Here is a 57,671-nt window from a genome sequence, read left to right as displayed (position 1 = left end):
GCATTCCGTTAGGCGCTATGGCTGAGTTTTGAACAAGGAGAACACCATGAAAATTGCATTCATCGGCTTGGGCAACATGGGCGCTCCAATGGCCCGCAATCTGATCCGTGCCGGGCATCAGCTGCATTTGTTCGACCTTAACCAACAGGTGCTGGCCGAGCTGGCGGAGCTGGGCAGTCGCATCAGTGAGTCGCCCAAACATGCGGCACAGGGCGCGGACCTGGTGATCACCATGCTGCCTGCCGCCGCCCACGTGCGTGCGGTGTACCTGAATGACGACGGGGTACTGGCCGGGATCAGTGCCGGGGTGCCGGCGGTGGATTGCAGCACCATCGACCCGCAAACCATTCGTGATGTGGCGGCTGCGGCCGCTAAACAGGGCGTGGTGGTCGGCGACGCGCCTGTGTCAGGCGGTACGGGTGGCGCGCAGGCTGGCACGCTGACGTTCATGGTGGGCGCCAGTCAGGAGCACTTCACGGTGCTCAAGCCAATTCTTGCGCAGATGGGCCGTAACATCGTCCATTGCGGCGATGTGGGCACCGGCCAGATCGCCAAGATCTGCAACAACATGCTGCTGGGGATTTCCATGATCGGCGTGGCGGAGGCGATGGCGCTGGGCGACCGACTGGGTATCGACACCGGCGTGCTGGCCACCATCATCAACAGCTCGACCGGCCGTTGCTGGAGCTCTGAAATGTATAACCCATGGCCCGGGGTGGTGGAAACCGCGCCGGCCTCGCGGGGCTATACCGGCGGGTTTGGCGCCGAACTCATGCTCAAGGACCTGGGCCTGGCGACCGAGGCTGCAAAAGCTGCACGCCAACCGGTGCTCATGGGCGCGCTGGCGCAACAGCTGTACCAGGCGATGAGCTTGCGCGGCGACGGCGGCAAAGACTTCTCGGCGGTGGTCGAGGGGTACATCAAGAAAGGCTGAATACACCGCCCATACCCGACGCCTTCCCGGCTAAAGCCGGTCCCACACTATGCACGCGGTCAATCAGTGGGACCGTCTTCAGCCGGGAAGAGGCCAGCACCGACACCGCGATTTGGCGGCGTGACATCCGACGTTTTCCCGGCTAAAGCCGGTCCCACACTGTGCGCGCTTCCCGGCAAAGGTCTGTCCCAATGACAACTAACCCCGCGGGCCGCTGTAATCGTTGGCCCACTGCTCTTGGGCGGTCAGGTGCAGTTTGAACCGCTCAATCTGCTCCGCCACCCGAGCCGGCGACGTCCCGCCCCAACCGCTGCGCGCCGCCAGCGCCGCCTCCAGCGTCAGGCTCTCAAGCACTTCCGGCGTCAGGCGGGCATCGGTGTCCGCAAGCATTTGCGGTGTCAGCTCGGGCAAGCCGATGTCCTGCGCCTCACACAGTTGCACCAGTTGCCCGGTGATCTCGTGCGCTTCCTTGAACGGCACGCCGCGCACCGCCAGCCAGTCCGCGATTTCCGTCGCCAGGGTGAAGCCCAGCGGCGCCTGACGCAGCAACTCGTCCTTGCGCACCTTCATCGTGCGAACCATGCCGGCGAAGGCGGGCAGCACCAGATTCAGCGTGTCCACTGCATCGAAGATCGCATGCTTGTCTTCGCTCAAATCCCGGTTGTAAGACAGCGGCTGCGCCTTGAGCACCGAGAGAATCGCCGTCAGTGAGCCGATCAATCGGCCTGACTTGCCCCGGGCCAGCTCAGCGATGTCCGGGTTCTTTTTCTGCGGCATGATCGAGCTGCCTGTGGCGTAGGCATCGTCGAGTTCGACCCAACGAAACTGCCGCGACGTCCAGATGCAGAACTCCTCGGCCATTCGCGAGATGTTGATGCCCAGCATGCTCGCGCAGAACAGAAACTCAGCCACATGATCGCGGCTGGCAACGGCGTCGATGGAGTTCTCGCACGGCCCTGCGTAGCCCATCTCTGCTGCCGAACGCTGAGGGTCATGCGCAATCGCAGACCCGGCCATGGCGGCAGCGCCGAGCGGTGAAAGGTTGAAGCGCCGATCCCAGTCCTGTAGCCGCTGGATGTCGCGATGAATTGCTTGGGCGTGGGCCATCAAGTGGTGGCCGAAGACAATCGGCTGCGCCTGTTGCAGGTGGGTGAAGCCTGGCGCGATGGTGTTGACGTGCTGCTCGGCCTGGTCGACCAGCGCCTGTTGCAGATCAAGGACCGACAAGGTCAGCAGGCGAATCCGGTCGCGCAGAAACAGGCGCATGTCGTTGGCCGTCTGGTCATTGCGCGAGCGCCCGGCGCGAAGCTTGCCGCCCAGTGCGCCGAGCCGTTCGGTGAGCAGGCGCTCGATGAAGGTGTGTACGTCTTCGTCTGCGGCAATGGGCTGGACCTTGCCGGCGGCAAAGTCCTCGTCGATCGAGTGCAGGGCGGCGATGATACGCTGCGTCTCGTCAGCGTCCAGCAAGCCTGCGCGTTCCAGCTCATGGGCGTGGGCTTTCGAGCCGGCAACGTCGTAGGGCGTCATGCGGAAATAGGCGGCCGGCGAGCGCGACAGGTTGGCCATCGCTTCGGCCGGTCCGGACTTGAAGCGCGCGCCCCACAGACGCTCGGTTGCATCGGACATAGACATTCCCCCTTCAAACATGTGATGGCTGGCGAGCCAGGCGTCAACGACGTGAGACGATCCTAGGAAATTGCTGGCGATGGGGAAACGTCACAAATGGCAAGTCGGGTTGGCAAAAATGGAAAGCTGGCCTGCTTGGTGTTTTAGCTGACAGCCAGCGCTTGGTAGCGATGCCGATGTTTGCCGTTTCCGCAGGTGGCCGAATGTGGTGAAGTGGCGCCGATATTCGCTTTTCAACCGTCGACTTTCGCAGGATGCGCTCATGGCTGCTTTTTTCACTCTGTACCAGGACCTTGGCTGGAGTTTTTCGGTGCTGGTCATGCTGACGTTTCTGCTGGCAGGGACGGTCAAAGGGGTGATCGGCATGGGACTGCCGACGGTGGCGATGGGTTTGCTCGGGGTGATGATGCTGCCAACCCAGGCGGCAGCCTTGCTGCTGATTCCATCGACGCTCACCAATTTTTGGCAGCTGGCGACGGGCGGGCATCTGCGCGGCCTGTGCGTTCGTTTATGGCCGCTGTTGCTGATGATCGTCATCGGCACGATGATCGGCTCTTACACGCTGGGGCTCGGCAATGGGCACGGGATGGCGAGGGCATTGGGGGCTGCGCTGTTTGTGTATGCCCTGTGCGGGCTGTTCCTGCCGACACTCAATGTCCCGCCCGCTGCCGAGCGCTGGCTCGGGCCTCTGTGCGGGCTGGTTACCGGCCTGGTCACATCAGCCACTGGCGTCTTTGTCATTCCCGCGGTGCCTTATATTCAGGGGCTGCGACTTGATCGCAATGAACTGGTCCAGGCATTGGGGTTGTCGTTCACCGTCTCAACGCTGGCGCTGGGCGTGGGGCTGTTCTGGAATGGCGCAGTGGGCAGCGCAGAAATGGGAGCCTCTGTGCTCGCGCTGCTGCCGGCGCTGCTCGGCATGATGTTCGGGCAATGGCTGCGTCAGCGCATCAGCGCGTTGCTGTTCAAGCGCATATTCTTCATCGGCATGGCTTTGCTGGGCGCCCACTTGATGATTGCGGGTTAAGCGAGGCGCGCCGGCATCTAGTCGTCCGCTCATAGCGCGCATTCCCTACATTGAGCGCGAGAATTCACCAATACGTGTGTCATTCGTGAATCCAGCGCAAAGGTATTTTGCTGCGCCGCTGCTTATTCTTGCCCCATCCCATCGATATCCTGCCGTCCATTCCATACAGATAACGCTCAATCCGGCACTGCCCAGGCGCAGGCCGCGTTGACTTCGGACGAGGCTTGATATGAAGAAAGTACTGTTTCTCAACGGCGGCAAACAATTTGCGCATTCGGAAGGTCGTTATAACGCGACTCTGCATGAGGCTGGTCTGGCGTTTTTGGACCGTGCCGGCTTTGAGGTGCAACAGACGTACATCGACGCAGGCTACGACGTGGCCGCCGAGGTGCAGAAATTTCTCTGGGCCGATGTGATCATCTGGCAAATGCCCGGCTGGTGGATGGGCGCGCCATGGACGGTGAAGAAATACATCGACGAGGTGTTTACCGAAGGTCATGGCAGCCTTTACGCCAACGATGGTCGCAGCCGTTCCGATGCCTCGCGCAAGTACGGCAGCGGCGGCTTGCTGCACGGCAAGCAATACATGATCTCGGCGACCTGGAACGCGCCGCAGCCGGCCTTTGACGACCCGTCGGACTTCTTCGAAGCCAAGGGCGTCGACGCGGTCTACTTTCCCTTCCACAAAGCCAACCAGTTTCTCGGCATGACCGGCCTGCCGACTTTTTTGGCGGTTGACGTGATGAAGGTGCCGAACATCGACGCAGACGTGAAACGCTATGAAGCGCACTTGGCGTCGGTATTGGCGGGCTAGGCTTCAAGCTTCAAGCCTCAAGCCTCAAGCCTCAAGCCTCAAGTCTCAAGCCTCAAGCCTCAAGCGTGTGTGCGATGCGTACGCTCGGCTTGTAGCTTGTAGCTTGTAGCTTGTAGCTTGTAGCTTGTAGCTTGTAGCTTGTGGCTCGTAGCTCGTAGCTCGTAGCTTGAAGCTTGAAGCTTGAAGCTTGAAGCTTGAAGCTTGAAGCTTGTAGCTTGCAACTAGTAGCTTGACGCTCTTCTTGCAGGCGAGGGATGACAGTGAAAGCCAGATCGGATGAGTTGCAGGTGTTTGTCACGGTGATTGAAAGCGGCTCGATTTCTGCCGCTGCCGAGCAGGTTGGCCAGACGCCTTCGGCAATCAGCCGCACGCTGTCGCGACTTGAAGGCAAGCTGGGGACCACGTTGATCAACCGCACCACGCGGCGCATGGACCTGACAGAGGAGGGCAAGTTTTTCCTTGAGCGGGCCAGGCAGATTCTGAACCAGATGGAAGAGCTTGAAGAGCGCATGTCGGTGCGCCAGCAGACGCCATCGGGTCGCTTGCGGATCAATGCGGCGTCGCCATTCATGCTGCATTCGATCGTTCCGTACGTTGCCGAATTCCGAGCGCTCTATCCCGACATCCAGCTGGAACTGAACAGCAATGACCTCATCATTGATCTGCTGGAGCAGAGCACCGACGTGGCCATCCGTATCGGCGTGCTGGCCGACTCGACGTTGCACGCCCGCCCGCTCGGCACCAGTCCGCTGAACATCCTGGCGAGCCCCCAATACCTCGAGAAACACGGCACGCCGAACACCGTGGCAGCGCTGAGCGAGCATTCGCTGCTGGGCTTCACGCAGACCGAAACCCTCAATCACTGGCCGCTTCGTCATGCCGACGGGGATCGCCTTTTCATCCAGCCAACGGTGTCGGCCTCCAGCGGTGAAACGTTACGTCAGCTGGCGCTGGCGGGGCAGGGCATCGTCTGCCTGTCACACTTCATGACCCACGATGACATCCGTCATGGCCGGCTGATCGTCATCCTGCCCGAGGCCAACAGCGGTTATCGTCAGCCGATCCATGCGGTCTATTACCGCAACTCACAGCTGGCGCTGCGGATTCAATGTTTTCTGGATTTCATTCAGCAGAAGCTGGCGGTGTACGCCGCTTAGAGCGAATAAATGCGCGCCGCATGACCGCAAATATCAAATCCCGCGCCCTGCACACATCCGTAGGAGCCGGCTTGCTGGCGAATGCATCTCTTCAGGCGTTGGTGTGTTGAATGGACCTCCCGTTCGCGGGCAAGCGCGCTCCTACACTTGGCCCCGCAAATCTCAAATCCCGCGGGCTGCACACATCCGTAGGAGCCGGCTTGCTGGCGAATGCATATTTTCAGGCGTTGGTGTGTTGAATGGACTTCCCCGTTCGCGGGCAAGCGCGCTCCTACACTTGGCCCCGCAAATATCAAATCCAGCGGGCTGCACACATCCGTAGGAACCGGCTTGCTGGCGAATGCATCTCCTCAGGCGTTGCTGTGCTGAATGGACTTCCCCGTTCGCGGGCAAGCGCGCTCCTACAGCGGAATGCGTGCACCCGCGGCCGGCTCATTCAACCGATAGGCTGTCGGTGGGTTTGAGGTACGCCTTCAATCCGCACGCACCTCACTGAATTCCTCACGCAGCATCGCCACCAACGCCTCGCGTGCCGGATGATGTTCGGCGTTCTCGTGCCAGTAGAACAGGTTGTCGATGGAGGTCAGTTCAGCAAATTCATAACCTACCCAGCCCGAGCCTTTCCGGTATTGCTCATAGACGCCCTTGGGCACCAGCGCCACGCCGGCACCCGCGCTGACGCATCCGACGATGGTGCCGTAATTGGCGATGCTGACAATGGACTGGGTTTGGCCATTGTTCTGTAACCAGCGCTCCAGCGCCGCCCGATAGGGGCAGCCGTCGGGCCACATGAAAATGGATTTGCCCTGCAAGTCTGCCGCGCTGTGAATCGGCCCCAACGACTCGGCGGCGATCAGCACGAGGTCCTCGCGGTACATCGACGTGCGCTTGAGGCGCGGACGTTTCACATCAATGGCGACAATGGCGCCGTCGAGTTTTTGATTGAGCGTGGCGTCGAGCAGTTGCGTGCCGGTGCCGGTAGTCAGCTCCAGCGACACCTGCGGGTAGCGGGCATGGAAGCGTGCCAGCAACCGGGGCAGGCGGGCAGTTGCTGACGACTCGATGGCGCCGATTCGCAACGGGCCGGACGGCGCTGCATCCGGATGCACTGCGCGTTTGGCTTCGTCGGCCAGGCTCAACATCTTGCCCGCATACGTGAGGAAGATTTCCCCGGCCGGACTGATCCTCAATCCACGGCCCTGACGGTAAAACAATTCGGTTCCCAGCTCCGCCTCCAGCGTCTTGAGGCGCGCGGTGATGTTCGACGGCACGCAGTGCAACACCTCGGCGGCGCGGGCGATGCTGCCGGTGTCCGCGACGGTTTTGAACATGCGGATCTGAGCCAATTCCATTCATCACCAAAAGTGAGGAGTTAAGTCATTATTGTTCGGTTGTGGTGAGCATAGGATGTTTCGATACTCGCGGCCAAGGGCAGGCGGCGGGCCGGTTCACTGGAGTATCGATATGGCGGCGGTAAATGAAATTCTGCAGGGGCCGGGCTTTGCCGAAAACGCCGGCGTGCGCTGGCAGCGGCTGAAAGTCGTTCTCGCGACCTTCTTTGTAATCGCCTGCTGGGGTTTCTCGCCCACCGGCATCCGCATCGGTTTGCAGGCCTACGAGCCCGGTCATCTGGCGCTGCTGCGCTTTCTCATTGCTTCCGCCTTCATGCTGATCATCGCCTCGTCGTTGCGCATCTCTCTGCCGCGTCCGAAAGATTTGCCATTGCTCGCCGTGCTCGGTTTCTTTGCGGTCAGCCTGCATCACATCGCGCTTAACTTTGGCCAGGCTGGCGTGACCGCCGGGGCATCCAGCGTTCTGGTGCAATCGACGCCCCTGTTCACAGCGCTGCTGGCGCATTTCGTCTTCAAGGAGCGGGTCAGCGCCTGGCGTTGGGGCTGCGTTGCGCTTGGGCTGGTGGGCGCTGCGATTGTCGTCACCGGCGACCGTGGCATTGGACACCTGAATGCACGGGGCCTGCTCATCCTGGTTGCGGCGTTTTCCTGGAGTGTTTATTTCTCCCTGCAGAAGCGTCACAGCCATCGCTACGACGGGCTGACCATGGTCTGTTACACAGTGTGGGCGGGCACAGTTTTCTTGCTGGTCTATCTGCCGGGGCTGATTGGCGAAATTTTCAATGCGCCGCTGCGGGTCAACGTGGCAGTGGGTGTTCTGGGACTCTTTCCCAGCGCGCTGGCTTACCTGGCCTGGGCCTACGTTTTGAAACACATGGACGTCAGCCGCGCGTCGATGAGCTTGTACCTCACGCCACCCATGGCCATCGCAATCGCCTCGGTGATGCTGGGCGAGTTGCCTTCACAGCAAGTCATCGTCGGTTCGATCGTCGTGCTGGCCAGTGTTCTGGCGATGAATCTGCGTCGGGAGCGGCCCGTCGTGTACCCGGTGGTGCAGAAGCATTCATGAGCTGAGCGCAAGACTGATTTGGTTTGGCCTGCCTTTTTCACAATCAACCATCGGTCGATACTGACTCCCACATTCAAGCCACAAGGGAGTCACCCATGAACGTATTCATTACCGGCGCCGCAGGTTTCATCGGTGGCTCCATCGCAACCGGTCTGGTCAACAAAGGCCATCAGGTCACAGGTCTGGTGCGCAACGCTGAACAAGCAGCCGAGCTCAAGGCGCTCGGCATCGAGCCGGTCATCGGTACGCTTGACGACGAAGCGTTGCTCATCGAGCAGGCGCGCAAAGCGGACGGCGTCATCAATGCTGCCAGCAGTGATCATCGTGGCGCGGTCGAAGCACTGCTCAGCGGTTTGCGCGGTACAAACAAGCCGTTCTTGCACACCAGCGGGTCGAGCATCGTTGGCGATGCATCGGGGGGTGAAGGCTCGGACAACATCTACTACGAAGGTCAACTGCCGGCAGCCACACCGGACAAGGCCGCGCGGGTGGCGATCGATGATCTGGTTCTGGCCGCAGCGAATGATGGCGTACGCTCGGCGGTGCTGTGCAACTCGCTGATTTACGGCCATAGCCTGGGTGTCCGTCGCGACAGTGTGCAGTTGCCGCGGCTCATCAAACAGGCGCGCAAAAGCGGCGTCGTTCGCCATGTCGGAACCGGCGGCAACATCTGGTCCAACGTGCACATCAATGACGTCGTCGAGCTCTACGCCCTGGCGCTGGAAAACACCCCGGCGGGCACTTTCTACTTCGTCGAGAGCGGCGAGGCGTCGTTCCGCGACATGAGCAACGCCATCGCAGAAGCCTTGGGCCTGGGCCCGGCTCAGGACTGGCCACTGAAAGACGCGGAGGCCGAGTGGGGTTATGAGATGGCCAACTACGGTCTGGGCTCCAACAGCCGAGTGCGCGGCAAACATGCTCGGGAGCTGCTGGGTTGGGTGCCTGAAACCACGTCGGTGCTGGACTGGATCAAGCGCGATTGCATCAAGGGCTGACCTTGTCGGCTTGACGGACCTTCCTGGCCAGGCCAAACGGTCACCTTCGGGTGGCCGTTTGCGTTTGCGGCAAGTTTCATCATTAATGTGCAGCCGGACCGTTAGTCTCTTCAGCCTCCAGACAGCACGTCAGCCTCAAGCTGTCGCATTTTTCATCAAGGAAGCCCCATGCGTGCAGTGACCCTCAAAACCCTTGCCCTGTCGGTGATGTTCGTCGCGAGCTCGCCGGTGTTTGCCGTGGCGCTGGAGGGTGGCGCCGTGGCGTCCCCTGATCAATACGGCGCTCAAGTGGCGGCGCAAATCCTCAAGAAAGGCGGCAACGCCGTCGATGCTGCCGTCGCCACAGCCTTTACGCTGGCGGTGACCTATCCCGAAGCGGGCAACATCGGCGGCGGTGGCTTCATGACGCTGTTCATGAACGGCAAGCCGTATTTTCTGGATTACCGCGAAGCGGCGCCCAAGTCCGCGACACGCAATATGTACCTGGACGATAAAGGCGAAGTCATTCCGGGAATGAGCCTCGTCGGGGCGCGCGCGTCAGGTGTGCCTGGCACAGTGATGGGCTTGTGGGAGGCGCATCAGAAGTTCGGCAAATTGCCGTGGTCAGAACTGCTGACACCGGCCATTGGTTACGCCAAAAATGGCTTCACGGTGGCCGACAAGCAGTACATGTATGGCGCCGAAGCGATCAAACAGCTCAACGGCAAGACCAACTTTGCCGACTATTTTGGCAACATGAAGGCCGGCGAGACGTTCCGTCAGCCGGAGCTGGCCAAGACACTGGAACGGATTGCCAGCAAAGGCGTCAATGAGTTCTATCAGGGCCAGACCGCCGATTTGCTGGTGGCCCAGATGCAGCACGACAACGGCCTGATTACCCGGCAGGACCTGCAGGATTACAAAGCCATCTGGCGCAAGCCGTTGCACGTCAACTTCAACGGCAACACGCTCTATACCGCGCCATTGCCCAGCTCAGGCGGCATTGCCCTGGCACAGCTGATCGGCATGAAGCAGCAGCTCGCGGACGACTTCAACGGCGTGCCGCTTAATTCGGCGCGCTACGTCCATCTGCTCGCTGAAATTGAAAAACGCGTATTCGCCGATCGCGCCAACTACCTGGGCGACCCGGACTTTTCGGTGGCGCCGGTGAGTCAGTTGACCGATCACGCTTACCTGGCCAAGCGCGCTCATGAGGTCAACCCGACGGCAATCTCCCCCACGGAGAACGTAAAAGCCGGGCTTGAGTCGCATCAGACCACGCACTTCTCCATTGTCGACGCCAAGGGCAATGCGGTGAGCAACACCTACACCCTGAACTGGGATTACGGCAGCGGCGTGGTGGTGAAGGGCGCAGGTTTTCTGATGAACGACGAGATGGATGACTTCAGTTCCAAGCCAGGCGTTGCCAACGCCTTCGGTGTGGTGGGCGGTGATGCCAACGCGATTGAACCGGGCAAGCGCATGCTGTCGTCGATGAGCCCAAGCCTCGTCACCCGCGACGGGGCCGTGACGCTGGTGCTGGGTACGCCAGGCGGCTCACGGATTTTCACCACCGTGTTTCAGGTGCTGAACAACATCTACGACTTCCACATGCCGCTCAAGGACGCGGTTGCCGCCCAGCGGGTTCATCACCAGTTGCTGCCGAAAGACACGATCTACACCGAGAAATTTGCGCCGATGCCGGCTTCGGTTGCCGATGAACTCACCGCCATGGGGTACACCCTGAAAGACCAGGGCTGGTCGATGGGCAATGTGCAGGCAATCAAAATTGACGGCACGAAAGTCGAGACCGCGTCCGATCCTCGTGGGAGGGGAGTGGGGATGGTGGTGAAGTGAGGGTCAACTGATCGTTCCCAGGTACCGCGGACGATCATCAAACGCCAATCTGGTTCACGCCGTTGCCCGATGTAGGAGCGCGCTTGCCCGCGAAGGGTAGGTACAACCGACACAAATCCGTCGTCAGAAGTGCAGCTTCGCGGGCAAGCGCGCTCCTACAGGGCCCTGCGCCTGACTCCAGGTTGCCGATCGTTCCCACGCAGAACGTGGGAACGATCATCAATGCAGCCTGATGGTCACCAGTGTTTAGTGATGTTCCCGCGTTGCGCGGAATTTCACGTCGGGCCAGCGTTCTTCCATCAAGGCCAGGTTGACCCGCGTCGGCGCCAGATAGGTCAGGTGGCCGCCGCCGTCCACCGCGAGGTTTTCCACGGCCTTGTTCTCGAATTCCTCGAGCTTCTTTTTGTCGCTGCAATCGATCCAGCGGGCTGACCACACGGTGATCGGCTCGTAGGCGCATTCGACCTTGTATTCTTCCTTCAGCCGGCTGGCGACCACATCGAACTGCAGCACACCGACGGCGCCGAGGATGATGTCGTTGCTGCGCTGCGGGAAGAACACCTGGGTTGCGCCTTCCTCGGCCAGTTGCTGCAGACCCTGCCGAAGCTGTTTGGATTTCAGCGGGTCCTTCAGGCGCACGCGGCGGAACAGCTCGGGGGCGAAGTGCGGAATCCCGGTGAAACCCAGGGCTTCGCCTTCGCTGAAGGTATCGCCGATCTGAATCGTGCCGTGGTTGTGAAGGCCGATGATGTCGCCGGCGTAGGCTTCTTCCAGCTGCTCACGCTCGCTGGAGAAGAACGTCAGTGCGTCGCCAATGCGCACGTCCTTGCCGGTGCGCACGTGGCGCATTTTCATCCCCTTGTCGTATTTGCCGGAGCAGATGCGCATGAAGGCGATGCGGTCGCGGTGCTTGGGGTCCATGTTCGCCTGAATCTTGAACACAAAACCGGTGAATTTTTCTTCGACCGGCTCGACCGTGCGCTCGTTGGCGACGCGAGCCAGCGGCTTGGGCGCCCAGTCCACCACGGCGTCGAGCACGTGATCGACACCGAAGTTGCCCAGCGCCGTACCGAAAAACACCGGGGTCAACTGGCCGTCGAGAAATTCCTGCTGGTTGAACTCATGGCAGGCACCCTGCACCAGCTCCAGTTGATCGACAAAGCGATCGTACTCGTCACCCAGGTGAGCGCGCGCCTCGTCGGAGTCGAGCTTCTCGATGATTTTCACCTCGGTGCGCTCGTGACCGTGACCGGCGGTGTAGACGATGATGTAGTCGTCGGCGAGGTGGTAAACGCCCTTGAAATCGCGGTAGCAACCAATCGGCCAAGTGATCGGCGCTGCTTTGATCTTCAGCACCGCTTCGATCTCGTCCAGCAGCTCGATCGGGTCGCGAATGTCGCGGTCGAGCTTGTTGATGAAACTCACGATCGGCGTGTCGCGCAGACGGCAGACGTCCATCAGCGCAATGGTGCGCGGCTCAACGCCTTTACCGCCGTCGAGGACCATCAGCGCCGAGTCGACAGCAGTCAGCGTGCGGTAGGTGTCTTCGGAGAAGTCTTCGTGGCCCGGGGTGTCGAGCAGGTTGATCATGTGATCGCGATAGGGGAACTGCATGACCGAGGTGGTGATGGAAATCCCGCGCTGCTTCTCCATTTCCATCCAGTCGGAGGTGGCGTGACGGTCGGATTTACGCGACTTCACCGTACCGGCGACGGAAATGGCCTTGCCCATCAGAAGGAGCTTTTCAGTGATGGTGGTCTTACCCGCATCGGGGTGGGAAATGATGGCGAAAGTGCGGCGTTTCGCGACTTCGGCGGCCTGTCTGGTCATGGGAAATCGCCCGAGAGGTGATTCAAAAAAGGGCGGCGATTATAGCCCAAACCAAACCAATAACCGAACCGTTCAGTCAATCAGGGGTGGCCAGATACCATCTCACGTGGGAACCTTTGCGGTTAAGGAGACGTCCATTCCCTGGTATCGCTACACGCCAAGGGTTGAAAAATCAGCAAGTTAGCTTGACGAAGCTGCGCTCATGGCTTGTGTTTTCGCCGAGGTTAAAGCCTCTCTGGCGACCCACCCGCTGCTCTTCGCGAACGTTCGCGTGCTGCCTGCAACGGCCAGCTCCACGCCAGACGTTCGCCGACTGAAATAAGGAGTCCGCCTGTGGCTAATCGCTATGGCAAGGGGCTATTGGGAGGTGTAATTGTCATTGCACTCCTGGCCCTGCTGGTCCAATGGATCGGCATCAGTACCATCAAGCAATATCAGGACGATCTGCTGTTTTATCTGCAAGCCCACGTGGTGCTTGTGCTGGCTTCGATGCTGGCGGCACTGGTGGTCGGGATTCCCACCGGCATTGTCCTGAGCCGACCGAACATGGTTGGCCGCGCCGAACGCTTCATGCAGATCTTCAACATCGGTAACACCGTTCCCCCTCTCGCCGTGCTGGCCATCGCTCTGGGTATTCTGGGCATCGGCAGCGGTCCGGCGATCTTCGCTTTGTTCCTCGCTTCGTTGTTGCCCATCGTGCGCAACACCTACGAAGGCCTGAAAAACGTTCAGGGTTCCCTCAAAGAAGCCGCCCGCGGCATTGGCATGACACCCCGTCAGGTGCTGTGGCGTGTCGAACTGCCGAACGCCGTGCCGATCATCATCGGCGGTGTACGTGTGGCACTGGCGATCAACGTCGGGACCGCGCCGTTGGCCTTTCTGATTGGCGCGAACAGCCTTGGCAGCCTGATTTTCCCCGGTATTGCTCTGAACAATCAGCCGCAACTGGTGCTGGGCGCTGCGTGTACTGCGTTGCTGGCGCTGCTGCTTGATGGCGCCGTAACCCTGGCAAGCCGTCTCTGGCTGGAACGCGGCCTGGCTCGATAATTCGAGCCCCGCCGAGAAAGGAATTGCTATGAAGAAGTTATGCACATTGATCATGGGCGTCGGGCTGTTGCTGTCCGGTTTTGCCCAAGCCGCAGATGCACCCGCCGAAGCACCCGCCGAAGCGCCCGTCTTGCGCATTGGCGCGCGAGTGTTCACCGAGCAGACCATGCTGGCCGAGTTGACTGCGCAATACCTGCGCGACAAGGGCTATCAGGTTCAAATCACCGGCGGCCTGGGCAGTAACCTGGCGCGTAGCGCTCAGGAAAGCGGCCAGCTTGATTTATTGTGGGAATACACCGGCGTGTCTCTGGTGGCCTACAACCACGTCGACGAGAAACTCGACAGCGAACAGACCTATCAACGCGTCAAGGAACTGGACATCAAGAAGGGGCTGGTCTGGTTGTCCCCCTCCAAGTTCAACAACACCTACGCGCTGGCACTGCCGGACAAGATTGCCCAGCAGTATCCACAGATCAACACCATGTCTGACCTGACCACGGTGCTCAAGGCCGAGGCCGACAAGGGCCACATCGTTGCGCTGGACACCGAGTTCGCCAACCGTTCCGACGGGCTGGTCGGCATGGTCAAGCATTACGGCATGAACCTGGGCCGTGAAAACACCCGTCAGATGGACGCCGGGCTGGTCTACACCGCACTGCGCAACGGGCAGGTTTTTGCGGGCCTCGTTTACACCACCGATGGCCGTCTGAACGCTTTCAAACTCAAAGTGCTGGAGGACGACAAGCACTACTTCCCGGATTACACCGCAGCGCCCGTGATTCGCAAGGAATACCTGGACAAGCATCCGCAACTGGCCGACCTGCTCAAGCCACTCGCCGCGCTGCTGGATAACCAGACCATGCGTACGCTGAATGCGCGCATCGACGTCGACCATGAAAGTCCTACCGTGGTCGCGGCTGAGTTCCTGCGCGAGCATCCGATCAATCCTTCCGCCGAGAGCGTGCCGGTCGCACCGGCACCGGCGGCAAAACAGGAGGAGAAACCATGAGTTTCCTCAGCGCTTTCTCCCATCTGGACTGGAATCAGGTCATGCACCTGACCCTGCAGCACATCACTCTGGTGGGCATCGCCGTGACCCTGGCGATCCTCGTCGGCGTGCCCTTGGGCGTGCTGATGACGCGCTTCCCGACGCTTGCCGGGCCGTTGCAGGCCAGCGCAACGGTGCTGCTGACCATCCCGTCAATTGCTCTGTTTGGCTTGTTGCTGCCGTTCTACTCCAAGTTTGGTCAGGGCCTCGGTCCATTGCCCGCGATCACAGCCGTGTTTCTCTATTCACTGCTGCCAATCATGCGCAACACCTACCTGGCGCTGACCGGTGTCGAGCCCGGCATTCGTGAAGCCGCCAAAGGCATCGGCATGACCTTCGGCCAGCGCCTGCGCATGGTTGAACTGCCCATTGCCGTACCGGTGATCCTCGCCGGCGTACGCACCGCCGTGGTCATGAACATCGGTGTCATGACCATTGCCGCCACCATTGGTGCGGGCGGTCTTGGCGTACTCATCCTCGCTTCCATCAGCCGCAGCGACATGTCGATGCTGATCGTCGGCGCCGTACTGGTCAGCATTCTGGCCATCTTAGCCGACCTGCTTCTGCAATGGCTGCAACGCTCGCTGACTCCAAAAGGACTCCTGAAATGATCGCCAAGCAAATGATTGAACTGCAAAACCTCACCAAAACCTTCCAGAGCAATGGCAAGGAAGTGAAGGCCGTCGATTCAGTGAGCCTGACCGTCAATGAAGGCGAGATCTGCGTGTTCCTCGGTCCATCGGGTTGCGGCAAGAGCACCACCCTGAAGATGATCAACCGGCTGATCATGCCCACCTCGGGGAAGGTGCTGATCAACGGCGAGGACACGACCGGTCTGGACGAAGTCACCCTGCGCCGCAACATCGGTTACGTGATTCAGCAGATCGGTCTGTTCCCGAACATGACCATCGAAGAAAACATCGTCGTCGTGCCCAAACTGTTGGGCTGGGATAAGCAGAAGTGCCACGACCGCGCCCGCGAACTGATGAGCATGATCAAGCTGGAGCCCAAGCAGTATCTGCACCGCTACCCGCGCGAATTGTCGGGCGGACAGCAACAGCGGATCGGCGTGATTCGCGCGCTGGCTGCCGACGCTCCCTTGCTGCTGATGGACGAGCCGTTCGGCGCGGTTGACCCGATCAACCGCGAGATGATCCAGAACGAGTTTTTCGAGATGCAGCGTGCGCTGAACAAGACCGTGATCATGGTCAGCCACGACATCGACGAAGCCATCAAGCTGGGCGACAAGATCGCCATCTTCCGCGCTGGCAAGCTGCTGCAGATCGACCACCCGGACACATTGCTCGCGCATCCGGCGGACGATTTCGTCAGCAACTTCGTCGGCCAGGACAGCACGCTCAAGCGCCTGCTGCTGGTCAAGGCCGAAGATGCAGCGGACAACGCGCCGTCTGTCAGCCCTGAAACCCCGGTGGCAGATGCCCTGGAAATCATGGACGAAAACGACCGTCGCTACGTCGTGGTCACCGACGCCGAGAACAAAGCCATGGGCTACGTCCGCCGCCGCGACCTGCACCGTCAGGCCGGGACGTGCGACCAGTACCTGCGCCCGTTCAACGCCACCGCCGCCTACGACGAGCACTTGCGCATCCTGCTGTCGCGGATGTACGAGTTCAACCGCTCATGGCTGCCGGTGCTGGACGCCGAGAATGTGTTCTTGGGCGAAGTGACGCAGGAATCGATTGCGGCGTACCTGAGTTCCGGCCAGTCGCGCGGGATGAAGACCAGCATTGTTTCGCCGGCGGATCTGGTGGAACAGGCTGCGTCTAACTGAGGTGTATGGCTTGGGTACTTTGGTGCCCGGTCCGACGTTGACGGTGACGACGCGGAGTCGTCACTGCCGACATGTCAGGTTGCGACGGGTCTGACGATATGAGGATCAACATTAAGGTGCTCGCCGGTGACGTCATTTTTGTAAAGCGGTGTGAGGGAATTCTCTTGCAGGTGGCTTTCGTGGTCAGTCCATGACAGGCCGCTGCGGGTGGCGACGTCCTGTCATGCAGGGGATGGCTATCGGTTCAATAAACGACGCACAAACTTCAGCACCCATGCCTGCACCCTACGGCAGAGTTTGCAGGAGCCCTGTAAGGGTTGTTCCGACCCGGAATGTCGTGTCACGCGGAACAGAGGTTTTGTTGAAGATATCCGTGACAGTCATTGTGACCCTGTAATCTCCGGGGAGTAACCCAGCCGTTGCAAAGATGGAAGAGCGGGTATGAGGGCGCGCTTCAGCATCGGACGCGACGAGCTCATTTCCAGAGATAGAGCGGATTTCTATTGAGTAGCTCAACTGTGGTGGCGTCGCTTCGTCATTCTTCCAAGCCACGATTACGTTTTTAGTCCCCGACTGCGGAACGACGTCTACCGATAAAAGGGCCGCCGTGGACATCGCCGGTTTCGGTTTAGGATCAAACTGGTTGGGCTGCAATCGGATCGTGCTTGCGGTGTTGCCAAAACTGCCACCCGCAATAAGCATCATGTTGGCGTTTCCATCATCCTCGCCGTCACCCACCAGCGCGGCATTCCACGTATCAGGGTCGCCTCCGGCAGCTGCTACGTAATAAGCGGGTCTTTGCCATGAACCGTTCTTGCTCATCCGGAAGTGCTGGCCGTAATAGCCGTGGTAGCCCAGCGCGTCGCCACTGAAACGCTCCAGAAAGCCCGTGCAAGTCGTTCCCGTGATGGGAATATCAGGACCAGGAACGGAAGCAGACATGTAGTGCGTCCATTTCTTGTCACTGTAGGAGTACATGAACATGCCCATGCGCGTCACCGATTCGCCGGGTATGAACCACCGTCGAATCACGATGGCGTACCACTGATCCACGCTCCATGGCATAGGGTGAGAGGTATGCAGCCCAGTGCCTTCTCCGCCGAAGTGGCTGGAATGCAAGCCTGTAATGCCATAGTCCAGACGCACCTCGGCTTCAGCCGGATCGGAGGCGAGGTCCCATATGGAACAGATATTGTTGTACGTGAAAATCTGGCCTCCTATGAGTTTATCGTTTTGATGCTGTATGCCTGCGTATCCCCCGCGTTCACCGAAATAGAAATTACAGCCTGACCAATAAATATGGATCTTGTCACCGGCCTCGGGAACGTACTGTTCGACGTAGAGAAGTTCTGCCTCGTTTTCCGCAAAGTAGGAGGTTATCGACGGACCGGAAGTCGGTACGTCGGCTCGATTAGCCTGATGGTTGATCGGTGGCATTTCCATGGGGTGCATCCTCTCGTCATGAGGCGCCAGTATTGAGCATTTGCCATCGTTTGAAACCTGTCAGAAATGACAGGTACAGCCCGCTGGGATGGCGCGCCTCGGCGAGCGGAATCGAGTACGCCGCGACCGTGTTTTTTTCGGGAGGGTGAACATCACCCTGTCACATCGGTCGGTTACTACGGGTTGATTGAACGCGCGTGGATTCCCGTCTGGCAAAAACGGGCAGAATCGCGACATTTTTAGTTGATCTCCGGCCCCTCAGGTCCTACAGTTCGCGCCGAACGTCCATGCTGGAAACGATCCATCCGGCTCAAGTACTGACGACGAGACAGCAAGGCCAAGGCATGCACCTGGCCTGATCGTTTCAGAGCGTAGCGAGCGCAGGCAAGACAAGGCGGAACAAGGCGAGGAAGCGGAGTCTGCTGGTTGTAAATGAGCATTCCGAGCCTTGTTCCAACGCAGTATTGCCAAGCGCAGCAGCTCTGAAACGATCAGGATGGCCTTTTTGCTTTCGGCGAGCAGCCTTGGGAAGTAGGCGAACCAAAGTGGGGATACGGAGGACGTTCACGAGCCGCGCGCTCACACCCATTGTTTTTTACCGTTTGCCAACAGGAGTCCCCGCATGTCGATCCAGGTCGAAGATTATTTCGAGAAAAGCACCTTCGAGAAAATGAAGGCGTTTGCCGACAAGCAAGAAACCCCGTTTGTGGTCATCGACACCGCGATGATCAGCAAGGCCTACGATGACCTGCGCGCAGGCTTCGAATTCGCCAGCATTTATTACGCCGTCAAGGCCAACCCAGCGGTCGAAATCATTGATCTGCTGAAAGAGAAAGGTTCGAGCTTCGACATCGCCTCGATCTACGAGCTGGATAAAGTGATGGACCGCGGCGTCAACCCGGACCGCATCAGCTACGGCAACACCATCAAGAAATCCCGGGACATCCGTTACTTCTACGAGAAGGGCGTGCGTCTTTTCTCCACCGACTCCGAAGCTGACCTGCGCAACATCGCCAAGGCCGCGCCGGGCTCGAAAGTCTACGTGCGTATCCTAACCGAAGGCTCGACCACGGCCGACTGGCCGCTGTCGCGCAAATTCGGTTGCCAGACCGACATGGCCATGGATTTGCTGATTCTTGCCCGTGAACTGGGCCTGGTGCCCTACGGCATCTCGTTCCACGTGGGCTCGCAGCAACGCGACATCAGCGTCTGGGACGCGGCAATTGCCAAGGTCAAAGTGATCTTCGAGCGTCTTAAAGAAGAAGACGGCATCGTCCTCAAGCTGATCAACATGGGCGGCGGCTTCCCGGCCAACTACATTACCCGCACCAACAGCCTGGAAACGTACGCTGAAGAAATCATTCGCTATCTCAAGGAAGACTTCGGTGATGACCTGCCGGAGATCATTCTGGAGCCGGGCCGTTCGTTGATCGCCAACGCCGGTATTCTGGTCAGCGAAGTGGTGCTGGTGTCGCGTAAATCGCGCACCGCCGTCGAGCGTTGGGTCTACACCGATGTGGGCAAGTTCTCCGGCCTGATCGAAACCATGGATGAAGCCATCAAGTTTCCGATCTGGACCGAGAAGAAAGGCGAAATGGAAGAAGTCGTGATCGCTGGCCCGACCTGCGACAGCGCCGACATCATGTACGAGAACTACAAGTACGGCCTGCCGTTGAACCTGGCCATCGGTGACCGTTTGTACTGGTTGTCCACCGGTGCGTACACCACCAGCTATAGCGCTATCGAGTTCAATGGCTTTCCGCCGCTGAAATCGTTCTATGTTTAATTGTCCGCTGTTCTAAGAAAAACCCGCGAGAAATCGCGGGTTTTTTTATTGCTATTACATTGAATTATGATCGTGAACCCAGCGCCGCGACCTCTTCGCAGTAGCCTTGAGCTACCAGCAGCTGGCGCTTGATCAGCTTCATGTGGGTCGCTAATTTTCGCATTGACCCTGCGTTTTCCACCCCTGTGAGGCGGTGGTTGGCTTCAGAGATCAGGGTGGCAATCCGCTGGATCTGGGCAAGAAAGTTAGCCATGCCGATCATCCCTAGCGCATAGACGCGATCAAGGTCTTTAGCCAGTTCTCCAGCCCTGCCTAACCCGGCGTGATTACGGCCGGTTGCAGCGGGGTCGCGTAGGTAAAAAGACATGAATTGTGCGAGGCGCGGCAGCGTTGTATAGATGCCCTGACGAAGTTCTTCGTAGCCCGGAGTAGCAATTCGGCCTAATTCAGCCTGGAGGTTCAAGATCATTTGATAGTGCCTTAGGACCTGAAGGCAATTCGTCAACGCCCCGGCAGCGTACGAGGGTTCTGGTCCGGGCGGCGCCGCCGCTTGCTCAAGGACAATAGCGCCGCGCCGGATATCCGCAGCAGTGGATGCCTCTGTCAGCCCGACAAGATAATCAGCGAAATGGTTGAGTTCAGCCAACAGTTCGGCAAAGTTCAGATAATAATCAACATTGCTTTTCAAAGCCCAGGATTTGGACTGGCGTGCAGCCTCCCTGAGTTCAGCCATCGGAGTCAGAGCAGGATAGCGCGGATAAACCCCAAGTACCTGGGTAAACTCCCCAGCCGCCTCATCCGCTTTACTCATGTAATCCATGCATGCGTCAACATTATTGAAGTCCTGTTGACTGAGGTAAGTTTCGCTCATGTGTTCTTACCGTGTAAGCATAAAGCAGGTACGGCCGTTGAAGTGACCGTACCTGCAACGCTGGTTCAATATTGACGTGGCTTGATCAGCGGTGACTTCGCTCGGTCAGGTCAGTGCGTTCATGTACCTTGCCAGCTGCTGCGCATCCACGACAAACTGGCCGACGACAGCCTCGTTTTGGGCATCGACCGCTCGGTATGTGGTGACAAAGGACTGTGCGGCAGCGCTGACTTTGGAAAACTCGGCGGTGTAGCGAAGTCGCTGTTCTTCGAAGGTGTGGCTCTGCTTGATCAGCTCTGCTTTCATTTCCACCATTCGCAACTCTGTATTTTTATCTTGGATGCTTTGTGTCAGAACCTCCATCTGCTTGCCAATCACGTTCCTGGCTTCCCTCATACCGTTGTAACTGATGAACGACTCCACTTTTTGCATGGTTTGCTGCGCCAGCTCGATCGCAGTGGTGAGAATCGCCGCTTCAGGGCCTGCCGTTGTCAGGGTCGAGATCGCTTGCGCATTGAGAAGGGTTTCCTTGCCGATCTCAGCGAACCCTTTAGATTCCATGACAGTCATCGCTTGCGTCAGGGTTTCACGTTTCACGCTTAGGGCTTGCTTTCGTTGTTCGATATCGAGCACGTCATCAGGCAAGCGTTGCATATCTACCGCCATCTGAACCAAAAACTTGCCGGTCTCCGTCCGGTCTATAGCGGCGGTCATAGGCGTGTAAGTACTGTCCAGCGTTGACTTCTCTTTGCGCACAGTGCTGAGAATGTCGGAGACCACCTTGGCAATATCCTCCAGAACCTCTTGCCTTTCACTGCCAGGCACCTCTTCAAGCTCCGATTGATAGATCCGCAGCGTCTCGATAAAGGCAGTTATATTCATATCCAAGGATTGAGCAGTTTCAGTAAGTTTGAACTGCGCGGCGGCCATGGCGTTGTCCACGTTGGTTACGCGGGAATGCAATGCTTCCAGATAATCTGTCTTTGCAAATAAGACCTGCACTTCGATCGATGCGCCTCTGGCTTCTTTTCGAGCCTGTTGAAGTATGGCGACATCAATCGTTGGGTACTCAATGTGCGAGGGGAATGCGCTAATGTTATTCATGCTGATTTCCATTCTTCTTGAATTTCACGATCTGCGGCCGCAAATACGTCACGTAATTTTTGAGCGTCAACTTCGATGTTCTTCCAGGGACGGACGACGAGCTTGAATTGATGGCTAAATCTGCGCAGTAACAGCGCGTCGTTGATGTCGTTGATGGCTCGACTGGATTGAGAGATGAACGTGTTCAGGCCGTTCCACATGGTAATGAGGTTCTTCGTCGCGATGTCTGCGTCCAACACGACGATGCCCAGATTTTGAAGATCATTGCGGACTCGGTTAAGTGACCCGAGGATGCTGTTTTTTTTATCCATGGCTTGGATGTCACGTTCTTGCGTCGCGCGTAGGTCGTTACGTTTCGTGCGGACGTCCTCAGCCTTGACGCTGGAGTAGATCATCATAATCAGACCGCCACCCCCAGCGATGCTTGAAATGGCCTCTTTGACCAGGTGGTCGTACTCCTTGTTGCGCCTTTCTATTTCCGCTGCCCGTTCATCAATGGCGGTCTGCAGTGCCTTGACCTCTACGCCGAGCGTGTTTTTATTGATGGCCGACAGCTTGAGGGAGATGGCCGCTCCGACTTTGTTCGGAAGATCAAAACCGAAAGCGTCGAGTCTTTTCTTGATGTTCTGGGCCTCGGCTTCCTGTACGCGCACTTGCTTCAAAATGTCATCCAGATACGCCCCAAGATCTTCACGGTCGACTGGATGGATTTCGGGGAATTTGTGGTCCCATTGGCTTTCGAGTTGCCGTAGTTCCTCTAATGACTTGATGTCGTGCTCCTCGGCAAGCGTCAAGGCTCGAATACCATCCAACACCTCGATAATGCTCTCGCCGTACACCTGCATCAGACCAGCAAACATAACCAGTTGATCGTTCACCGTTAACAAGTCGTTGCGCAACGGATTCCACAGGCTGGCGTGACCATGTATGAGTTCAAATGTTTTTTGGAAATCAACCGCTTCCAGTTCGTGACCGGCGCCTGTTTCATAACCCAGGTAAGTAATAACATCGTTCAGAGCAGTGGGCAGAGCGAGGCCAGCGATTTCGTATTTTCTCAGGTTTTTAATGTCATCTTTGGTCAGGATCAGACCAGTATCCCGAGTGTCGTGGGATGAGTCTGCTGCCGCGCCAATTAGAGCAGCGGGCTCAACTGCGGCGTTGTCCGCAACCTGGAATTCATGTTGGGTCATTATCATTAATCCTTTAATGATGAGTGAAAGTGCAGTGCGTTGTCCTGACAACTTCCTGCTTGCGAAAGTTGTCTGCACCATTGAAGAGTATGCTGCGCTCCGCTGTTCGTCAAAACAGAAAAGTGGTCTGTGTCTGTAGGAAGGTTCCGCTCGTAAAAGTTGTCGGGTGCTCAGGTCTTGAGTTTCCGGGGATTAGCACTCGGGCTGAAATATCAGGTCATTTAATCCCGAGCAGGGTGCTGCTCTTCGGCGATTGACACTGATGTTTCGAGCTGCCTCGTTAGTTGTTGATATTGGGCAACGTCCAGTGAGTCCCCAATCATCGCCGCGCGTTGGTAATATTCCAGCGCCAGTGACCGAATAGCTGGATCAGGCAATGCAAGCAGATGCTCGCGGCTGACCCTTAAGAAGTTCAGGTTGCCCATGCTTAACGCGCGGCGCAGCCACGAAACAGCCTCTTCAATCCTCCCCTTAGTCGCCAGCAAACCTGCGTAACTGAACTGCCCCCGAAAATCCCCACCTTCAGCCGAGCGTCGATACCACTCATGCGCCGCAGGCAAATCCTGCTCGCAGCAAAGGCCTTCTTCCATATGACGGCCCACCAGATTCATTGACTTGGCGTGTCCCAGGTCCGCCGCTTTGCGATAGCACGCCAGGGCGCGCGCCTGATCCTTGTTCACGCCCCGGCCAGTGGCGAGCAGGTTGCCGTAGTTATAGAACCCCCAGTCAAGGCCCGCTTCTGCGGCGAGCCGGTAATGCTCCGCGGCCTTGGCGGCATCCGCTTCACAGCCCCAGCCATGCTCGTAGCAACGGCCTGCCATGTTGTGCGCCATGGCATGGCCGTTGCGCGCGGCAATCTGGAACCACACCAGCGCCAGCGCCGGGTCGCGTTCAATGCCGGTGCCATCCAGCAATATTTGCCCGAGCAGCGCCTGCGCGTCGACGATCTGCGCCTGGGCTGCGATCAGGATTGCTCGGGCGGCGCTCGCCGGGCTGTCTTCAAGCATGGCGCGTAACTGGTCGCCATTGAGCACCTCTTCTTCACGTCGCAGGTTCCAGGTCATGATTCAGACCTCGACCCACTGCCGCAGCAGATTGTGATAGGTGCCGGTGAGCTGAAGCAGCGAGGGGTGATCAGGCACATCGCGGCTCAGTTGCTGGATCGCCGCGTCCATTTCAAACAGCAGCGTGCGGTGCCCATCGTCCCGCACCAGGCTCTGGGTCCAGAAGAACGAGGCGTACCGCGCGCCGCGTGTGACCGGGTTGACTTTGTGCAGGCTGGTGGCCGGATAGAGCAGCAAATCACCCGCTGGCAATTTCACTTGGCGGGTGCCGAAAGTGTCTTGAATCACCAGCTCGCCGCCGTCGTAGTCGTCGGGGTCGCTGAAGAACAGCGTCGATGACAGATCGGTGCGCACCCGTTCGGCGAGGCCTTTAGCCTGCCGCACGGCGTTGTCGATGTGGAAATCAAAACTGCCGCCGCCGGTATAGCAATTGATCAACGGCGGAAAAACCTTGTGCGGCAGGGCGGCGGACATGAACAGCGGGTTCTGCCACAAGCGCTCGAACAGCGCAGCGCCAATTTCCACGGCCAGCGGATGGCCCTCCGGCAGCTGCAGGTTGTGCTTGGCCTTCGCCGACTGGTGGCCGGCGGTGATCTTGCCATCGGCCCATTCGGTTTCCTCCAGCGCCAGTCGGATGCGACGCACCTCCTCAGGTGAAAACAGGCCTGGGATATGTAGGAGCATGATTGGCGATCCGTAGGAAGAGAGGGCGAGCTGGAGAGGGCGAATGGTAGTGATTCTTATTGGCTGTGTAAAACCTCTAGGCGCGCGTGAATGGATCGATGTGAAAAATGAGTAATGGGAAAGTGTAAAGAATGTAAGTTTTCTGCGAATGCGAAAGAGTCTCACTTATATTCCGCCGCCTTACTGTTTCCTTGGGGAAGGAAAATGCCGCGCCAAGCTCAACCCGTTTCTGCACACTCTCAGCGTTCCATTGTCGGTGCGGTAGGTGTCGCCATCGCCGCGATGTCGGCCGGCCATATGGCGCAGGCTGCCGAACCGGCACCGGATAACGCGCTGAATCTGGGCGCCACCAACATCGATGGCGAACGGGTCGATACGGCTTACAAGACCGAGGAGTCAGCGTCTAAAAAGTACACCGCTCCGCTGCGCGAAACGCCTAAAAGCGTGACCGTCATTCCGCAGCAAGTGATCCGGGACACGGCCGCCACAAGTCTGGCCGACGCGCTGCGCACTACGCCGGGCATCACCTTTGGCGCGGGGGAGGGCGGCAACCCGAACGCCGACCGACCGATCATTCGTGGTTTCAACGCAGAAAGTGATGTGTTCATCGACGGCATGCGCGATGTAGCGGCGCAGAGTCGCGAAATCTTCAACATCGAATCGGTCGAGGTCAGCAAAGGCCCGGGCTCTGCCTTCACGGGCGCAGGCTCCACCGGCGGCAGTCTGAACCTCATCACCAAGGGCGCGCACTTGGGTGACGCTTACAACGGCGGCTACACCTTTGGTTCGGACCAGACCCAGCGCTACACCGTGGACGTCAACAAGCAGATCACGGATACCGCGGCCTTCCGCCTGAACCTGATGAAACACGACGCCAACGTCGCCGGCCGCAACGACGTCGACAACAGCCGCTGGGGCGTTGCACCGTCGTTCGCCTTCGGGCTGGGCACGGACACACGGGTCAAGCTCGATTACTACCACCTTTCGACCGACGACATGCCCGACTACGGCATTCCGCTGACCAGCACCCCGGGCCGCAGCAAATACGTGGTCGACAAGCCGGCCCACGTCAACGAAAACAACTTCTATGGCCTGACCGACCGGGACTATCGCAAGAGCGTCAACGACAGCGGCACCTTCCGCATCGAGCATGACCTCAACGAGAACCTGACCATTTCCAACAGTTTCCGTATGTCGCGTTCGACGCTGGACTACATCGTCACCAACCCGGACGACAGCCGTGGCAACGTCGCCAACGGCCTGGTTTCGCGCTCCGCCAAGAGCCGCAACTCCACGTCCAGCGGCTTCGTCAACCAGACCGACCTGCAGGCGAAGTTCAACACCGGTTTCGTGGAGCACAGCCTGGTCACCGGCATTGAGTTCTCCTATCAAGACACCCATAACCGCGCCTATAACGTAACCAACGCCCGGGGCGGCGCCATTGGCTCTACCTGTAACGCGGGGCTGCTGGCTTCAGGCGACTGCACCAGCCTGTATAACCCATCGCCAAAAGATGACTGGAACGGGACCATTACCGACAGCCAGGCCTACACCGACACCGACACCAAAACCAGTGCGGCTTATGTCTTCGATACCTTGAAATTCAACGAGCAATGGTCGTTGAACCTCGGCTTGCGGTATGACGATTACGACGTTCGCTCCAGTGGCTACAGCACGGGTGGTCGCGGCTCGGTGGCCGGTGATTTTAAGCGCGAGAACACCAGTCAGCTGTGGAATTACCAGGTCGGCGTGACCTATAAACCGTTGCCAAACGGCAGCATTTACGCCGCATGGTCCACCTCCAGCAACCCCTCGGGTGAGACCAGCGGTAACGGCGGCCTGGAAATCGCCGCGAACAACGCCAATCTTGATCCGGAAAAAAACCGCAACTACGAGTTGGGCACCAAGTGGGACTTCTTCGACGACAACCTGTCGCTGACCGCCGCGCTGTTCCGCACCGAGAAGACCAACGCACGGGTCAATGACCCGGACAACGCGACGTTCCAGGTGCTGGATGGCGAGCAGCGCGTCGACGGTCTGGAGCTGACCTACAGCGGCAACATCACCGGCAAATGGAAGGTCTACGGCGGCTATACGTACATGGAGAGCGAGATCGTCAAAGCCACCAGCAAGGCGGACGAGGGCAACCACATGCCGAGCACGCCACGTAACAGCTTCAATTTCTGGTCGACCTACGAACTGATGCCCAAGTTGACCGTTGGTGGTGGCGCGACGTTTGTGGACTCGCGTTTCGGCAACGAAGCCAACTCGGTGGAAGTGCCGTCCTACTGGCGCTACGACGCAATGGCTACGTACGCGTTGACCAAAAACGTTGACCTGCAGTTGAACGTGCAGAACCTGACCGACAAACGTTATTACGACCAGGTGTTCACCACCCACTACGCCCACATGGCTGCTGGCCGTACGGCGTTGATGAGCGCCAGCTTCCACTTTTGATCTGAAGGCGAACCTGTCACTCCTACAGAATTCGCCCTGGCCGCGCGGTGGTGGCGTGTCAGTACCTGTGGGAGTGAGCTTGCTCGCGAAGGCGGACGCTCGGCCGCTGGATATCCAGCGGATGTACCCACCTCTTCGAGCAAGCTCGCTCCCACGGTTTCTGCATCAAGAATCAGCTACAGATGAGAATGTTTGCCGTTTGTGCGCATAATGCGCGCCGTAGCGGGTTAACGAGGTGTCGAGGGTGTTGAAGAAAGTCCTGTTTCAAGTCCACTGGTTCTTCGGGATCACGGCGGGACTGGTGCTCGCCCTGATGGGAATCACGGGCGCGCTGTATTCGTTCGAAGAAGAAATACTCGACGCGCTCAATTCCGATGTCCTGTTCGTGCAGCCCCAGGCCCGCCAGCTGTCGTTGGCCGAGATGGTCAGCACAGTCGAAGCTCAAGGCAAGGACACCGTGGGCATGTTCCGCATTGATGCCGACGGCGACAGAATCGCTCAGGTCTGGTTCAAGCCAGCACCCGGCCAGCGCCGTGGCGAAATGCACAACTTCAATCCCTACACCGGCGAGTTCACGGAAGATGCGGTCGGTCAGGACTTTTTCGGTTTCATCCTGAATCTTCATCGCTTCCTTGCGGCTGGCCAATACGGCAAGCAAGTCACGGCGGCGTGCACGTTGATTCTGGTGTTCTTCTGCCTGTCCGGTTTGTACCTGCGATGGCCACGCAAGCCCCTTAACTGGCGCGTATGGCTGACCATGGACTGGGCGAAGAAGGGACGCAGTTTCAATTGGGACCTGCACTCGGTGTTCGGTACCTGGTGTCTGTTCATCTATCTGATTCTGGCGATCACCGGGCTGATGTGGTCTTACGACTGGTTCAGCAACGGCATGACCAGGCTGATCGGTGATGCGCCGGTGGCAGGCGAGCAGCGCCGTGGTGGCGGTGGCCCGCGGCCTGCACCTACAAAAGACGCTACCAAAGAAACTACGGTTGCCAGCTCGACACCGGATTACGACGCGATCTGGCAGACCATTCAGAGCACGGCAGGGCCGGATCTGAAAACCTACAACCTGCGCATGCCGCAGGCACCGGGACAGATGGCGACGGTGTTCTACATCCTCAAATCCGCTCCGCACCCTCGCGCGCTGAACCAGATCACCCTGGACCCTGCCAACGGCGAGCTCAAGGCCGTGTCGCGCTACACCGAGAAAAGCCTGGGCGCGCAGTTGTTGATCAGCAACTACGCGATTCATACCGGCAGCTACTTCGGGCTGACCGGGCGGATTATCGCGACCGTCGCCTCATTGCTCATGCCATTGTTCTTCGTCACCGGCTGGTTGCTGTACCTGGACCGCCGACGCAAGAAGCGCGGGATTCGCAATGCCCGAGGTGGAGTCGCTGCGCCGGCAGGTGAGCCGGGTGCGGCATGGCTGATCGGCTTTGCCAGCCAGAGCGGATTCGCCGAGCAACTCGCCTGGCAGACGGCGAGCCAGCTGCAAACCGCCGGTATGCCGGTCAAGGTGCAGCGTCTGGGCGACATCACCGAGCAGGATCTGAATCAGAGCCAGAACGCGTTGTTCGTGGTGAGTACGTTCGGTGACGGCGAGGCGCCGGACAGCGCTCGGGGGTTTGAGCGCAAAGTGCTGGGCCGGCCGCTGGCGCTTGGCAATCTCAACTACGCGGTGCTTGGACTGGGCGATCGCCAGTATCGACAGTTTTGCGGGTTCTCTCACCGGCTGCATGGCTGGCTCGCGGAGCGTGGCGGTCGCACGCTGTTCGACCCGGTGGAAGTGGACAGCGGCGACGGTGCAGCGCTGCAACGCTGGCAACAGCAGTTGGGCCAGTTGACGGGTTCGACGCCGGCGACGATCTGGCAAGCGCCGGATTATCAGAACTGGACACTTGTGGCCCGAGAATGGCTGAACCCGGGGAGCGCAAGCTCGAAGGTGTTTTTGCTTGGGTTAGCGGGTGAAGAGGCGACGCTTTGGCAGGCCGGCGATCTGGTTGAGGTATTACCGCGTAACCCAGCGTCTGCGGTCGAGCAGTTTCTTTCAGGGCTGGGAATCACGGCTGACACATTGGTGGTGGTGGTGGACGGGTTGAGTGAGACGCTCGGTCAAGCCTTGAGCACGCGTCAGCTACCGGTAAGCCGCAGTCACTTGGTGGGCTTGCATGCACAGGCATTGGTAGGCGCATTGGTGCCGCTGGCCATGCGCGAATATTCGATCGCGTCGATCCCCGAAGACGGCTCGTTACAGCTGATCGTGCGCCAGGAGCTGCATCCTGATGGCACTCTCGGGCTGGGTTCGGGCTGGCTGACCGAGCATGTTCAGGTCGGCGGCGCGATCAGTATGCGGGTGCGTCGCAACAGTGGTTTCCATCTGCCGGCCGAATCGGCGCCGATGATTTTGATCGGCAACGGTACCGGCTTGGCGGGCTTGCGCAGCTTGCTGAAAGCCCGGATTGCAGCGGGCGAGCAGCGCAACTGGTTGCTCTTTGGCGAGCGCAACGCAGCCCACGATTTCTATTGTGCCGATGAGCTCAACGGCTGGCTGGCGAGGGGTGATCTGGCGCGTCTGGATCTTGCGTTTTCCCGGGATCAGGCCGAAAAAGTCTATGTGCAGGATCGTCTTCGCGAGGCCGCTGATGAGCTGCGTCACTGGCTGGATGGTGGCGCTGTGATCTACATCTGCGGCAGTCTGGAAGGCATGGCCGCTGGCGTTGACGAAACGTTGAAAGCGTTACTGGGTGACCGCGCCGTTCAGGACTTGATCGAGCAGGGCCGTTATCGGCGGGATGTGTATTGATCAAGTGCGGCGGTGACTGCGGTTGCGGTTGCAGTTGCGAATGCGGCTGCGACTGAGCCGGCGATTGCGACTGCGGTTGTGATTGCGAAGAAGCGAAGCGAAGTGGGGTGCGTGCAGCTTTCGGATCCGCAGTTCCTCTGATACCACGCACTACTCTGTAGGAGCCGGCTTGCTGGCGAACGCAGTGTTTCAGTCGAGATATTCGTAGCTGACCCACCGCATTCGCCAGCAAGCCGGCTCCTACAGGGGATTTTTGTGCTCAGCTAGAGGGTCGGCGCTTCCAATGATGCTGATGCTTGATGAGCTTTGAAACGAGCGCAAGGCCCTGCGCGTGGAGGAGTCAACGGTGGCTGCAGGGTCGAGGTGGCCGGGCGATTTACATTCGTAGGAGCCGGCTTGCTGGCGAACACAGTGTTTCAGTCGAGATATTCGTATCTGACCCACCGCATTCGCCAGCAAGCCGGCTCCTACAGGTTGGGCGCCAGCAAGCTGTTGTTTTGCAGGCACTACGAGCGGCCAGTTGTCTGGGTAACCAACTCCGACCCATAAAAAAGGCCGTTACGCTCACACGCAACGGCCTTTTCATTACTCGACCATCACACCACAAACTGTTCCGCGTAATGGCAGGCAACGTGGCGGTTGTCTACCAGGCGCAGTTCCGGCACTTCCGTGACGCAGCGTTCTGTCGCGTACGGGCAGCGCTTGTGGAACGGGCAACCAGACGGCGGGTTCAGCGGGTTGGGCAGCTCGCCGACGATCTTGATCTTCGGCTTCGACGGGTCCGGGTGGATCGTCGGAGTCGCTGACAACAGCGCCTGAGTGTAGGGGTGCAGCGGACGGTTATAGATCTCTTCCTTGGGACCCATTTCGGCTGGCTTGCCGAGGTACATCACCAACACCGTGTCGGCGACGTGACGCACCACCGCGAGGTTGTGGGAGATGAACACGTAACCGGTATTGAACTCCTGTTGCAGGTCCATGAACAGGTTCAGCACCTGGGCCTGGATCGACACGTCGAGCGCGGACGTCGGTTCATCGGCCACCAGCACTTTAGGCTGCAGCATCATCGCCCGCGCCAGCGCGATACGTTGACGCTGACCGCCGGAAAACATGTGCGGATAGCGCTGATAGTGCTCGGGACGCAGGCCGACCTGCGCCATCATCGCCTGCACTTTCTCGCGACGCTCGGCACTCGACAGGCTGGTGTTGATCAACAGGGGTTCGCCCAGTTGATCACCGACCTTCTGCCGCGGATTGAGCGATGCATACGGGCTTTGAAACACCATCTGCACGTCTTTGCGCAGCTGCTTGCGTTGCGCCTTGGTGGCGCCGGTCACTTCCTGGCCGGCGATCTTCAGCGAACCGGATGAAGGCTCTTCGATCAGCGTCAGAGCGCGGGCGAGGGTGGACTTGCCGCAGCCGGACTCGCCGACCACAGCCAGTGTCTTGCCAGCTTCGAGTTCGAACGACACGCCGTTGAGCGCACGCACGGTTGCGTGCGGCTTGAACAGCCCACGGGACACATCATAGTGACGAGTGAGGTCACGAGCGGTGAGTACGATTTCGCTCATTACGCCACCTCCTGATTACGCGGAAAGAAGCAACGGGCCAGGCTCTGTACTTTGGGATCAAGGGCCGGGCGTTGCTGGCGGCATTTTTCTTCGACATACGGGCAACGCGGTGACAGCAGGCAGCCACTTGGACGGTCATAGCGGCCGGGAACAATGCCTGGCAGCGTCGACAGGCGCGCCGCTCCCATGCTGTGCTCGGGAATCGCTGCCAGCAGCGCTTCACTGTAAGGGTGCGCAGGGATGTCGAACAGTTGAGGAACCTGACCGACTTCAACAGCCTGGCCGGCATACATCACGCAGACCCGCTGTGCGGTTTCAGCCACTACGGCGAGGTCATGAGTAATGAGGACCAGGCCCATGTCCTGCTCTTTTTGCAGGGCCAGCAATAGGTCCATGATCTGCGCCTGAATGGTCACGTCCAGCGCCGTGGTCGGTTCGTCGGCGATCAGCAGTTTCGGCTCGCCGGCAATGGCCATCGCGATAGCAACACGCTGGCTCATGCCGCCCGAGAGTTGGTGCGGATAGGCGTCCAGACGCTGTGCTGCGCCCGGGATTTCGACCTTCTGCAGCAGTTCGAGTGCGCGCTGGTGAGCCGCGCGACCGGACAGGCCCAGGTGCTGCTTGAGCACTTCCTTGATCTGGAAGCCCACGGTGTAGCTGGGGTTCAACGCGGTCATCGGGTCCTGAAAGACCATCGACAAGTCTTTGCCGACGATTTGCCGACGCTGACGCGAATTGAGCTTGAGCATGTCTTTGCCGTCGAACACCAGCGCGTCGGCGGTCACTACGCCGGGGTGCTCGATCAGGCCCATGAGCGCCATCATGGTCACGGATTTACCCGAGCCCGACTCGCCCACGATGGCCAGTACTTCGCCCTTGTCGACCGTCAGGTCGAGGCCGTCTACGACCGGCGTGGCCGTGGCGTCGCCGAAGCGCACGTTGAGGTTCTTGATGTTTAAAAGAGACATTCGGACGTCCTCAGGCGGCGTTCTTGAGTTTCGGGTCCAGCGCATCGCGCAGACCGTCGCCCATCAGGTTGATTGCCAGCACGCTGAGCAAAATGGTCAGACCCGGAAGGCTCACCACCCACCAGGCGCGTTCGATGTAGTCGCGGGCCGAAGCGAGCATGGTGCCCCACTCAGGCGTTGGCGGTTGAACGCCCAGACCGAGGAAACCCAGCGCGGCGGCGTCAAGGATGGCCGACGAGAAGCTCAGCGTTGCCTGGACGATCAGCGGTGCCATGCAGTTGGGCAGGACGGTGATGAACATCAGGCGCGGCAGGGTAGCGCCGGCCAGGCGCGCAGCGGTCACGTAATCGCGGTTCAGTTCGCCCATCACGGCGGCGCGGGTCAGACGTACGTAAGACGGCAGCGACACGATGGCAATGGCGATGACGGTGTTGATCAGGCCAGGGCCGAGGATTGCGACGATCGCCACAGCCAGCAGCAGCGATGGCAGTGCGAGCATGATGTCCATCAGACGCATGATGGTCGGACCGAGGATTTTCGGGAAGAAGCCGGCCAACAGGCCCATCAGAATCCCGGGAATCAGCGACATGACCACCGACGACAAACCGATCAGCAGCGACAGGCGCGAGCCCTGAATCAGGCGTGACAGCAAGTCGCGGCCCAGTTCATCGGTGCCCAGCAGGAACTGCCATTGCCCGCCTTCCAGCCAGACCGGAGGGGTCAGCAGGAAATCACGGTACTGCTCGCTTGGGTCATGGGGGGCGACCCACGGCGCGAAGAGGGCGCAAAACACGATGACCAGCATGAATGCCAGACCGGCCACGGCGCCTTTGTTCTTCGAGAAGTGCTGCCAGAACTCTTTGTAGACAGACGGGTAGAGCAGGCTTTGATCGACTGCTACTACGGGAGTAGTTGTGCTCATAAAAAGGATCTCAGCGCTGATGACGAATGCGTGGGTTGGCAAAGCCGTAGAGGATGTCCACCACGAAGTTGACCAGAATCACCAGGCAGGCGATTAGCAGGATGCCGTTTTGCACGACAGGGTAGTCGCGGGCGCCGATGGCTTCGATCAGCCACTTGCCGATGCCCGGCCAGGAGAAGATAGTCTCGGTCAGAACCGCACCGGCCAGCAGTGTGCCGACTTGCAGGCCGAACACGGTCAAGACCGGGATCAACGCGTTGCGCAGACCGTGAACGAACACCACGCGCGCCGGCGACAGGCCTTTGGCACGGGCGGTCCGCACGTAGTCTTCACGCAGGACTTCGAGCATCGAGGAGCGTGTCATCCGGGCGATGACCGCCAACGGAATGGTGCCCAGCACGATGGCCGGCAGGATCAGGTGACGCAGGGCGTCCATGAACGAGCCTTCTTCATCGCTGAGCAAGGTGTCGATCAGCATGAAACCGGTTCTGGGAGGAATGTCGTACAGCAGGTCGATACGACCCGATACCGGGGTCCAGCCCAGCGATACCGAGAAGAACATGATCAGGATCAGGCCCCACCAGAAGATCGGCATCGAGTACCCCGCCAGGGAGATACCCATGACCCCATGGTCGAACAGGGACCCTCGCTTCAAGGCTGCAATGACCCCGGCCAGCAGCCCGAGAATGCCTGCAAAAATCAGCGCCGCAATCGACAGTTCCAGTGTTGCCGGGAACAGCGAAGTGAATTCGGACCACACGCTCGTGCGCGTACGCAGCGATTCGCCCAGGTCGCCATGGGCGAGTTTGCCTACGTAATCGATGTATTGCGCATAAAGGGGTTTGTTCAGGCCAAGACGTTCCATGGCTTGGGCGTGCATTTCCGGATCGACCCGGCGTTCACCCATCATGACTTCCACAGGGTCGCCCGGAATCAGACGGATCAGTGCGAAGGTCAGCAAGGTGATGCCGAAGAAGGTGGGTATGAGCAACCCCACTCGGCGAGCGATAAAACTAAACATCTTCTCGTGTACCTCATCAGGTCCCGGCGGTTCTCTGGGTAGCAGAGCCCGCCGGATTCTTCTTCTACTTCACTTGGGTGGTAGCGAAGTTATTAGTGGTGAGAGGGCTGATGTGGTAACCCTCCACGTTGTTGCGCATTGCAGTGAACATCTTGGTGTGAGCCATGCTGATCCAGGGCAGATCTTGATTGAAGATTGCCTGGGCCTGCTCATAAAGCGCGGCACGTTCGGCCGGGTCGGTTTTTTCCCGGGCCTGATCGATCAGCGTCTGAAACTTCTGATTGCACCAGCGCGCGTAGTTTTCGCCGTTTTTGGCGGCCTCGCAACTAAGGTTCGGGGTCAGGAAGTTATCAGGGTCGCCATTGTCACCTGCCCAGCCTGCGGACACCATGTCGTGTTCGCCGTTTTTGGCACGTTTGAGCATTTCGCCCCATTCCATGACGCGTATATCTAACTTAATGCCGACTTTGGCCAGGTCGGCCTGCATCATTTGCGCGCCGAGCATCGGGTTGGGGTTGGTCGGCCCGCCGCCGTTGCGGGTGAACAGTGTCAACACAGTGCCGTCCGGCACGCCGGCTTCCTTGAGCAACGCTCGCGCCTTGTCCAGGTCATGCGCCGGGTTCTTCAGCGTCTTGTTGTAACCGAGCAGGGTATCCGGGTAGGGGTTGACCGCAACGGTTGCGTTGCCTTTGCCAAACAGCGCGTTGACATAAGCCTCTTTGTCGAAGGCAATTTCAATCGCCTTGCGCACTCGCACATCGCTCATGAATTTGTGGGTCGTGTTCATGGCGATGTACGCGGTCGTCATCGCGTTCAGCTCGTCGACCTTGAGGTTGGAATCTTTCTTGATGCTGGGGATGTCGTCAGGCTTGGGGTAGAGCGCGATCTGGCACTCGTTGGCCTTGAGTTTCTGCAGGCGCACGTTGTTATCCGTGGCGATGGCGAAGATCAGCGTGTCAGCCGGCGGTTTGCCACGGAAGTAATCCGGATTGGCCTTGAAGCGCACCTGAGCATCTTTGGCGTAGCGCTGGAAGACAAACGGACCGGTGCCGATGGGTTGGCTGTTGAGGTTGTCGGTCTTGTTGGTTTTCTGCAACTGATCGGCGTACTCGGCCGAGTAGACGGAGGCGAATGCCATGGCCACGTCAGCCAGGAACGGCGCCTCACGGCGAGTCAGGGTAAATTTGACGGTGCTGTCGTCGACCTTCTCGACACTCTTCAGCAGCTCTTTGAAACCCATGCTCTCGAAATAGGGGTAACCGACCGGCGACTGTTTATGCCACGGGTGGTTGGGGTCCAGTTGACGCTGGAAGCTCCAGACCACGTCATCGGCGTTCATGTCGCGGGTTGGTTTGAAGTATTCGGTGGTGTGGAACTTGACGCCCTTGCGCAGGTGGAACGTGTAGGTCAGACCGTCATCGCTGATTTCCCAGGTGTCGGCCAGCGCGGGAACGATCTCGGTTGAGCCCGGCTTGAAGTCCACCAGACGGTTGTAGATGGTTTCCGCCGAAGCATCAGCGGTCACGGCCGTGGTGTAGAGCGCAGGGTCGAAACCTTCCGGACTGGCTTCAGTGCAGACCACCAGAGGCTTGGCCGAAACGCCGACTGCGACGCTGAACAGCGCCATGGCGACTGCGCCACGCAATGTTGCGAGTTTGAATGTCGATTTCAAGTAACGCACTCCGCAAGTGATGAAGCCATAGATGAGTCGGTTTCGGGCTACTTGGTTCGATAAGAACGGCAGCCCGATGCCTGATCGATAGCGCTGATTACAAAATGTTGAACGGAACGGTGGTCACCAGACGGAACTCGTTGATGTTGCCATCAGCCTGGTTTTCGCTCGCGCGGTGGGTGGTGTACGTAGCACGCATGGTCGACGCCTTGAGCGGGCCGGACTGCAGGGTGTACGAAGTGCCGACACCATATTCGTAGTGGTTCTCGTCGTCCATCTTCGAGACGTCGTAGGCGGTGCCTTTGTAGTGCGTGCCGTCGATGTCGAAACCGCGAGCCTGGTAAATGTTGAACTTCAGGCCTGGCACGCCGTAGTCCGCCATGTTCAGCAGGTAGCTCAACTGGACCGACTTCTCGTTCGGGCCGTTGAAGTCCGAGAGCAGGGAGTTGGCCAGGAAGATGGCGTTGGTGTCATGCAGGTAGTCGAAGTAAGTATCGCCTTCAACTTCCTGGTACGCGATGCTGAAGCTGTGCGCTTTGTGAGTGGCGGTCAACGACAGGCTGTAGGTGTCGTTGTCGATTTCACCCATCTTCTTCTTGCCGGAATCTTTGGTCTTGTAGTAGTTCAGGTTGGTGCTCAAGCCCAGCACGTCGGTGTCACCCATCTCATGGGTGAAGGCGAAGTAGTACTGATGCCAGAAGTCTTCAACATTGGAGGCATAGAAGCTGGTGGTCAGGCTTTTGAATGGCTTGTAATCGACGCCTGCCATGTCAACGTGATCGGCGGTGGCGGTGTTGTTGGTGTACTCGGAGCGGAACTTGGTCAGGCTCTGCTCGGTACGCGGCGACACGCGATCAAAGCTGCCGGCCTGGATCGAGATGTTGTTGAACTCGTCGCTCTGAACGCTCACACCTTCAAAGCTTGAAGGCAGCGCACGGTTGCCGATGTAAGCCAGCACCGGGGTGTTCATCGATTGACGGCCAGCGGTCAACGTTGTGTTGGAGACGCGCGCCTTGATATTGCCCAGGCCCAACTTGCTCCACTGACCGACCGGGTCGCCGTTGTTTTCGGTCAGCGTACGGTTGGCGCCGCCCATCAGGTCGTCTTTGTCGCGGTCCAGTGCAACAGCGTTGTAAAGCGCCATCTGGGTGGCGAAGCCGACAGTGCCCTGAGTGAAGCCCGACGTGTAATCAACGATCGTGCCCTGTACCCAGTTGATACGGCGCGGGTCGCTGTCAACGACAACGCCGTTCTCTTTGCGGGTGAACTCGCCGTCCCGACGCAGCAGTTCGTTGGCGTACCAGTTCTTGGTCGAACCGGTCAGTTTGGAGTCTTCCAGAAAGCCCTTCGCTTCGCTCTGGGCGTTGTTGGGGGCCAGTGTGGTCGGAACGAATTCCTGACTGGTTGGCTCTGCCTGGGCCGCAACGCTGAGTGCGAGGACGGATAAGGCGAATACAGCGGTGCTGGCTTTTTTCACGTTATGAAGCTCCCGATTACTGCTTTTTTAGAGGCGGGCTTTTTATGGTGTAGCCCGCTCGATGGTGCGGCCTCATGGGCCATTGTTTGCCTACCCGCTTAAATGCGGATAAAGCAATGCCAAAGGGCGTTGTGGCGCCCCCGGCATGTTTTTGAATTATTCGGCGATACTGACGCCGGAGAAGTTATTGCGATTGAACGGACTGACCATGAAGCCCTGCACTTCTTTGCGCATTGGCTGGATCACCGTGGAATGGGCAATCGGTGTGATAGGCACCTGTTCCTTCAGGTAGTGCTGGGCTTGCTTGTAGAGTGAAATGCGTTGGTCCTTGTCAGCGGTGGCGACGGCAGCCTTGACCAACGCGTCATACTTTTCATCGCACCACATGGAGTAGTTGTTGCCGCCGATGGACGCGCAGCTGTACAGCGTGCCCATCCAGTTGTCCGGATCACCGTTGTCACCGGTCCAGCCAATCAACGAGATGTCGTGCTCGCCGTTTTTGCTGCGCTTGAGGTATTCGCCCCACTCGTAACTGACGATAGTGGCCTTGATACCGACTTTCGCCCAATCCGCCTGGAGCATCTGGGCCATCAACTTCGCGTTGGGGTTGTAAGGGCGCTGGACCGGCATGGCCCACAGCGTCAGTTCGGTGCCTTCCTTGACGCCAGCGGCGCGCAGCAACTCCCGTGCTTTTTCGGGGTTGTAAGGGGCGTCTTTCACTGTGTCGTCGTAGGACCATTGCGTTGGCGGCATGGCGTTCTGGGCCAATTGGCCGGCGCCTTGATACACCGCGTCGATGATCGCTTTCTTGTCCACGGCCATGTCCAGGGCCTGGCGCACTTGCAGGTTGTCCAGTGGCGCGTGACGTACGTTGTAGGAGATATAGCCGAGGTTGAAGCCCGGTTTTTCGATGACATGCAGCTGTTTATCAGCCTTGATGGATTCCACGTCTGCGGGGCGCGGATTCAATGTAACCTGGCACTCGTCTTTTTTGAGTTTTTGAATGCGTACCGAGGCATCCGTATTGATTGCAAAGATCAACTGATCAATTTTGATCCGGCTCGGATCCCAGAACTGTTTGTTAGCGACATAGCGGATCTGCGAGTCTTTTTGGTACCGCTGGAATACGAACGGACCGGTGCCGATGGGCACCTGGTTAATATCGCGCACATTACCCGAGGCCATCAGTTTGTCAGCGTATTCAGCCGAAAGAATCGATGCGAAGTTCATCGCAATGTTCTGGATAAATGCCGCATCAACTTTGTTGAGCGTGAACACCACCGTCATTGGCGAAGTTTTATCCACCGACTTGATGTTTTTGTCCAGACCCATGCTGGTGAAGTAAGGAAACTCTGTCGGGTACGCAACCCGGAAAGGGTGGTCCTTTTGCAGCATGCGGTTGAAGGTGAAGAGCACATCGTCGGCGTTGAAGTCGCGGGTCGGCGTGAACGTCTTGTTGCTATGAAATTTCACTCCCTCGCGCAGGTGAAACGTGTAAGTCAGCCCGTCAGGCGAGATGTCCCAACTTGTCGCCAGGGCAGGTACCACACTGGTCTGGCCCCGTTCGAATTCGGCCAGACGGTTATAGATCGGTTCGGCTGCATCATTGTCGGTGCCCGATGTGTACTGCCCGATATCAAAACCGGCCGGGCTGCCTTCCGAGCAAAACACCAGACTCTTGCTGGCGGCCTGGGTGACAGGCGTCAAGACGAGAAGACCGGCTGTAATCAATGATGGCATAACGATATTCGAACGCATGATATTCCTTATCGTGATTGACGCGTTGAGACGAGTGCCTGTTTAGATCCGTGGCAATCGTTTGCGCAAATGGACGGTCGACGCCTGGATAACACCCCGATGTTCAATCTGAACGACGAATGCATTTCGGCTTATCAGAAGGTATGTCTCTGACGCCAGCCAGTCCATAGTTGCACATGCTTCAAAGTGTGTAGGAAAAGTACTTATTGTTAGTAGGCAAGGTCTGTCGGCAAACCATTACTCATCTAACGATATTCACTTTCGTTTAATGATCGCGCACATGACAGCGCGGTCGCATTGCCCATGGGCAACGCGACCGGTCAGTCATATTGAAGTGTTACTTGCCGCTGACGCTGACGCCGTAGAAGGAGTTCAGACCAAATGGGCTGATCTTGAAGTCCTGAACTTCTTTGCGCATCGGCTGATAAACAGTCGAGTGAGCAATCGGAGTCATCGGAACCGCGTCTTTAAGCAGATGTTGAGCCTGCTTGTAGAGTTCTGTGCGTTTGGCCTGATCGGTGGTTTCCTTGGCCTGGTGGATCAAGGTGTCGAAAGGCTTGTCACACCATTTGGCAAAGTTGTTGCCGTTGATGGCGTCACAGCCAAACAGGGTGCCGAGCCAGTTGTCCGGGTCACCGTTGTCGCCGCTCCAGCCAATCAGCATTGCGCCGTTCTCGCCAGCTTTGGCGCGTTTGATGTACTCGCCCCACTCATACGAAACGATCTTCGCGTTGATACCAATTTTCTTCCAGTCGTTCTGGAGCATTTCGGCCATCAGTTTGGCGTTCGGGTTGTAAGGACGCTGAACCGGCATCGCCCACAGGGTGATCTCGGTGCCTTCCTTGACGCCGGCCTGCTTGAGCAGGTCCTTGGCCTTGGCGATGTCGTACGGTGCGTCCTTGATGGTGGTGTCATAGGACCATTGGGTTGGCGGCATGGCGTTGACCGCCAGTTGGCCCGCGCCCTGGTACACCGCGTCGATGATGGCTTTCTTGTCGACAGCCATGTCCAGCGCCTGACGCACTTTCAGGTCGGCCAGCGGGTTCGGCTTGTCGTCACCCTTGATCTTCGGCATCACGTTGTAGGCGATGTAACCCAGGTTGAAGCCCGCCTGATCAGGCATCTTCAACGCAGCATCGGCCTTCAGCGGAGCGAGGTCGGCAGGGCGCGGGTAAGCCGTGATCTGGCATTCGCCCTTCTTCAGCTTTTGCGCACGAACCGAAGCGTCGGTGGTGATGGCGAAAATCAGGTTGTCGACTTTGACGTCTTCAGGCTTCCAGTAATCCTTGTTCCCTGTGAAACGGATGTTGGAGTCTTTCTGGTAGCTCTTGAAAACAAACGGACCGGTGCCGATCGGCTTCTGGTTGATGTCTTCCGGCTTGCCTTCCTTGAGCAACTGAGCAGCGTATTCAGCGGACTGAATGGAGGCAAAGCTCATTGCCAGGTTCTGGATGAACGCAGCATCTACCGTGCCGAGGGTCATCTTGACGGTGTGATCGTCGACCTTCTCGATCTTGGTGATGTTGGTGTCCATCGCCATGTCGGTGAAGTACGGGAATTCGGTCGGGTACGCCTTACGGAACGGGTCGTCCTTGTTGATCATGCGGTTGAACGTGAACAGCACGTCATCGGCATTGAAGGTACGGGTCGGTTTGAAGTAAGGCGTGGTGTGGAACTTCACACCTTCACGCAGATGGAAGGTGTAGGTCAGGCCGTCCGGGGTAACGTCCCAGCTGGTTGCCAGACCTGGAATGACAGCGGTGCCGCCACGTTCGAACTGGCTCAAACGGTTGAAAACGGTTTCGGCCGAAGCGTCGAAGTCGGTACCGGTGGTGTATTGACCTGGATCGAAACCAGCAGGGCTGCCTTCGGAGCAGAACACCAGATTCGATGCTGCATGGGCGAAGGGAGCGCTGGCGATCAAACCTGCGCCGAGAAGAAACGGAATGACCGCTTTTTTGAGCATGGTGGCCTCAGTTGTTGTCATTTTTTGATTGAGGGTACGGCCTTTTGAGCCGGTCCCGCGGATACTTATGCAGGCGCCATACCCAAAGCAAGATGTTGGCGCCAGACGGGTGACAAACAGTGGCACGAACGTACACGAATGTCGCATAACTGTAATTTCTGACGCTGTTGAACGTTTGCGTGTCGCATATCGATATCTTTGTCGCCCCAAAAAGGTGCATCGCAACGTGGCGATTGCACCCGCTTCGGTCAACAAGTGTTACTTCGCTGTTGGTTTCAGCCGATTATTTAGACAGGCTCACGCCGTAGAAAGGCGTCAGACCGAACGGGCTGAGCTTGAAGTCCTGAACCTCCTTACGCATCGGTTGAAACACCTTGGAATTGGCAATCGGGGTGATGGGGACATCGTTTTTCAGGATGTTCTGTGCCTGCTGGTACAGCTTGATCCGCTCGTCGCGGTTGCTGGTCAGTTTCGCCTGGGTGACCAGTTTGTCGTAACCGGGGTTGCACCACTTGGCGTAGTTACTGCCATTGACTGCCGCGCAGCTGTACAGCACGCCGAGCCAGTTATCCGGATCGCCATTGTCACCGGTCCAGCCATAGATCATCACGTCATGCTCCCCGGCCTTGGCGCGCTTGATGTACTCGCCCCATTCGTAGCTGACGATGTTCGCCTTGATGCCAATCTTCGCCCAGTCCGCCTGGATCATCTGCGCCGACATCCGCGCGTTAGGGTTGGACGCCCGCTGTACGGTCATGGCCCAGAGGTTGATCTGTGTGCCGGGTGCGATACCCGCCTCTTTGAGCAGCTGTTTGGCTTTTTCCGGATCGTGTGGCGCGTCCTTGATCTTCGGATCAAAGCTCCACTGCGCAGGGGGCAGGGCGTTCTGGGCCAGCTGTCCGGCACCCTGATAGACCGCTTTGATGATGGCCGGCTTGTCGATCGCCATGTCCAGCGCCTGACGGACTTTCAGCTGATCAAGCGGTGGGTGGGTCACGTTGTAGGCGAGAAAACCCAGGTTGAACCCGGCCTGACTCAGCACTTTGAGATTGGGGTCTTTCTGCGCTTCTTCGATGTCCTGCGGGCGGGGATACCCGCTGATCTGGCATTCACCGGTCTTTAGCTTCTGCAGACGGGTGGCCGGATCGGTAGTGATCGAAAAGATCAGGTTGTCGAGCTTCACATCCGCAGGCTTCCAGTAATCCTTGTTGCCGACGTAGCGAATCTGCGCGTCCTTTTGATAGCGCTTGAACACAAACGGCCCGGTGCCGATCGGCTTGAGGTTGATGTCACCGGCCTTGCCCTGCTTGATGAGTTGCGCTGCGTATTCTGCTGACTGAATAGAGGCGAAGCTCATTGCCAGGTTCTGGATGAACGCTGCATCAATATTGTTGAGATGAAAGCGGACCGTTTGATCGTCGACTTTCTCGACCTGCTTGATGGTGGTGTTCATGCCCATGTCGGTGAAGTACGGAGACTCCGACGGGTAGGCTTTGCGGAAGGGGTCATTGGGGTCGAGCAGGCGGTTGAAGGTGAACAGCACGTCGTCCGCATTGAAATCGCGCGTGGGCTTGAAGTAATCCGTGGTGTGGAATTTCACGCCGTTGCGCAGATGGAAGGTGTAGTTCAAGCCGTCGTCGGACACTTCCCATTTCTCTGCCAGACCCGGCTCGACATCAGTGCCGCCGCGCTTGAACTGCGTCAGGCGATTGAAAACTGTTTCTGCTGACGCGTCGAACTCGGTGCCGCTGGTGTATTGGCTGGGATCGAAGCCGGCAGGACTGGCTTCTGAGCAGTAAACAAGCGTGCTGGCCGCTTGAGCCATTGGCGCGCAGACCAGCATGGCTGCTGTGAGTAGCAGGGGTTGAAACGTCTTTCCCATGAGAACCTCTTGCTTATCCCAAATAAATGAGGCGGCATTCACGCTGCCCCGACTATTGATAGACGATAGACAGCGCGAAGTGCCGCACAGTTGAGGCTATGCGAAAAGGAAAGCAGAATCGCGGGTCAGATCAGACCCAAATACGCTAATACCTTCCGACTCAGGCGGCCTGCGGGTGTGAGGCTCTGGATAAACCAGAAAGGTGAGTTTCGGTCCAGGAATTCGCCTCGCAGAAATTTAAGGTAGGCCTGGCTGTCCTTTTCCATTTGGTCCAAGGCTTTCCTCCCAGAGCGAGCAAGATTTCTGGCGACGCTTTCGAGCTCCTGTTTCGACTCACTGCGGCGCAAATCGACAGTGTTATCCCGGGCCCAGCGGATGACTTTAGCGTCCTGCCAGGTGCAATCCTGCGGATGTTTGAAGTAGGCCGTTGCGACGGCAATGGGGTCAGCACCTGCATCGCCGTTCCAGTAGGAAACCATTGCCTTGGCGACTTGCTCTACCGCGTCAGATGCCAGTGAGGCCGCCAGCAAATGAAGCGGATGCTCGGCATGGTCCTTCGCCAGCTGCGAGTGGGTGGGGTCCGTCGAGCCGTTTTGATGAGGGTCCTGACCGTAACGCGTTTGCCAGTCGTCGATGTGCTCGCCAAGGAATTTCATCATATCTTTCATGATGATCCCGGAGGCATTGCCCACCACCGCTGACAGCCCTTTCAGATAAAGCGCGGACCGTTGCAGGAACTCGACGAAGGGTAGATCCACCCATTCGTCCCGCGCCGTGAGGTATTCCTCGAAAATCTCCAGATACCGTGGGTTGTGGTGTTCCTCCAACAGAATAAGCAGCACTTGTTCACGAGGACTACGATCGCCGCGCTTGATGGGCATGTAAGTCACGTCTTCCGTGGAGAAAAGAACGTCTCCCAGCGGGCCTGCGAGGCTGGCCAATACGTCGGTAGGTCCGAACATCCCGGTCACGAGTGGTAGCCCGGCTTTGCAGTCAGCAGTGGAGGTCCACGGAAGTACGGCGGTATGGCCGTTTTTGATGAGGCTCAATTCGATGAAATTCGAGTGAGCGAAGAAGTCTTCAAGCACATGCAGGGCCGAGCCGAAGGCACGCATGCCCGGGGCGCTGCAGTTCTCTTTCATCGAAAACTCAAGCTCAGCCTGCATGAACGCAACTGATCGTGCGATGTACCGCTTCATTGACGTGTCGCGGTCGACCTCCAGCAGCGAATCTCCCTCGAACACGAGCGGTTCAAAATCAGCGTCTCGGCGGCGAGGGTCGGCTGCGTTGACGTCTGTCACCTTCGGATTATCAATGTGCTCGCTCGGTCGGTAGACGCCAAGGATCTGCGGAGTCACGGTGAAATGCTCGGGCCCCAGGGCTCGGATGCCCTTGAAGCGCTTGATAGACAACACGTCGACGATTCGCGTCAGCGCATCCCGGGAAAGGACATCGGGAAAGTCTTTGGGCATGTTTGTAGCGCGAACAATCTTTGGGTCCAGCAGTTGAGAGTAGTCGCGCAGCCAGTTGCCGAAATACACCGCCTCGCGCTCGTTGTCCGAAAAGGCCAGTCCAGCGAGGACCTTTTCAATTTGCAGGTGCGTTTGATGATGCTTGTCCCCGTCGCCCGCTTCAAATGCCTCGCGATCAGGGTGCAGGTGGCAATGGTCCGGGGCGTTTTTGATATGTTGATAACGGGCCTGGATATCGGCCGCTGCCTGGGCCCATTGGAGCCTCACTTCGCAGGTCTTGTCTTCATAGCCGCTGAAGCCGCAGGCAATCATAACGTCGTCGGCTGGAAACTTGGCGACGCCCGCCAACCAGTACGAAAAGCGCAGGCCTTCCTCGCCCTCGGCATCAGGGGCTATCACTGGCTGATCGCCGGTTTGTGTGTTCCGCAAATCGGTGCGCAGGACGTTATCGAGATGATGACCAAATTCGTGGAAAAGCGCGTCCAGCAGCCAGGAGGTGTCTGCACCGTGCCCGGTCCTGACGTAGAACCCCCAGTCGATGCGGATGACGCGGTCGCGATTGTCATAATCTGCGGCGTAACCGAGGCCATCTACCAACACTAATGGCGGATTCTCCAGCGCGCCGGCCAGAAGGCGTTCACGTAGCGTCCCGTAGGCAGGAACGGGAATGTCGCTTCCGAAGACGTTCCGCATGGCCTTGACGAAGGCTTCAGGACTGAACCTGCGAGCGACCTCAGTCAGGGTGTCGAGTGCGAATGTACTGTGCAGACGCTCGTCGATGAGATCGAGCGGTTTTAGGGCAGTAGCCTGAAAAGACATGATGAGTTTCTTCCTTGAATAAACGTGTTGGCGGGGCTTAAGCCCGTCGCTGGACGGCTTGGAGGCCACCGGTTTGGCGCATGTAACGTGCTGAGGTCAGTCTAGGGATTGCGGGGAGGGATAAAATCAGGCGTATCGCTGGGCTGCGTAGGAGAGGGGCACTGCTGTTTGAAAAAAAAACGATTTACAGTTCGGTAAAACCGATACAGCAGGATAGGGAAAAGGCGGCAACCCCCGGCTGCCGCCGTGTGCATCAAGGGATGGCGACTTCGATGATGCCGTCTGCGGTAACGGTGACCTGACTGGTGCCCGCTTCCACGTCAGGCGTCGGCGCTCCGTCAGAGCGCTCAGCCTTCATCATCATCACTGGCGCGCGCAGGTAAGGCTGCGGGTAGCCCGCCGTGTTCAGGTTCATGTTGACCAGCTTGTAACCCGTACCACCCAGCGCGTCGGTGACCAGCTTGGCGCGGGCGCGGAAGGCGTTGACGGCGTCTTTGAGCAGCGTGTCTTCGCTGGCCTTGCGCGCGGGGTTGGAGATCGAGAAGTCCATGCCGCCCATCTTCATGTCCCCGCCCAGAAGGTCGCCGGTCAGTTTGGACAGAGCCGCGAAGTCGGCGCTTTCCAGGCGCAGCTCGGCATGTTCGCGCCAGCTGGTGATTTTCTGGCCCTTGTCGTCGTAAACCGGGTAGCTGTTGCGGCTGCCCTGACGGATGTTGATGTCCTTGACCTGACGGGCCTCGCCCAGGGCCTTGTTCAGCGTGTCAGTGATGCCAGCCGCCAGCTTGGCCGGGTCGGTGTTTTGCGATTCGGTGTAGAGCGTGACAGTCATCAGGTCGCGCTGGACCTCCTGACTGACCTCTGCACGCACCGACACCTGGTTGTAATGAACGTCGTCTGCCAGAGCAGGGGCGCTGGCCAGCGCGAAGGCGCCGAGGGTGATCAATGTGGCTGTAGGGCGAAGGCTGAGCATAAAAACTCCTTGTTTGGCGAACCGTCCCCAAGTGTGCAGCAAGCCCGGCGGACGGATGCCCATGAGACTGTCGAGGCCGGGGCTTGTTCCGGAGCGCCGTCAACGCGCGCCCCGGCCCGGGTCGCGAAACAGTGGATCGAGTGTGGCGCTTTGACGCACATTGGCAGCATCTGTGGTCGCATTGGTTATACTCGTTCCGATTCGCCTGGAGCGCTCATCAGGAGAGCTCATGCTCGCCCCCCTACAACTGCTGTCTGCCACCCGTCAAAACCTCTGGCGCCTGACGTTCATCCGCATTTTAGTGCTGGGTGCGCAAGCGGGTTCGGTGGGGTTCGCCTATCTGTTCGATTTGCTGCCCTTGCCCTGGCTGCAACTGGACATCACCCTCGGATTCTCCGCGATCGTCTGTCTGCTGACGGCCATTCGCCTGCGCACTTCGTGGCCGGTCACCGAGCTCGAATACGCCGTGCAGCTGGCATTCGACCTGTTTATCCACAGCGCGCTCCTGTACTTCTCCGGCGGTTCGACCAACCCTTTCGTTTCCTATTACCTGGTGCCGCTGACCATCGCCGCAGTCACATTGCCGTGGCGCTACTCGCTCATTCTCTCGGGTATCGCGCTGGCGCTGTACACCTTGATGCTGGCCAAGTTCTTTCCGCTGGACGCTTTCGTTGCTCGCGAAAACATGCAGATCTACGGCATGTGGCTGAGCTTTGCGCTGGCCGCCGGGGTGATTACCTTTTTCGCCGCACGCATGGCTGAAGAGCTGCGCCGTCAGGAACACATGCGTGCGCTGCGCCGGGAAGAGGGCGCACGCGACCAGCAATTATTAGCGGTGGCGACTGAAGCCGCCGGCGCCGCTCACGAACTGGGCACGCCGCTGGCAACCATGAGCGTATTGCTCAAGGAAATGCAGCAGGACCATAAGGACCCTGCGTTGCAGGAAGACCTGTCGGTGCTGCAGGATCAGGTCAAGCTGTGCAAAGAGACCTTGCAGCAACTGGTTCGCGCCGCGGAGGCCAATCGTCGGCTTAATGTGGAGGAGCAGACAGTCACGCGCTGGCTTGATCAGGCGCTCAACCGCTGGCACCTCATGCGTCCGGAAGCCACCTACCGCTTTCAACGTCTGGGGCAGGGTGATGTGCCCATGCTTGCGCCGCCGCCCGACCTGACCCAGGCACTGCTGAACCTGCTCAACAATGCGGCCGATGCCTGCGCCGAAGGGCTTGAGGTCAATCTGGACTGGACCGCCACTGAAATCCGCATCAGCATCCGCGATCATGGCGCCGGCGTGCCGTTGGCCATCGCCGAGCAGATCGGCAAACCGTTTTTTACCACCAAGGGCAAAGGTTTCGGCCTCGGCCTGTTTTTGAGTAAGGCCAGCGTGACCCGCGCGGGCGGCTCGGTGAAACTTTACCCTCACGAGGAAGGTGGCACGCTCACCGAGCTGCGCCTGCCCCGTAACGCACGAGGAGATGACGCATGACTGAAGAAATCCAGGTCGAAGGCGAAGAACTGCCGCACCTGCTGCTGGTGGACGACGACGCCACCTTTACCCGCGTGATGGCTCGGGCCATGGCTCGCCGTGGGTTCCGCGTGAGCACTGCCGGTTCTGCCGAAGAAGGCCTGACCCTCGCGCAGCAAGACATTCCTGATTACGCCGCCGTCGATCTGAAGATGGAAGGCGATTCCGGGCTGGTGCTGCTGCCCAAGCTGCTGGAACTCGACCCGGAGATGCGGGTGCTGATCCTCACGGGCTATTCGAGCATTGCCACCGCCGTTGAAGCGATCAAGCGCGGGGCCTGCAATTACCTGTGCAAACCCGCCGACGCCGATGATGTGCTCGCCGCGCTGCTGTCCGAGCATGCCGACCTGGACACGCTGGTGCCGGAAAACCCGATGTCGGTGGACCGCCTGCAGTGGGAGCATATCCAGCGCGTGCTGACCGAGCATGAAGGCAATATTTCCGCCACTGCGCGCGCGCTGGGGATGCATCGACGCACTTTGCAGCGCAAGTTGCAGAAGCGGCCGGTGCGTCGCTAGGCAGGGAGCACTGGTTAAACATTTCTTCATGGAAGATCGTCTGCGGCGTCTGGCACATTGGCGCCGACGTCCTTCACTGCCCGCTGCCGAGCTTTTGCCATGAATTTCGATGTAGATGAGTCCAGGGTCAACGACGCTGTGAACGGGAGTTTCTTCTCCCGGGTCTGGAAGCTGGTGACGCCTTACTGGCGCAGCGAAGAGAAAGGCATGGCCTGGGTGCTGCTGATCGCAGTGATCGTGCTGTCGCTGTTCAGCGTGTTCATCTCGGTGCTGGTCAACAGTTGGTACCGCGATTTCTATAACGCCCTGCAGAACAAGGATCTGGGCGCCTTTACGCATCTGATCCTGTATTTCTGCGGTATTGCCGCTATCGCCATCCTTGGCGCTGTGTACCGGCTTTACCTCACTCAGATGCTGACCATTCGCTGGCGTCGCTGGCTGACCGAACAGCATTTCGCCAAGTGGCTCGCGCACAAAAATTACTACCGGCTGGAGCAGGGCGGTTACACCGACAACCCGGACCAGCGCCTGTCTGAAGACCTTAATAATTTCACGTCCGACACCTTGAGTCTGAGCCTCGGACTGCTCCGTACCGTGGTCAGTCTGGTGTCATTTTCAGTGATCCTGTGGGGCGTGTCCGGCAGCATCGAGCTGTTTGGCATCACCGTTCCCGGCTACATGTTCTGGGCCGCGCTGATCTACGCCGCCGTCGGCAGCCTGCTGACTCACTTGATCGGCAAACGCCTCATCCTGCTGAGTAATCAGCAACAGCGCTACGAAGCTGATATGCGTTTCTCGCTGGTGCGTGTACGCGAGAATGCCGAAAGCATCGCCCTGTCGGACGGCGAGGCCAACGAAAATCAGCGCCTGAGTGCGCGCTTCGGCATGGTCTGGAGCAACTTCTGGACAATCATGAAGGTGCAGAAGCGCCTGACGTTCTTTACCGCAGGCTATTCGCAAATCGCAATTGTGTTTGCCTTCGTGGTAGCTGCACCACGTTACTTCGCCGGCAAAATCGAATTGGGCGAGCTGATGCAGATCAACTCGGCGTTCGGCAACGTGCAGGAAAATTTCAGCTGGTTCATCGACGCGTATACCCAGCTGGCCTCGTGGCGCGCTACCTGTGATCGTCTGCTCAGCTTCCGTCAGGCCATGGATGAAAACGAAGCGCGTGTGCCATCGATCAAGGTCAGCCACGACAGTAAGGCTCTGCAAATCGATGGGCTGGCGCTGTCTCTGGTCGGCGGTCGCCAGCTGCTTACCAACGCCCACATCAATATTGCTGCGGGCGAGCGAGTCATGCTCAGCGGCCGCTCCGGCAGTGGCAAAAGTACGCTGCTGCGCGCCATGGGTGGGCTGTGGAATGAAGGCCACGGAGCGGTCAGACTGCCGGCCAAACGTGCGTTCTTCCTGCCGCAAAAACCGTATTTGCCCATTGGCACATTGCGCGAGGCATTGAGCTATCCACAGGCGCCCGAGGTCTATCCTGCCGAGCGTTTTGCGCAAGTCCTGGAAACCTGTCGCCTGGGCCATCTGGTCGCGCGGCTGGACGAAATCGAACACTGGCAGCGCATGCTGTCGCCGGGTGAACAACAGCGCGTCGCATTTGCCCGGGCATTGCTGTTCGCTCCGGACTGGCTCTATCTGGATGAAGCCACCTCGGCAATGGACGAAGAGGATGAGGCCGCGCTGTATCAGGCGTTGTTGGACGAGCTGCCGGGCGTGACCCTGCTCAGCATCGGCCATCGCAGTAGCCTCAAGCGATTCCATCGTCGGCATGTGCGCATCGAAGCCGGGCAACTGCACGAGCAGCCGCTCACCGAAACGGCGCTTTGAGCGTAAAGTGCGGTAAATCCCTACAGTCTTGCCGGGTTTGCGGTGTGATCACGCAACCCGGTAGGCTATTATCAGCGTTTCAGCGTATTTAGAGATGCCAGTTGGATATGGAAAATCAGAGTGCTCCGCCTCGCGCACGCAGAAAGCACCGCAGTCTCGCGCAGGAACTGGTGACTGAACTCTCCGAGCGGATCCGCAATGGCGGGCTGAAGCGCGGGGACAAGTTGCCTACCGAGTCTGCAATCATGGAAGAGCAGGGCGTCAGCCGCACGGTTGTTCGCGAAGCCATCTCTCGCCTGCAGGCCTCCGGGCTCGTCGAAACCCGTCACGGCATCGGCACCTTCGTGCTCGACACGCCAAGCCCGAGCGGCTTTCGTATCGATCCGGCCACCATCGTCACCCTGCGTGACGTGCTGGCGATTCTTGAGCTGCGTATCAGCCTGGAAGTGGAATCTGCCGGCCTGGCGGCTCAACGTCGGTCCGCCGAGCAACTCGCCGATATGCGCGCCGCGCTGGATGCACTCAGCGAAAGCGCGGCACACGCCAGCGATGCAGTGGGGGCCGATTTCCAGTTCCACATGGCAATCGCGCTGTCGACCGGCAACCGCTACTTCACCGACATCATGAATCATCTGGGCACCAGCATTATTCCCCGTACCCGCTTGAATTCCGCTCGGCTGGCTCACGATGACAACCAGCATTACATGACCCGACTGAGCCGCGAGCACGAGGAAATCTACGACGCCATTGCGCGCCAGGATTCCGATGCGGCCCGCGCCGCCATGCGCCTGCACCTGACCAACAGCCGCGAACGCCTGCGCCATGCGCATGAAGAGGCTGAGTCGCAGCGGGCTTGAGCTGATTCATCGAAAGGGCAGGCGACGCCGATCCACTGTAGGAGCGCGCTTGCCCGCGAAGGCGGTGGGTCATCTTGCGCAGCGGCGCCTGGAGAAACGCTTTCGCGGGCAAGCGCGCTCCTACAAAGAGCCCTGCAACAGCACCAACCTTTCCTATCCCACCTTCTCCACATCCCGCCTTCCCTGAAAATCACCACTGATCCGCACTCGTCATAAATATTTCAAAACGCTATTGAGTGATCACCTTGCCAGTTGTACGATGACTTACGACATCAGCGCAGGACTGGTGCTTCATCCACAAAAATAGCTCCCCAGGGTGTTCGAATAATGAATCCACAAGAACTGAAGTCCATCCTCTCTCACGGTCTGCTTTCCTTCCCGGTTACCGATTTCAATGCCCAAGGCGACTTCCACCGCGCTGGCTACATCAAGCGTCTGGAATGGTTGGCCCCTTACGGCGCGTCCGCATTGTTCGCAGCGGGCGGTACAGGTGAGTTCTTCTCCCTGACCGGCGACGAATACTCCGAAATCATCAAGACTGCCGTCGACACTTGCGAAACCAGCGTGCCTATTCTGGCTGGCGTCGGTGGCCCGACCCGCCAAGCGATCCAGATGGCTCAAGAAGCCGAACGTCTGGGCGCCAAAGGCCTGCTGCTGCTGCCGCACTACCTGACAGAAGCCAGCCAGGACGGTGTTGCCGCCCACGTTGAAGCGGTCTGCAAATCCGTCAAAATCGGCGTCGTGGTCTACAACCGTAACGTTTGCCGCCTGACACCTACGCTGTTGGAGCAACTGGCCGAGCGTTGCCCTAACCTGATCGGCTACAAAGACGGCCTGGGTGATATCGAACTGATGGTTTCGATCCGCCGTCGTCTGGGTGACCGCTTCTCGTACCTCGGTGGTCTGCCGACCGCAGAAGTCTACGCCGCTGCCTATAAAGCGCTCGGCGTGCCGGTCTACTCCTCGGCGGTGTTCAACTTCCTGCCGAAAATGGCCATGGATTTCTACCATGCCATTGCCAAGGACGACCACGAAACCGTTGGCAAGCTGATCGACGATTTCTTCCTGCCTTACCTGGACATCCGTAACCGCAAACACGGCTATGCCGTGAGCATCGTCAAGGCTGGCGCCAAGCTCGCCGGTTACGACGCAGGTCCGGTCCGCGCTCCGCTGACCGACCTGACGTCGGACGAAGTCGACATGCTGGCTGCACTGATGGACAAGCAGGGCAAGCAGTAACTGCCCGGCTCCCCAAAACCGCTGAGCGATCAGCGGTTTTTTGCCCTCGGGGCTTCGGTTACCGGCAAGCCGGTTCAACCTCCTTATCAGGATTCTGCATTTCGTGCCGGCAAGGCTGCTGGCGTTCGAGGTCCCCAGGCATTGCCTGAAGGTTCTCGTTCATAGCGCTTCACATCGCGTCTGGTTTTTAGGGGCAGAGGCGAGCAGCACACACATAAGATCGTTTACCCGCGCAAAAAAATAATTAGTGGGAGTTTCGAACATGCAAAAAACCAAGCCGACTCACGTCCGCTATTTGATCTTGCTCATGCTGTTTCTGGTGACCACGATCAACTACGCCGACCGTGCAACCATCGCTATCGCAGGCTCCAGCCTGCAGAAAAGTCTCGGCATTGACGCCGTCACCCTCGGTTTTATCTTCTCTGCGTTTGGCTGGGCCTACGTTGCCGGTCAGATCCCTGGCGGCTGGCTGCTGGACCGTTACGGTTCCAAGAAAGTCTACGCATTGAGCATTTTCACCTGGTCCCTGTTCACCGTGCTGCAAGGCTACGTCGGTGAATTCGGCCTCTCGACCGCGATCTTTCTGCTATTTGCGCTGCGCTTCATGGTGGGTCTTGCTGAAGCTCCCTCATTCCCTGGCAACGCCCGCATCGTCGCGGCCTGGTTCCCGACCTCCGAACGCGGCACGGCTTCGGCGATCTTCAACTCGGCGCAGTACTTCGCCACCGTTTTGTTCGCGCCGATCATGGGCTGGATCGTCTACACCTTCGGCTGGCAGCACGTGTTCATCGTGATGGGCAGCATCGGCATCCTGTTCTCGCTGATCTGGCTGAAAGTGATCCACAGCCCGCGTAACCACCCGAAAATCAACAAGGAAGAATTCGATCACATCGCCAATAATGGCGGCATGGTCGACATGGACCAGGACAAAGGCAAAGGCTCGGCAAGCGGCCCGAAATGGGATTACGTGCGTCAGCTGCTGACCAACCGCATGATGCTCGGCATCTACCTGGCTCAGTACTGCATCAACGGCATCACCTACTTCTTCCTGACCTGGTTCCCGGTGTACCTGGTTCAAGAACGTGGCATGACCATCCTGAAAGCCGGTTTCATTGCCTCGCTGCCAGCGATCTGCGGGTTCATCGGCGGCGTCCTGGGCGGGATCATCTCCGACTACCTGCTGCGCAAAGGCCATTCGCTGACCTTCGCTCGCAAGGCGCCGATCATTGGCGGTCTGCTGCTGTCGACTTCGATCGTGACCTGCAACTACGTGGACATCGAATGGGTCGTGGTGGGCTTCATGGCACTGGCCTTCTTCGGCAAAGGCGTAGGCGCACTGGGCTGGGCGGTCATGTCCGACGCATCGCCGAAACAAATCGCCGGTTTGAGCGGCGGTCTGTTTAACATGTTCGGTAACATCGCATCGATCACCACCCCGATTGTCATCGGCTACATCATCAGCACCACCGGCTCGTTCAAATGGGCTTTGGTGTTCGTCGGCGCCAACGCGCTGGTGGCGGTGATCAGCTACATCTTCATCGTCGGTGAAATCAAACGTGTAGAACTCAAGGACACCCCAACGAAGGGTGCCCAACCGGCCAGTGAAGCCGAACTTTCTCAAGCGAAAATCTGAGGAAAAACCGTGATGAACTTGATCCAGCATGCCGACTCGCCACGTTACATTCGCTTGCATGCGCTTGATAACGTTGTCGTCGTGGTCAATGACCAGGGCGTTCCGGCGGGGACTGAATTCGATAACGGTCTGGTGACCGTCGACAATGTGCCGCAGAGCCACAAGGTAAATACCGTGGACATCGCCGAAGGGGAGCCGATCATTCGTTACGGCCACACCATCGGCTATGCCTTGCAGCCGATACCGAAGGGCAGTTGGGTCAGGGAAGATCAGCTGCGCATGCCATCCGCGCCAGCGCTGGACAGCTTGCCGATGTCCGATGCCGTACCGGCCAGGGGCGAGCCGCTGGAAGGCTTCACCTTCGAGGGTTATCGCAACGCCGACGGCACCGTCGGCACGCGTAATATCCTCGGCATCACCACCACGGTGCAGTGCGTGACCGGGGTGCTGGACTTCGCCGTCAAGCGCATCCGCGAGGAGCTGCTGCCCAAATACCCCAACGTCGACGACGTGGTGGCGCTGACCCACAGCTACGGCTGCGGCGTCGCCATCACGGCGAAAGACGCGTACATCCCCATTCGCACCGTGCGCAATCTGGCACGCAACCCGAACCTGGGCGGCGAAGCGCTGGTGATCAGCCTTGGCTGCGAAAAGCTGCAGGCCGATCAGGTCATGCACACCGACGACGCGTCGGTAGACCTGAGCGAGCCCTGGCTGTACCGCCTGCAGGACTCCAAGCACGGCTTCAACGAAATGATCGAGCAGATCATGGAGCTGGCCGAGACACGCCTGAAGAAACTGGATCAGCGTCGGCGCGAAACCGTGCCGGCGTCCGAGTTGATTCTGGGCATGCAATGCGGTGGCAGCGATGCGTTTTCCGGCATCACCGCCAACCCGGCGCTGGGTTTCGCTTCGGATTTGCTGTTGCGTGCGGGCGCGACCGTGATGTTTTCGGAAGTGACCGAAGTGCGCGACGCGATCTACCTGCTGACGTCGCGCGCGGAGAACATGGAAGTGGCCGAAGGCCTCGTCCGTGAAATGGACTGGTACGACCGTTATCTGGCCAAGGGTGAAGCCGACCGCAGCGCCAACACCACGCCGGGCAACAAGAAGGGCGGGTTGTCGAACATTGTCGAGAAGTCCCTGGGGTCCATCGTCAAGTCCGGCAGCAGCGCCATTAACGGGGTGCTTGGCCCTGGCGAGCGGGTCTCACGCAAGGGCCTGATCTTCTGCGCCACGCCGGCGAGCGATTTTGTTTGCGGCACGCTGCAACTGGCGGCAGGCATGAACTTGCACGTATTCACCACGGGGCGTGGTACGCCCTATGGCCTGGCGATGTCACCGGTGGTGAAGGTGTCGACCCGGACCGAGTTGGCGCAGCGCTGGCCCGATCTGATCGACGTTGACGCAGGGCGCATTGCAACCGGCCGCGCCAGCATCGAAGATCTGGGGTGGGAGCTGTTCCACTTCTACCTCGATGTCGCCAGCGGGAAGAAGACGACTTGGACCGAGAAGTACCGCCTGCACAACGACATTACGTTGTTCAACCCGGCACCTATTACTTGAGTCAGATCGTGCGATCCTGGCTGTAAGCCCCTGCTTGCAGCCAGCGCGGCGAGCCGGCCCCAAACGGGGCTGACTTGCCGCTGTTCTGCTCAACTACTTTTTCGCTCAACCACTTCCTGACGTCATTGCGCCTTGCCAATGGCCTCAACCAGTTGTGGCTTGCTCATGGTCGAGCGTCCCGAAATATCCAACTCTCTCGCGCGTTTAAGCAGGTCCGCTTTGGTGCGATCAGCCAACGCACCGTTCCCGTTCTGAGGGGCACCTTCCCGGGCGGCCGCTGCCCGTTTTGCCGAGTCTTTGCGATCATGCGCTTTGGCGCCGGCGGGTTTTTTGGTGCCTGAACCGCCTTTCTTTTCACCGCCACCGGATTGTTTATTCACAGTTGCCCAGGCGCGAGCTTCGGCTTCATCCTTCGACACGCCTTTTGACTCGTAGCTGTCCTCGATCTTGGCTGCCTTGCGCTTTTGTTTGTCGGTGTACTTGTCTTTGTTGTCAGTCGGCATTTTCATACTCCCGTCCAGAGTGAAGATGTGCACGCTGCATTGCGTTAACGCTGTGCCGTTCAACTGTTTAGGAAGGGTATTTGCCGCATTTGTTCATCCCGACTCGATCAGCGGCCCGCAGTCTGCGGCTGAGTCTGTTGCTCATTGAGTACGGCATCCGGGTCTTCTACCGGCTCTGGAAACGCTTCGGTGTGGTCAAACTCGATGCCTTCGCCCATCGCCTTGTATTTCTTGCGCAGGGCGTGCAGTTCCTTCTGATCGAGGTTATCCAGGCTCAGCACAGCGTTCTGTGCGTCTTTGGTCACCCGCAGCAATTCGTCGATCTTGATGTGCAACTCATCGGTATCGCGGTTTTGAGTGTTCTGGATCAGGAAAACCATCAGGAACGTGATGATCGTCGTGGACGTATTGATGATCAGCTGCCACGTGTCGTTGTAGTGAAACAATGGCCCGGTGGCGGCCCAGACGCAGATAAGTGCAATCGCAACGAGGAAGGTTCGTGGGCTGCCGGACCACTGCGACAAGGCCTGCGCGAACTTCGAGAATTTCATTTACGGTTTCCTTGGTTAGTCAGAGAGATAACCAAGGGACCGCGTTGCTTCGCTGGAATTTCTTCGCGGAACATGAAATTGGCGACAGCTTCAGCCCCAGCCGAAGACCTCGCAAGCGTTGGCGCTGCTGGCGGCCGCCAGTGTGTCCGGAGCGATGTTCATGAGTTGAGCGATGGCGGCGCAAATGGCCGGCAAGTGCTCTGGGCTGTTGCGAAGGCCGGCGAACATTGCCGGTGCCATGTCCGGCGAGTCGGTTTCCAGGACCACGCTGTCCAGCGGCAGTTCGGCGATGACCCGGTGCATGCGCAGCGCCTGCGGCCACGTTGCGGCGCCGCCCAGCCCCAGCTTGAAACCCAGCTTGATGTACTCGCGCGCTTCTTCACGGCTGCCGGCGAATGCATGGACGACACCCTTGCGCGCCAGCCTGAAGCGCTTGAGGGCGGCGATCGTGTCAGCATGGCTGCGGCGCACGTGGAGTAGGGCAGGCAGGTTGAAGTCTGCAGCCAGTTGTAACTGCTGCTCCAACAGCGCCAGTTGGCGGGGGCGGTCCTGCGATTCGATGTAGTAATCCAGTCCGATCTCGCCGACGGCGCACAGCTTGGGATGCCCGGCCAGGCGGGTCAGCCAGTCGCGCAGCTCCTGAACGTGCTCGGGCTGATGCTCTTCGAGGAACACCGGATGCAAGCCAAGGGCGGCGTAAACCGAGGGTTGGCTGAGCGCCAGGTCCCAAACGCGTTGCAGGTTGCGCTGATACACGCCCAACACCACCACGCGCTCGACACCCAGCTGCTGGCACCTGGCAAGCACGGCATCACGGTCGGCGTCGAAGTCGTCGAAATCGATGTGCGTGTGGGTGTCGATCAGTCGCATAGGGCTCAGGCCTCGTGAATGCGCTGCTTGAATGTCCGCACGATGGCATGCACGCCTGGCTCGTAGTGATCCTGCTCGATGGCCGACAGCGCCAGGGCAAGGGCTTTTTCGGCGATCAGATGATGCTGCTGGGCCATCGC

45 protein-coding genes (1 of these 45 only partly in view) are annotated in these 57,671 nt (G+C 58.7%); 21 read left to right on the top strand and 24 right to left on the bottom strand.

Annotation, left to right across the window (positions count from 1 at the left end):
• Positions 1–46: 46 nt before the first annotated feature.
• A complete protein-coding gene (gene mmsB / locus LT42_RS12110; protein WP_037012668.1) occupies positions 47–934 on the top strand; it encodes a 3-hydroxyisobutyrate dehydrogenase in 888 nt (295 codons plus the stop codon).
• A 198-nt stretch (positions 935–1,132) separates the two neighbouring features.
• On the opposite strand, the gene argH is transcribed toward mmsB, so the two are convergent.
• Positions 1,133–2,560 (bottom strand): argininosuccinate lyase, encoded by a 1,428-nt coding sequence (gene argH / locus LT42_RS12105; protein WP_037012667.1) that lies wholly within the window; start codon positions 2,558–2,560, stop codon positions 1,133–1,135.
• 262 nt (positions 2,561–2,822) lie between these two features.
• On the opposite strand from argH, the gene LT42_RS12100 reads away from it, so the two are divergent.
• The 3 genes from LT42_RS12100 to LT42_RS12090 all read left to right on the top strand — a co-directional run bounded on the left by LT42_RS12100 (position 2,823) and on the right by LT42_RS12090 (position 5,558).
• Entirely contained in the window at positions 2,823–3,587 is a 765-nt protein-coding gene (locus LT42_RS12100; protein WP_037012665.1) for a sulfite exporter TauE/SafE family protein, read from the top strand.
• 229 nt (positions 3,588–3,816) lie between these two features.
• Entirely contained in the window at positions 3,817–4,401 is a 585-nt protein-coding gene (gene mdaB / locus LT42_RS12095; protein WP_037012664.1) for an NADPH:quinone oxidoreductase MdaB, read from the top strand.
• A 260-nt stretch (positions 4,402–4,661) separates the two neighbouring features.
• Positions 4,662–5,558, top strand: coding sequence for a LysR family transcriptional regulator (locus LT42_RS12090; RefSeq protein ID WP_208855897.1), 897 nt, complete (start codon positions 4,662–4,664; stop codon positions 5,556–5,558).
• Between the two features lie 473 nt (positions 5,559–6,031).
• Here the strand turns inward: LT42_RS12090 and LT42_RS12085 are convergent, their stop codons facing one another.
• A complete protein-coding gene (locus tag LT42_RS12085) occupies positions 6,032–6,910 on the bottom strand; it encodes a LysR family transcriptional regulator (RefSeq protein WP_037012661.1) in 879 nt (292 codons plus the stop codon).
• 112 nt (positions 6,911–7,022) lie between these two features.
• Between LT42_RS12085 and LT42_RS12080 the strand changes: the two genes are divergently transcribed.
• From LT42_RS12080 to ggt, 3 genes are all read left to right on the top strand, one after another.
• Positions 7,023–7,979 carry a DMT family transporter gene (locus LT42_RS12080; RefSeq protein WP_081955355.1) on the top strand — a complete coding sequence of 319 codons (957 nt, stop codon included), beginning with the start codon at positions 7,023–7,025 and terminating at the stop codon, positions 7,977–7,979.
• A gap of 95 nt (positions 7,980–8,074) precedes the next feature.
• Positions 8,075–8,974, top strand: coding sequence for an NAD-dependent epimerase/dehydratase family protein (locus tag LT42_RS12075; protein ID WP_037012659.1), 900 nt, complete (start codon positions 8,075–8,077; stop codon positions 8,972–8,974).
• Positions 8,975–9,142: 168 nt separating this feature from the next.
• On the top strand, positions 9,143–10,810 hold the full coding sequence (gene ggt, locus LT42_RS12070; RefSeq protein ID WP_037012658.1) for a gamma-glutamyltransferase: 1,668 nt from the start codon (positions 9,143–9,145) through the stop codon (positions 10,808–10,810).
• 246 nt (positions 10,811–11,056) lie between these two features.
• Here ggt and LT42_RS12065 read toward each other — a convergent pair whose 3' ends face one another.
• Positions 11,057–12,640, bottom strand: a complete 1,584-nt coding sequence (locus tag LT42_RS12065) for a peptide chain release factor 3 (RefSeq protein WP_037012656.1) — start codon at positions 12,638–12,640, stop codon at positions 11,057–11,059.
• Positions 12,641–12,973: 333 nt separating this feature from the next.
• On the opposite strand from LT42_RS12065, the gene LT42_RS12060 reads away from it, so the two are divergent.
• The 4 genes from LT42_RS12060 to LT42_RS12045 are packed head-to-tail and all read left to right on the top strand — an operon-like array spanning position 12,974 to position 16,527.
• Positions 12,974–13,687 carry an ABC transporter permease gene (locus LT42_RS12060; RefSeq protein WP_037012654.1) on the top strand — a complete coding sequence of 238 codons (714 nt, stop codon included), beginning with the start codon at positions 12,974–12,976 and terminating at the stop codon, positions 13,685–13,687.
• Between the two features lie 28 nt (positions 13,688–13,715).
• Positions 13,716–14,696 carry a glycine betaine ABC transporter substrate-binding protein gene (locus tag LT42_RS12055; protein WP_081955354.1) on the top strand — a complete coding sequence of 327 codons (981 nt, stop codon included), beginning with the start codon at positions 13,716–13,718 and terminating at the stop codon, positions 14,694–14,696.
• Entirely contained in the window at positions 14,693–15,346 is a 654-nt protein-coding gene (locus LT42_RS12050) for an ABC transporter permease (RefSeq protein WP_037012653.1), read from the top strand. The genes LT42_RS12055 and LT42_RS12050 overlap by 4 nt, the downstream gene beginning before the upstream one ends.
• A gap of 11 nt (positions 15,347–15,357) precedes the next feature.
• On the top strand, positions 15,358–16,527 hold the full coding sequence (locus LT42_RS12045) for an osmoprotectant ABC transporter ATP-binding protein OsmV (RefSeq protein ID WP_037013288.1): 1,170 nt from the start codon (positions 15,358–15,360) through the stop codon (positions 16,525–16,527).
• 285 nt (positions 16,528–16,812) lie between these two features.
• On the opposite strand, the gene LT42_RS12040 is transcribed toward LT42_RS12045, so the two are convergent.
• A complete protein-coding gene (locus LT42_RS12040; protein WP_037012651.1) occupies positions 16,813–17,970 on the bottom strand; it encodes a DUF3472 domain-containing protein in 1,158 nt (385 codons plus the stop codon).
• Between the two features lie 622 nt (positions 17,971–18,592).
• Here LT42_RS12040 and LT42_RS12035 point away from each other — a divergent pair.
• On the top strand, positions 18,593–19,756 hold the full coding sequence (locus LT42_RS12035) for a type III PLP-dependent enzyme (protein WP_037012650.1): 1,164 nt from the start codon (positions 18,593–18,595) through the stop codon (positions 19,754–19,756).
• A gap of 64 nt (positions 19,757–19,820) precedes the next feature.
• On the opposite strand, the gene LT42_RS12030 is transcribed toward LT42_RS12035, so the two are convergent.
• From LT42_RS12030 to LT42_RS12010, 5 genes are all read right to left on the bottom strand, one after another.
• Positions 19,821–20,627, bottom strand: coding sequence for a hypothetical protein (locus LT42_RS12030; protein WP_037012649.1), 807 nt, complete (start codon positions 20,625–20,627; stop codon positions 19,821–19,823).
• A 105-nt stretch (positions 20,628–20,732) separates the two neighbouring features.
• Positions 20,733–21,731, bottom strand: a complete 999-nt coding sequence (locus LT42_RS12025; protein WP_037012648.1) for an alpha-xenorhabdolysin family binary toxin subunit B — start codon at positions 21,729–21,731, stop codon at positions 20,733–20,735.
• Complete coding sequence (locus LT42_RS12020) at positions 21,728–22,921, bottom strand: alpha-xenorhabdolysin family binary toxin subunit A (protein ID WP_037012646.1); 1,194 nt, start codon at positions 22,919–22,921, stop codon at positions 21,728–21,730. The genes LT42_RS12025 and LT42_RS12020 overlap by 4 nt, the downstream gene beginning before the upstream one ends.
• Before the next feature lie 221 nt (positions 22,922–23,142).
• Entirely contained in the window at positions 23,143–23,985 is an 843-nt protein-coding gene (locus LT42_RS12015) for a tetratricopeptide repeat protein (RefSeq protein WP_052075234.1), read from the bottom strand.
• 3 nt (positions 23,986–23,988) lie between these two features.
• Positions 23,989–24,669: a Fe2+-dependent dioxygenase gene (locus LT42_RS12010; protein WP_037012644.1), complete on the bottom strand. Its 681-nt coding sequence runs from the start codon at positions 24,667–24,669 to the stop codon at positions 23,989–23,991.
• A gap of 204 nt (positions 24,670–24,873) precedes the next feature.
• Here LT42_RS12010 and LT42_RS12005 point away from each other — a divergent pair, with 204 nt between their 5' ends.
• Positions 24,874–27,126: a TonB-dependent receptor gene (locus LT42_RS12005; protein ID WP_037012642.1), complete on the top strand. Its 2,253-nt coding sequence runs from the start codon at positions 24,874–24,876 to the stop codon at positions 27,124–27,126.
• A 247-nt stretch (positions 27,127–27,373) separates the two neighbouring features.
• Positions 27,374–29,935 carry a PepSY domain-containing protein gene (locus LT42_RS12000; RefSeq protein WP_037013284.1) on the top strand — a complete coding sequence of 854 codons (2,562 nt, stop codon included), beginning with the start codon at positions 27,374–27,376 and terminating at the stop codon, positions 29,933–29,935.
• Positions 29,936–30,531: 596 nt separating this feature from the next.
• Here LT42_RS12000 and LT42_RS11995 read toward each other — a convergent pair.
• From LT42_RS11995 to LT42_RS11945, 11 genes are all read right to left on the bottom strand, one after another.
• Positions 30,532–31,506, bottom strand: coding sequence for a peptide ABC transporter ATP-binding protein (locus tag LT42_RS11995; protein ID WP_037012641.1), 975 nt, complete (start codon positions 31,504–31,506; stop codon positions 30,532–30,534).
• Positions 31,506–32,474 (bottom strand): ABC transporter ATP-binding protein, encoded by a 969-nt coding sequence (locus LT42_RS11990; RefSeq protein WP_037012639.1) that lies wholly within the window; start codon positions 32,472–32,474, stop codon positions 31,506–31,508. The genes LT42_RS11995 and LT42_RS11990 overlap by 1 nt, the downstream gene beginning before the upstream one ends.
• Positions 32,475–32,484: 10 nt before the next feature.
• Positions 32,485–33,396, bottom strand: a complete 912-nt coding sequence (locus LT42_RS11985) for an ABC transporter permease subunit (RefSeq protein WP_037012637.1) — start codon at positions 33,394–33,396, stop codon at positions 32,485–32,487.
• Positions 33,397–33,406: 10 nt separating this feature from the next.
• Positions 33,407–34,417 carry an ABC transporter permease subunit gene (locus LT42_RS11980; RefSeq protein WP_037012635.1) on the bottom strand — a complete coding sequence of 337 codons (1,011 nt, stop codon included), beginning with the start codon at positions 34,415–34,417 and terminating at the stop codon, positions 33,407–33,409.
• Positions 34,418–34,481: 64 nt separating this feature from the next.
• Positions 34,482–36,044 (bottom strand): ABC transporter substrate-binding protein, encoded by a 1,563-nt coding sequence (locus LT42_RS11975; RefSeq protein WP_037012633.1) that lies wholly within the window; start codon positions 36,042–36,044, stop codon positions 34,482–34,484.
• 142 nt (positions 36,045–36,186) lie between these two features.
• A complete protein-coding gene (locus LT42_RS11970) occupies positions 36,187–37,566 on the bottom strand; it encodes an OprD family porin (RefSeq protein WP_037012631.1) in 1,380 nt (459 codons plus the stop codon).
• Between the two features lie 156 nt (positions 37,567–37,722).
• Positions 37,723–39,306, bottom strand: a complete 1,584-nt coding sequence (locus LT42_RS11965; protein ID WP_420806901.1) for an ABC transporter substrate-binding protein — start codon at positions 39,304–39,306, stop codon at positions 37,723–37,725.
• 355 nt (positions 39,307–39,661) lie between these two features.
• Complete coding sequence (locus LT42_RS11960) at positions 39,662–41,290, bottom strand: ABC transporter substrate-binding protein (RefSeq protein WP_037012627.1); 1,629 nt, start codon at positions 41,288–41,290, stop codon at positions 39,662–39,664.
• Between the two features lie 283 nt (positions 41,291–41,573).
• Positions 41,574–43,172: an ABC transporter substrate-binding protein gene (locus LT42_RS11955; protein WP_037012626.1), complete on the bottom strand. Its 1,599-nt coding sequence runs from the start codon at positions 43,170–43,172 to the stop codon at positions 41,574–41,576.
• Positions 43,173–43,297: 125 nt separating this feature from the next.
• Positions 43,298–45,532, bottom strand: coding sequence for an HET-C-related protein (locus LT42_RS24890; RefSeq protein WP_152597631.1), 2,235 nt, complete (start codon positions 45,530–45,532; stop codon positions 43,298–43,300).
• 184 nt (positions 45,533–45,716) lie between these two features.
• Positions 45,717–46,433 (bottom strand): SIMPL domain-containing protein, encoded by a 717-nt coding sequence (locus tag LT42_RS11945; RefSeq protein WP_037012625.1) that lies wholly within the window; start codon positions 46,431–46,433, stop codon positions 45,717–45,719.
• Between the two features lie 229 nt (positions 46,434–46,662).
• Between LT42_RS11945 and LT42_RS11940 the strand changes: the two genes are divergently transcribed.
• From LT42_RS11940 to garD, 7 genes are all read left to right on the top strand, one after another.
• Positions 46,663–47,919 carry an ATP-binding protein gene (locus tag LT42_RS11940; RefSeq protein WP_037012623.1) on the top strand — a complete coding sequence of 419 codons (1,257 nt, stop codon included), beginning with the start codon at positions 46,663–46,665 and terminating at the stop codon, positions 47,917–47,919.
• The gene (locus LT42_RS11935) at positions 47,916–48,476 is read left to right on the top strand and encodes a response regulator transcription factor (RefSeq protein ID WP_037012622.1); all 561 of its coding nucleotides are present in this window, start codon (positions 47,916–47,918) and stop codon (positions 48,474–48,476) included. Before LT42_RS11940 ends, LT42_RS11935 begins: the two co-directional genes overlap by 4 nt.
• A 99-nt stretch (positions 48,477–48,575) precedes the next feature.
• On the top strand, positions 48,576–50,312 hold the full coding sequence (locus LT42_RS11930) for an ABC transporter ATP-binding protein/permease (protein WP_037012621.1): 1,737 nt from the start codon (positions 48,576–48,578) through the stop codon (positions 50,310–50,312).
• Between the two features lie 107 nt (positions 50,313–50,419).
• On the top strand, positions 50,420–51,169 hold the full coding sequence (locus LT42_RS11925) for a FadR/GntR family transcriptional regulator (protein ID WP_037012620.1): 750 nt from the start codon (positions 50,420–50,422) through the stop codon (positions 51,167–51,169).
• A 327-nt stretch (positions 51,170–51,496) separates the two neighbouring features.
• Positions 51,497–52,408, top strand: a complete 912-nt coding sequence (kdgD, locus tag LT42_RS11920) for a 5-dehydro-4-deoxyglucarate dehydratase (protein ID WP_037012619.1) — start codon at positions 51,497–51,499, stop codon at positions 52,406–52,408.
• A 262-nt stretch (positions 52,409–52,670) separates the two neighbouring features.
• Positions 52,671–54,041, top strand: a complete 1,371-nt coding sequence (locus LT42_RS11915) for an MFS transporter (RefSeq protein ID WP_037012617.1) — start codon at positions 52,671–52,673, stop codon at positions 54,039–54,041.
• Between the two features lie 12 nt (positions 54,042–54,053).
• Complete coding sequence (garD, locus tag LT42_RS11910; protein WP_037012616.1) at positions 54,054–55,607, top strand: galactarate dehydratase; 1,554 nt, start codon at positions 54,054–54,056, stop codon at positions 55,605–55,607.
• Between the two features lie 122 nt (positions 55,608–55,729).
• On the opposite strand, the gene LT42_RS11905 is transcribed toward garD, so the two are convergent.
• The 4 genes from LT42_RS11905 to cra all read right to left on the bottom strand — a co-directional run.
• Complete coding sequence (locus LT42_RS11905) at positions 55,730–56,110, bottom strand: Rho termination factor N-terminal domain-containing protein (RefSeq protein WP_037013280.1); 381 nt, start codon at positions 56,108–56,110, stop codon at positions 55,730–55,732.
• Between the two features lie 107 nt (positions 56,111–56,217).
• The gene (locus LT42_RS11900; RefSeq protein WP_052075232.1) at positions 56,218–56,661 is read right to left on the bottom strand and encodes a low affinity iron permease family protein; all 444 of its coding nucleotides are present in this window, start codon (positions 56,659–56,661) and stop codon (positions 56,218–56,220) included.
• A 90-nt stretch (positions 56,662–56,751) separates the two neighbouring features.
• Positions 56,752–57,531, bottom strand: coding sequence for a TatD family hydrolase (locus LT42_RS11895; protein WP_037012615.1), 780 nt, complete (start codon positions 57,529–57,531; stop codon positions 56,752–56,754).
• A 5-nt stretch (positions 57,532–57,536) separates the two neighbouring features.
• Positions 57,537–57,671: the final stretch of a catabolite repressor/activator gene (gene cra / locus LT42_RS11890; RefSeq protein ID WP_037012613.1), read on the bottom strand. It continues 861 nt past the right edge of the window; only the last 135 of its 996 coding nucleotides appear in the window; the start codon falls outside the window, past its right edge; its stop codon occupies positions 57,537–57,539.

The organism is Pseudomonas lutea, assembly GCF_000759445.1.
GTDB classification, from domain to species: domain Bacteria; phylum Pseudomonadota; class Gammaproteobacteria; order Pseudomonadales; family Pseudomonadaceae; genus Aquipseudomonas; species Aquipseudomonas lutea.
The sequence above is the reverse complement of the archived record's forward strand: the minus strand, read 5'-3'. Positions and strand labels throughout refer to the sequence as shown.

Coding starts and splice junctions, on each gene's coding strand:
- mmsB (WP_037012668.1), top strand. CDS start 47: ATGAAAATTGCATTCATCGGCTTGGGCAACATGGGCGCTCCAATGGCC.
- argH (WP_037012667.1), bottom strand. CDS start 2,560: ATGTCCGATGCAACCGAGCGTCTGTGGGGCGCGCGCTTCAAGTCCGGA.
- LT42_RS12100 (WP_037012665.1), top strand. CDS start 2,823: ATGGCTGCTTTTTTCACTCTGTACCAGGACCTTGGCTGGAGTTTTTCG.
- mdaB (WP_037012664.1), top strand. CDS start 3,817: ATGAAGAAAGTACTGTTTCTCAACGGCGGCAAACAATTTGCGCATTCG.
- LT42_RS12085 (WP_037012661.1), bottom strand. CDS start 6,910: ATGGAATTGGCTCAGATCCGCATGTTCAAAACCGTCGCGGACACCGGC.
- LT42_RS12080 (WP_081955355.1), top strand. CDS start 7,023: ATGGCGGCGGTAAATGAAATTCTGCAGGGGCCGGGCTTTGCCGAAAAC.
- LT42_RS12075 (WP_037012659.1), top strand. CDS start 8,075: ATGAACGTATTCATTACCGGCGCCGCAGGTTTCATCGGTGGCTCCATC.
- ggt (WP_037012658.1), top strand. CDS start 9,143: ATGCGTGCAGTGACCCTCAAAACCCTTGCCCTGTCGGTGATGTTCGTC.
- LT42_RS12065 (WP_037012656.1), bottom strand. CDS start 12,640: ATGACCAGACAGGCCGCCGAAGTCGCGAAACGCCGCACTTTCGCCATC.
- LT42_RS12055 (WP_081955354.1), top strand. CDS start 13,716: ATGAAGAAGTTATGCACATTGATCATGGGCGTCGGGCTGTTGCTGTCC.
- LT42_RS12050 (WP_037012653.1), top strand. CDS start 14,693: ATGAGTTTCCTCAGCGCTTTCTCCCATCTGGACTGGAATCAGGTCATG.
- LT42_RS12045 (WP_037013288.1), top strand. CDS start 15,358: ATGATTGAACTGCAAAACCTCACCAAAACCTTCCAGAGCAATGGCAAG.
- LT42_RS12040 (WP_037012651.1), bottom strand. CDS start 17,970: ATGGAAATGCCACCGATCAACCATCAGGCTAATCGAGCCGACGTACCG.
- LT42_RS12035 (WP_037012650.1), top strand. CDS start 18,593: ATGTCGATCCAGGTCGAAGATTATTTCGAGAAAAGCACCTTCGAGAAA.
- LT42_RS12030 (WP_037012649.1), bottom strand. CDS start 20,627: ATGAGCGAAACTTACCTCAGTCAACAGGACTTCAATAATGTTGACGCA.
- LT42_RS12025 (WP_037012648.1), bottom strand. CDS start 21,731: ATGAATAACATTAGCGCATTCCCCTCGCACATTGAGTACCCAACGATT.
- LT42_RS12020 (WP_037012646.1), bottom strand. CDS start 22,921: ATGACCCAACATGAATTCCAGGTTGCGGACAACGCCGCAGTTGAGCCC.
- LT42_RS12015 (WP_052075234.1), bottom strand. CDS start 23,985: ATGACCTGGAACCTGCGACGTGAAGAAGAGGTGCTCAATGGCGACCAG.
- LT42_RS12010 (WP_037012644.1), bottom strand. CDS start 24,669: ATGCTCCTACATATCCCAGGCCTGTTTTCACCTGAGGAGGTGCGTCGC.
- LT42_RS12005 (WP_037012642.1), top strand. CDS start 24,874: ATGCCGCGCCAAGCTCAACCCGTTTCTGCACACTCTCAGCGTTCCATT.
- LT42_RS11995 (WP_037012641.1), bottom strand. CDS start 31,506: ATGAGCGAAATCGTACTCACCGCTCGTGACCTCACTCGTCACTATGAT.
- LT42_RS11990 (WP_037012639.1), bottom strand. CDS start 32,474: ATGTCTCTTTTAAACATCAAGAACCTCAACGTGCGCTTCGGCGACGCC.
- LT42_RS11985 (WP_037012637.1), bottom strand. CDS start 33,396: ATGAGCACAACTACTCCCGTAGTAGCAGTCGATCAAAGCCTGCTCTAC.
- LT42_RS11980 (WP_037012635.1), bottom strand. CDS start 34,417: ATGTTTAGTTTTATCGCTCGCCGAGTGGGGTTGCTCATACCCACCTTC.
- LT42_RS11975 (WP_037012633.1), bottom strand. CDS start 36,044: ATGGCGCTGTTCAGCGTCGCAGTCGGCGTTTCGGCCAAGCCTCTGGTG.
- LT42_RS11965 (WP_420806901.1), bottom strand. CDS start 39,306: ATGCCATCATTGATTACAGCCGGTCTTCTCGTCTTGACGCCTGTCACC.
- LT42_RS11960 (WP_037012627.1), bottom strand. CDS start 41,290: ATGCTCAAAAAAGCGGTCATTCCGTTTCTTCTCGGCGCAGGTTTGATC.
- LT42_RS11955 (WP_037012626.1), bottom strand. CDS start 43,172: ATGGGAAAGACGTTTCAACCCCTGCTACTCACAGCAGCCATGCTGGTC.
- LT42_RS11945 (WP_037012625.1), bottom strand. CDS start 46,433: ATGCTCAGCCTTCGCCCTACAGCCACATTGATCACCCTCGGCGCCTTC.
- LT42_RS11940 (WP_037012623.1), top strand. CDS start 46,663: ATGCTCGCCCCCCTACAACTGCTGTCTGCCACCCGTCAAAACCTCTGG.
- LT42_RS11935 (WP_037012622.1), top strand. CDS start 47,916: ATGACTGAAGAAATCCAGGTCGAAGGCGAAGAACTGCCGCACCTGCTG.
- LT42_RS11930 (WP_037012621.1), top strand. CDS start 48,576: ATGAATTTCGATGTAGATGAGTCCAGGGTCAACGACGCTGTGAACGGG.
- LT42_RS11925 (WP_037012620.1), top strand. CDS start 50,420: ATGGAAAATCAGAGTGCTCCGCCTCGCGCACGCAGAAAGCACCGCAGT.
- kdgD (WP_037012619.1), top strand. CDS start 51,497: ATGAATCCACAAGAACTGAAGTCCATCCTCTCTCACGGTCTGCTTTCC.
- LT42_RS11915 (WP_037012617.1), top strand. CDS start 52,671: ATGCAAAAAACCAAGCCGACTCACGTCCGCTATTTGATCTTGCTCATG.
- garD (WP_037012616.1), top strand. CDS start 54,054: ATGAACTTGATCCAGCATGCCGACTCGCCACGTTACATTCGCTTGCAT.
- LT42_RS11905 (WP_037013280.1), bottom strand. CDS start 56,110: ATGCCGACTGACAACAAAGACAAGTACACCGACAAACAAAAGCGCAAG.
- LT42_RS11900 (WP_052075232.1), bottom strand. CDS start 56,661: ATGAAATTCTCGAAGTTCGCGCAGGCCTTGTCGCAGTGGTCCGGCAGC.
- LT42_RS11895 (WP_037012615.1), bottom strand. CDS start 57,531: ATGCGACTGATCGACACCCACACGCACATCGATTTCGACGACTTCGAC.